43 protein-coding genes and 2 pseudogenes (1 of these 45 running past the window's edge) are annotated in these 57,671 nt (G+C 58.9%); 16 read left to right on the top strand and 29 right to left on the bottom strand.

Annotated features, from left to right (window positions below; all coding sequences use genetic code 11):
• From ACVOMB_RS11435 to ACVOMB_RS11410, 6 genes and pseudogenes are all read right to left on the bottom strand, one after another.
• Positions 1–174 carry the start of a PD-(D/E)XK nuclease family protein gene (locus ACVOMB_RS11435; RefSeq protein ID WP_481531286.1) on the bottom strand. The gene continues 2,448 nt to the left of window position 1, outside the view, so only the first 174 of its 2,622 coding nucleotides appear in the window; it begins with the start codon at positions 172–174; the stop codon falls past the left edge of the window.
• A 152-nt stretch (positions 175–326) separates the two neighbouring features.
• Positions 327–1,361, bottom strand: a complete 1,035-nt coding sequence (locus ACVOMB_RS11430; protein WP_481531285.1) for a site-specific integrase — start codon at positions 1,359–1,361, stop codon at positions 327–329.
• A gap of 692 nt (positions 1,362–2,053) precedes the next feature.
• Positions 2,054–2,263: pseudogene (locus tag ACVOMB_RS11425) on the bottom strand (transposase); the annotation flags it as partial.
• Positions 2,264–2,396: 133 nt separating this feature from the next.
• Positions 2,397–2,987, bottom strand: coding sequence for a GIY-YIG nuclease family protein (locus ACVOMB_RS11420; RefSeq protein WP_481531284.1), 591 nt, complete (start codon positions 2,985–2,987; stop codon positions 2,397–2,399).
• Positions 2,984–3,277: pseudogene (locus ACVOMB_RS11415) on the bottom strand (transposase); the annotation flags it as partial. The gene ACVOMB_RS11420 and the pseudogene ACVOMB_RS11415, both read right to left, overlap by 4 nt.
• Positions 3,278–3,354: 77 nt before the next feature.
• Positions 3,355–3,981: an IS30 family transposase gene (locus ACVOMB_RS11410; RefSeq protein ID WP_481531283.1), complete on the bottom strand. Its 627-nt coding sequence runs from the start codon at positions 3,979–3,981 to the stop codon at positions 3,355–3,357.
• A 509-nt stretch (positions 3,982–4,490) separates the two neighbouring features.
• On the opposite strand from ACVOMB_RS11410, the gene ACVOMB_RS11405 reads away from it, so the two are divergent.
• The 3 genes from ACVOMB_RS11405 (at position 4,491) to ACVOMB_RS11395 (ending at position 7,963) form a co-directional block, all read left to right on the top strand.
• Complete coding sequence (locus ACVOMB_RS11405; RefSeq protein ID WP_481531282.1) at positions 4,491–5,012, top strand: hypothetical protein; 522 nt, start codon at positions 4,491–4,493, stop codon at positions 5,010–5,012.
• Positions 5,013–5,238: 226 nt separating this feature from the next.
• Entirely contained in the window at positions 5,239–6,954 is a 1,716-nt protein-coding gene (locus ACVOMB_RS11400; protein ID WP_481531281.1) for a hypothetical protein, read from the top strand.
• A gap of 7 nt (positions 6,955–6,961) precedes the next feature.
• On the top strand, positions 6,962–7,963 hold the full coding sequence (locus ACVOMB_RS11395) for an ATP-binding protein (RefSeq protein WP_481531280.1): 1,002 nt from the start codon (positions 6,962–6,964) through the stop codon (positions 7,961–7,963).
• A 1,545-nt stretch (positions 7,964–9,508) separates the two neighbouring features.
• Here ACVOMB_RS11395 and ACVOMB_RS11390 read toward each other — a convergent pair.
• Positions 9,509–10,585 (bottom strand): site-specific integrase, encoded by a 1,077-nt coding sequence (locus ACVOMB_RS11390; protein WP_481531279.1) that lies wholly within the window; start codon positions 10,583–10,585, stop codon positions 9,509–9,511.
• A 289-nt stretch (positions 10,586–10,874) separates the two neighbouring features.
• On the bottom strand, positions 10,875–11,222 hold the full coding sequence (locus ACVOMB_RS11385; protein ID WP_481531278.1) for a hypothetical protein: 348 nt from the start codon (positions 11,220–11,222) through the stop codon (positions 10,875–10,877).
• A gap of 544 nt (positions 11,223–11,766) precedes the next feature.
• On the opposite strand from ACVOMB_RS11385, the gene ACVOMB_RS11380 reads away from it, so the two are divergent.
• From ACVOMB_RS11380 to ACVOMB_RS11365, 4 genes are all read left to right on the top strand, one after another.
• Positions 11,767–12,036: a helix-turn-helix domain-containing protein gene (locus ACVOMB_RS11380; RefSeq protein WP_481531277.1), complete on the top strand. Its 270-nt coding sequence runs from the start codon at positions 11,767–11,769 to the stop codon at positions 12,034–12,036.
• Positions 12,037–12,428: 392 nt separating this feature from the next.
• Positions 12,429–13,652: a type II toxin-antitoxin system HipA family toxin gene (locus ACVOMB_RS11375; protein WP_481531276.1), complete on the top strand. Its 1,224-nt coding sequence runs from the start codon at positions 12,429–12,431 to the stop codon at positions 13,650–13,652.
• 334 nt (positions 13,653–13,986) lie between these two features.
• Positions 13,987–14,463, top strand: a complete 477-nt coding sequence (locus ACVOMB_RS11370; protein ID WP_481531275.1) for a mobile mystery protein A — start codon at positions 13,987–13,989, stop codon at positions 14,461–14,463.
• Between the two features lie 173 nt (positions 14,464–14,636).
• Positions 14,637–15,176, top strand: coding sequence for a hypothetical protein (locus ACVOMB_RS11365; RefSeq protein ID WP_481531274.1), 540 nt, complete (start codon positions 14,637–14,639; stop codon positions 15,174–15,176).
• A gap of 150 nt (positions 15,177–15,326) precedes the next feature.
• On the opposite strand, the gene ACVOMB_RS11360 is transcribed toward ACVOMB_RS11365, so the two are convergent.
• Complete coding sequence (locus ACVOMB_RS11360; RefSeq protein WP_481531273.1) at positions 15,327–16,025, bottom strand: adenylate/guanylate cyclase domain-containing protein; 699 nt, start codon at positions 16,023–16,025, stop codon at positions 15,327–15,329.
• 2 nt (positions 16,026–16,027) lie between these two features.
• Positions 16,028–16,900, bottom strand: coding sequence for a Pycsar phage resistance system effector protein PycTIR (gene pycTIR / locus ACVOMB_RS11355; RefSeq protein WP_481531272.1), 873 nt, complete (start codon positions 16,898–16,900; stop codon positions 16,028–16,030).
• A 606-nt stretch (positions 16,901–17,506) separates the two neighbouring features.
• On the opposite strand from pycTIR, the gene ACVOMB_RS11350 reads away from it, so the two are divergent.
• Together ACVOMB_RS11350 and ACVOMB_RS11345 are read left to right on the top strand one after the other, a co-directional pair.
• Positions 17,507–20,335: a UvrD-helicase domain-containing protein gene (locus ACVOMB_RS11350; RefSeq protein ID WP_481531271.1), complete on the top strand. Its 2,829-nt coding sequence runs from the start codon at positions 17,507–17,509 to the stop codon at positions 20,333–20,335.
• 79 nt (positions 20,336–20,414) lie between these two features.
• The gene (locus tag ACVOMB_RS11345) at positions 20,415–20,597 is read left to right on the top strand and encodes a hypothetical protein (protein ID WP_481531270.1); all 183 of its coding nucleotides are present in this window, start codon (positions 20,415–20,417) and stop codon (positions 20,595–20,597) included.
• A gap of 694 nt (positions 20,598–21,291) precedes the next feature.
• Here the strand turns inward: ACVOMB_RS11345 and ACVOMB_RS11340 are convergent.
• Genes ACVOMB_RS11340 through ACVOMB_RS11330 form a run of 3 tightly spaced genes read right to left on the bottom strand, consistent with a single transcriptional unit; the run spans position 21,292 to position 27,360 of the window.
• Positions 21,292–23,484 (bottom strand): DEAD/DEAH box helicase, encoded by a 2,193-nt coding sequence (locus tag ACVOMB_RS11340; protein WP_481531269.1) that lies wholly within the window; start codon positions 23,482–23,484, stop codon positions 21,292–21,294.
• 4 nt (positions 23,485–23,488) lie between these two features.
• Positions 23,489–24,787, bottom strand: coding sequence for an ATP-binding protein (locus tag ACVOMB_RS11335; protein WP_481531268.1), 1,299 nt, complete (start codon positions 24,785–24,787; stop codon positions 23,489–23,491).
• Positions 24,784–27,360: a tellurite resistance TerB family protein gene (locus tag ACVOMB_RS11330; RefSeq protein ID WP_481531267.1), complete on the bottom strand. Its 2,577-nt coding sequence runs from the start codon at positions 27,358–27,360 to the stop codon at positions 24,784–24,786. The genes ACVOMB_RS11335 and ACVOMB_RS11330 overlap by 4 nt, the downstream gene beginning before the upstream one ends.
• Positions 27,361–28,181: 821 nt before the next feature.
• Between ACVOMB_RS11330 and ACVOMB_RS11325 the strand changes: the two genes are divergently transcribed.
• Positions 28,182–29,510, top strand: a complete 1,329-nt coding sequence (locus tag ACVOMB_RS11325) for a hypothetical protein (RefSeq protein ID WP_481531266.1) — start codon at positions 28,182–28,184, stop codon at positions 29,508–29,510.
• 299 nt (positions 29,511–29,809) lie between these two features.
• On the opposite strand, the gene ACVOMB_RS11320 is transcribed toward ACVOMB_RS11325, so the two are convergent.
• The 9 genes from ACVOMB_RS11320 to ACVOMB_RS11280 all read right to left on the bottom strand — a co-directional run bounded on the left by ACVOMB_RS11320 (position 29,810) and on the right by ACVOMB_RS11280 (position 42,049).
• Entirely contained in the window at positions 29,810–31,777 is a 1,968-nt protein-coding gene (locus tag ACVOMB_RS11320) for a DUF3732 domain-containing protein (protein ID WP_481531265.1), read from the bottom strand.
• Positions 31,774–32,304, bottom strand: coding sequence for a three component ABC system middle component (locus ACVOMB_RS11315; protein WP_481531264.1), 531 nt, complete (start codon positions 32,302–32,304; stop codon positions 31,774–31,776). The genes ACVOMB_RS11320 and ACVOMB_RS11315 overlap by 4 nt, the downstream gene beginning before the upstream one ends.
• Positions 32,301–33,515: an ABC-three component system protein gene (locus ACVOMB_RS11310; protein WP_481531263.1), complete on the bottom strand. Its 1,215-nt coding sequence runs from the start codon at positions 33,513–33,515 to the stop codon at positions 32,301–32,303. The genes ACVOMB_RS11315 and ACVOMB_RS11310 overlap by 4 nt, the downstream gene beginning before the upstream one ends.
• Positions 33,516–33,717: 202 nt before the next feature.
• Entirely contained in the window at positions 33,718–34,746 is a 1,029-nt protein-coding gene (locus ACVOMB_RS11305; protein ID WP_481531293.1) for a site-specific integrase, read from the bottom strand.
• Between the two features lie 1,298 nt (positions 34,747–36,044).
• A complete protein-coding gene (locus ACVOMB_RS11300; RefSeq protein ID WP_481531262.1) occupies positions 36,045–36,764 on the bottom strand; it encodes a fimbrial biogenesis chaperone in 720 nt (239 codons plus the stop codon).
• The gene (locus ACVOMB_RS11295; protein ID WP_481531261.1) at positions 36,764–38,107 is read right to left on the bottom strand and encodes a fimbrial protein; all 1,344 of its coding nucleotides are present in this window, start codon (positions 38,105–38,107) and stop codon (positions 36,764–36,766) included. The genes ACVOMB_RS11300 and ACVOMB_RS11295 overlap by 1 nt, the downstream gene beginning before the upstream one ends.
• On the bottom strand, positions 38,104–40,668 hold the full coding sequence (locus tag ACVOMB_RS11290; RefSeq protein ID WP_481531260.1) for a fimbria/pilus outer membrane usher protein: 2,565 nt from the start codon (positions 40,666–40,668) through the stop codon (positions 38,104–38,106). Before ACVOMB_RS11290 ends, ACVOMB_RS11295 begins: the two co-directional genes overlap by 4 nt.
• A 4-nt stretch (positions 40,669–40,672) precedes the next feature.
• The gene (locus ACVOMB_RS11285; RefSeq protein ID WP_481531259.1) at positions 40,673–41,425 is read right to left on the bottom strand and encodes a fimbrial biogenesis chaperone; all 753 of its coding nucleotides are present in this window, start codon (positions 41,423–41,425) and stop codon (positions 40,673–40,675) included.
• Between the two features lie 75 nt (positions 41,426–41,500).
• The gene (locus ACVOMB_RS11280; RefSeq protein ID WP_481531258.1) at positions 41,501–42,049 is read right to left on the bottom strand and encodes a fimbrial protein; all 549 of its coding nucleotides are present in this window, start codon (positions 42,047–42,049) and stop codon (positions 41,501–41,503) included.
• A gap of 817 nt (positions 42,050–42,866) precedes the next feature.
• On the opposite strand from ACVOMB_RS11280, the gene ACVOMB_RS11275 reads away from it, so the two are divergent.
• Positions 42,867–45,035 (top strand): TonB-dependent siderophore receptor, encoded by a 2,169-nt coding sequence (locus tag ACVOMB_RS11275; protein WP_481531257.1) that lies wholly within the window; start codon positions 42,867–42,869, stop codon positions 45,033–45,035.
• Between the two features lie 145 nt (positions 45,036–45,180).
• Here the strand turns inward: ACVOMB_RS11275 and ACVOMB_RS11270 are convergent, their stop codons facing one another.
• From ACVOMB_RS11270 to ACVOMB_RS11240, 7 genes are all read right to left on the bottom strand, one after another.
• Positions 45,181–45,918: a copper homeostasis protein CutC gene (locus ACVOMB_RS11270; protein ID WP_481531256.1), complete on the bottom strand. Its 738-nt coding sequence runs from the start codon at positions 45,916–45,918 to the stop codon at positions 45,181–45,183.
• The gene (locus ACVOMB_RS11265) at positions 45,915–46,922 is read right to left on the bottom strand and encodes a glycosylasparaginase (protein ID WP_481531255.1); all 1,008 of its coding nucleotides are present in this window, start codon (positions 46,920–46,922) and stop codon (positions 45,915–45,917) included. The genes ACVOMB_RS11270 and ACVOMB_RS11265 overlap by 4 nt, the downstream gene beginning before the upstream one ends.
• Before the next feature lie 23 nt (positions 46,923–46,945).
• Positions 46,946–47,992, bottom strand: coding sequence for a glucokinase (locus tag ACVOMB_RS11260; protein ID WP_481531254.1), 1,047 nt, complete (start codon positions 47,990–47,992; stop codon positions 46,946–46,948).
• Between the two features lie 89 nt (positions 47,993–48,081).
• A complete protein-coding gene (gene crcB / locus ACVOMB_RS11255) occupies positions 48,082–48,468 on the bottom strand; it encodes a fluoride efflux transporter CrcB (protein ID WP_481531253.1) in 387 nt (128 codons plus the stop codon).
• 36 nt (positions 48,469–48,504) lie between these two features.
• Positions 48,505–49,800, bottom strand: a complete 1,296-nt coding sequence (locus ACVOMB_RS11250; RefSeq protein WP_481531252.1) for a replication-associated recombination protein A — start codon at positions 49,798–49,800, stop codon at positions 48,505–48,507.
• A 125-nt stretch (positions 49,801–49,925) separates the two neighbouring features.
• The gene (gene lolA, locus ACVOMB_RS11245; RefSeq protein ID WP_481531251.1) at positions 49,926–50,564 is read right to left on the bottom strand and encodes an outer membrane lipoprotein periplasmic chaperone LolA; all 639 of its coding nucleotides are present in this window, start codon (positions 50,562–50,564) and stop codon (positions 49,926–49,928) included.
• 93 nt (positions 50,565–50,657) lie between these two features.
• Positions 50,658–53,024: a DNA translocase FtsK gene (locus ACVOMB_RS11240; protein ID WP_481531250.1), complete on the bottom strand. Its 2,367-nt coding sequence runs from the start codon at positions 53,022–53,024 to the stop codon at positions 50,658–50,660.
• A gap of 289 nt (positions 53,025–53,313) precedes the next feature.
• Between ACVOMB_RS11240 and trxB the strand changes: the two genes are divergently transcribed.
• The 5 genes from trxB (at position 53,314) to infA (ending at position 57,386) form a co-directional block, all read left to right on the top strand.
• Positions 53,314–54,282, top strand: coding sequence for a thioredoxin-disulfide reductase (gene trxB, locus ACVOMB_RS11235; protein ID WP_282270462.1), 969 nt, complete (start codon positions 53,314–53,316; stop codon positions 54,280–54,282).
• Between the two features lie 23 nt (positions 54,283–54,305).
• Positions 54,306–55,199: a metallophosphoesterase gene (locus ACVOMB_RS11230; protein ID WP_481531249.1), complete on the top strand. Its 894-nt coding sequence runs from the start codon at positions 54,306–54,308 to the stop codon at positions 55,197–55,199.
• On the top strand, positions 55,196–56,338 hold the full coding sequence (locus ACVOMB_RS11225) for a GNAT family N-acetyltransferase (protein ID WP_481531248.1): 1,143 nt from the start codon (positions 55,196–55,198) through the stop codon (positions 56,336–56,338). The genes ACVOMB_RS11230 and ACVOMB_RS11225 overlap by 4 nt, the downstream gene beginning before the upstream one ends.
• Positions 56,335–57,069, top strand: coding sequence for a leucyl/phenylalanyl-tRNA--protein transferase (aat, locus tag ACVOMB_RS11220; protein WP_481531247.1), 735 nt, complete (start codon positions 56,335–56,337; stop codon positions 57,067–57,069). Before ACVOMB_RS11225 ends, aat begins: the two co-directional genes overlap by 4 nt.
• A 98-nt stretch (positions 57,070–57,167) precedes the next feature.
• Positions 57,168–57,386: a translation initiation factor IF-1 gene (gene infA, locus ACVOMB_RS11215; protein WP_005409596.1), complete on the top strand. Its 219-nt coding sequence runs from the start codon at positions 57,168–57,170 to the stop codon at positions 57,384–57,386.
• Positions 57,387–57,671 lie beyond the last annotated feature (285 nt).

Raw genomic sequence — 57,671 nt, 5'->3', positions numbered from 1 at the left:
CAAGCCAAAGTAGACTGCTACGCGTTTCGCCGTAGATGCTTCCGGCGCGCTCAGGCCGAGGTAGGCCTCCAAAAGAGACAGAAATCCAAGGCGACCAACTACCGGAGCGTTGAAGAAGTTCGTTGACGATGGGCCCTGACGTCCGTCCAAGTAGAGGCCAAAGGTGACATGCATTCTTTTGTATCCCCCTGAAAGCAATTGAATGCGGGCGCTTTATTGCCTCACGTTCAGCCACTTAGAATCGAGTCGCGTGGGACATCTCACGATATCCGCAAGACGCACTCATCGGCTATGTCCGAGCTGTCGTCCACATTCTCTCTTTACACCTAATCATCTTCCAGAAGACGCGCAGCCGGATTCCCTATCGCGCCTCCGGCTTGGAAATACCCCACAACACTAGATACCGACCGATGCTCGGTCAGCTGCATGATCGCAGGCAGCGCAACACCTTGGCGACTAGCTTCGGTCACGAACCCGGACCTGAGACTATGCCCGCCAAAATCCCCCTCCAGCCCCGCCAAGCGCGCCCGTCGCTGCACGATTTCGCCGACCGCCGCGGGGGACAGGGCAGGGCCGACGCGCTGCTTCCACAGCCGCCGGAAAATCGCCCCCTCGGAGATCCCGGACGCCTCCAGCCAATCCTGCAGGGCGAGTGCGGCCCGATCGAGCACCGGCTTGTCGGGAGTGGAGGCTGCGGTGACACCGGCCTGCTGGGTCTTGCTGTACTCCAGCCGGTAGATATAGCCCTTCTCGCCGATCCGGCGCAGATCGCGCAAGTCGGCGGCGGCAATCTCGCTGCGCCGGCGCCCGCCGCTGGCAAACCCAAAGCAGAGCAGGGCACGGTCGCGCAGGCCTTCCAGGCTGTCGTCGCAGGTGGCCAGCAGCGCCTCGAGTTCGGGCAGGGTGATGGCGGTCTTCTTGCGCGGCCGTTCGCCGCGCTTGACCGCGGCCCGCGCGGCGCGACTGAGCACGGTGCGGATCGCCGGCTGCTCGCAGGGATTGGTGACTTGCTTGAGCCGGTGCGCGGTAGACAGGACGGCAACGCGATGGCGCACGGTGGCCAACGTCCAAGGCCCCAATTTGGCTTTCAGGCCGGCCGCCACTAAGGCCTGATCGACGGCCGACGGTAGTTCCCAGGCCAAATCACCTTCGGCCGAGCGGCGCTGCACGTGGTCGACCACGAACTGCAGCACCGTAGCTTCCGGTACCGGCAAGGCCAGCTCGATGCCGTAGCGCGCTGCATGCCAGCCAGCCCAGTAGCGCAGGGCGCTGGTGTAGCTGCGGGTGGTGTTCTCGGCGGCGGCTTCGGCCAGCAGCTCGCGCACCGCATCAGCAGCCTGTTGGGCCAGCTGTTCGGGCAAGACTAGGCTAGCAGCCGTCGCAGCTGACGGGTCAAGTACATCTGTAGGTTGAGATTCCGTATTTTTCAATATGTTATGAAAAGCCTACAGAGAAATTGGCGGCGCGAAGAAAGTGATGAAGCAAGTAAAAGTGTACTTCTTTCAAACGGGCAAGTAATTCTGTACTTTGTCGAATTGATACTAAATCGCTTGCGAATATGAATTTTGTAGTGAGCTTCGACCCAGCTCTCTTCTCGATACCTCCATTGTAACGGCAGGCCGTAGAAAGCAAGAGAGTTCGGCCAATGACGCTAGCTTTTCTTATCGCCTGTCATCAATTTGATCCAAGCATTCTTAGATGTCTCTGAGCGAACGAGCCATTGCGAACCTAAATAGGCTTCCATGGCTATCGTCGCAACCGGAAAATTGGAGAAGGACCACGGAAGGCGCTGCGCCAAAACTTTGCACACGGGAACACGTGACTGCCTCCGTCCGGACCCAAAAACACAGAGGGGGTGATGCCATAAACGCTTACTGACTACCCTCGAGATGAAGGGGTCGTGGTCAATCCTCCGATGTGTGATGTGACAACTATCCCGCGGAAGAGGGGAGGGAAGGACCATCTCATTAAGCTGTAGATATGGTGCACAAGCGCCTGCCCTAGTCTCGGTCGCAGGGACGCCAGGAATGATGCGGATCGCAGAAGGGCGGTCTCAACTTGCAAGCGCAAAACGTGAGTTGAACTGAGCGATCTCTTCTTCCAGCGCTTGATTTGGCGTCTTCCAGCCCAGCGTCTGGCGCGGCCGGGCGTTCATCAGATCGGCGACGTTGTTGAGGTACCCCAGGCTAGCCATGGACAGGTCCGCGCCCTTGGGCATGAACTGGCGCAGCAGACCATTGGTGTTCTCATTGCTGCCCCGCTGCAAGATCCGTGGGTTGTTGACTGCAGCAGAAACCAAACGGGCGTTGAAAGCGGCAAGCATGCACGCTGACTACGCCTCCAGCGGCCACATGTCTGCGGACGACGCGCCCCCGGTGAGCCCTCGGAGTTAAGCGCTACCAGCAGTCGCAGTCTTCGCCGCACCCCGGTGGAGTCAGGCACTCGAACGACATTGGAGGATTGCTAACATCCCGCGTGCCATAACGTTGATTGACCCCGCCAAGGATGAGCCTAGTGTTTTCCCATCCCCGTATGATTCCCATGTCGCGGTCCCAGCAGTAATAGCAGTCCATATACTGCCTGAATCTTTCGTACAGAAACTCATGCACGAGGTCGCGCATGTCCTCTGGGCTGAGGCGGAACCATTCCGAAGCCTGCTGGGACCCGTAATGAGGGATTCCCTCAGATTCAGACGCGAGCATCTCTTTGACACTGCGCTCGATCTGCGCAAGGTGGAACGCGCTCGTCCCGTCCTTGACCTTGAATGCGCGCAGCAGCGTGAAGTAGGGGTTCTGGCTGCTGCTGGCGCGGGTGCCGAGCTCGCCAGCGGTGAGCCCGATCTTTGCCATGTCATTGTGACGAATGTCGGTGCCGATGTAGATCCAACAGTGGACTGAGTGTTCCTGCCTCAGCCTCTCCCGCTCGACCAATGCCATCTTGTGGTCATCATAAGCGTCCGGATAAAAATCTTCCCAGCGACTATTCACGTGAAACTCCAGCGATCGGTGATGTTCGGTGCCTGATGGGGGCGGCGGTCCCAACTTGCAAGCGCTACACGTGATTTGAAGGCCTGTGTTTCAACATCCATGACATCTGCCGGCGTCTTCCAGCCCAGCGTCTGACGCGGACGAGTGTTCATCAACCACGCTACGTGATTGAGATACTCCTGGCTCGCCACGGAAAGGTCCGCGCCCTTGGGTAGGAACTGGCGCAGTAGGCCATTGGTGTTCTCGTTGCTACCGCGTTTCCAAGGCGCGTGCCGGTCTGCGAACCAGACATCCATATCCAAGGTCCATCAGTTCCGCGTAGCACGTCATCTCGCTGCAGCTGTAATACGTCATGCTGGCGCGCATCTCAGCAGGGAACTTCTTCAGTTGCCGGCTGAAGCACTTCCAGTGCAGCTTCAGCCGTACAGCCATCCATCTTGCAGAGGATGACGAATCGGGTCTTCCGCTCCACGAGCGTGCCCACGCACGAGCGATTGAATGCGTCCTTGATCAGATCCCCCTCCCAATGCCCGGGAACCAGGCGCTTCTGGACTTTCTCCGGGCGATGGACGTTACGCAGGCCTTCCGGAACCCAGGTCCGCTTGGCAGCAGTTGTGCGCCGACGCCCGCGCGTGGGTTTGCTCTGACGCAGCGCCTCCACCAGCTCCTTCTTCAGCCCGCCGCGAGGATGGGCGTAGATGATGGCGTCGATAGTTTCGTGGCAGATGCGTTGAGTCGGGTCGTCGGGATGCGTGACGCGCAGCTTGGCAGCAATCTGCTGGGGCGACCAGCGGTACAGCACGAGGTCGTCTCGAATACTTTGGAACACGGCGCCTCCCTCGACAATCTTGTCCTTGCGTACGCTGCATTTGCGACGCTGCCGATAGCGCTGGGCTGCCAGCTTGGCAGCGTAAGTGGGCCCCTCCTGTCGTCGAAGCTCACGGGACAGCGCGGACGAGAGTCTCAAGCTCGTAGCGCGTTCGCACGTATCCACGGCATTTCTCCGTCGTTTTCCATATATCTATGGCGGTTGCCCCCCAATCCTGATACATATTTGTAGTAACTAAATGTGCTGGGCAACTATATATTTATAGTAGTTGGCTTCGCCAACCCGGAACATATTTATAGCTACTTCCATGAGACGTTCACAATTCCGATTTTGATTATGCGGCTAGGCAACCGATAACGGTTCGACTGTGGCCGCCCTGTGGCCTTGCAAATCATTTACGGCGAGAGTAGGTTCAGCTCCGCGACCTTTCTCGCCCCCCCCCCAAGACGGATGCCTCTGATGACCCGACTCAAGGACATTTATGGCGTGTCATCTAATGCGAGGCACAGGTCAGGTGCCTGCTCTCGTTTGGCCTGTTCTAAGTGAGCATAAGGGCGCAAGCACGAAAGCGCTTGCTGGGTGTGCGCGACGTACGCACTAGTAACTCTGCGAACCTCTGGAACCTCAAGTCACCGATCGCCACTAGCGCAATAACGCTCAGTGGTGATACTCGCATGTTGCTCTTTTTCTACTGCGAGGGCGATCCCACGGTTTTATCTGCAAACTACGCAGTGGCCAGCACTCATCCGTCCCTATTAGCGACAGAAACAATCGCAAGTGCGCTGATTGAGCTAGATAACGGATTTACACAAGTACGCGTACTGAATGACGCTTCCGAACGTTCGCTCGCCAGCATCGCCCGCCTCAAAGATGTTCTCGGAGCAACGCTCTTTGTGATCTCATTCGAGGATATTGCGACGAAATCTCTACGGATTCGAAACTGGCAAACGGCAATTTCTGCTTACAATCGTTGCCAGAGCATCGGCATTCTACCCGTCGTCCAGGAAGTTAAAGACCGAATACGCAGGGGTGGTTCGATTACCATCGGTTCAATGGTTAATCAGCTAGCCCACTATCACCCTTCTGATGTTGTCGGTGCTGTTGTAGCCGCGCTTCGGGAGCGCTCGATTACCTCCAACTTAGATAGTTCCCCGTGGTCGATGCATACTAGGCTGGGAAGGGGGAGTGATGCTTAGGAAACCCTCATACAATCGAAAGACTCTTCCCACAGATTTGGCTGCTTTTGATGCCTGGCCGAAGTTCGACATCACTTGCCTCTCGGTTGATGATCTGTCGACATGGGAGAGAAGGCGAGGTGCAGTCATCTCCTATCTTAGCGGGGACTCGCTAGCTTATATCGACGAAGTGTACGGGTATAAATATAACGAGGTGGCTAGGTTTTTAAACCGCTGCATTCACAGAATGGACGATGGAGCAATCGCCGGATGGATTGGCCTCGTTAAGGATATTCGATTAGTTCCGAGTGAACGAAAGAAACCAGTACGGGCGATGGTACATTTATCACGAGGAGGCTATTCCGGAGCGCTGGCTTACCTATTTTCGAATCACCCCGACATTGAGCATGCACTGAACAGCTATTTGGCTACGGGCATGAACCCTGCGGGTAAACAAGAGGCGCGCGTGACCAAGCGAGCGGCGCATCAGGCATTTTTGAGCCTATGCTCCTCAGCTGGAATTGGGAAGAACGAGTGGCCTTTCTGCGTTGAACGCCAGGGTAGAAGCAGTATGGACACGTTTGTCGCCACCTTCCGCAAGATGAATCATCAAAAGATTGCACTTTTGCAGTTTGGGGACGCAGCCAGAAGACGCTCAAAGAGAGGAAGTGTAGTCGCGGGTCGGCCGGCTGCTCTAGCGCCATTTGAGATTGTCGAGTCAGATGAGCATGAGATTCACGTGATAGTTGCGGTGGGTCTGGAAACCCCCAAGGGAGTTAAGTATGTTCCCTGTCGTAGGATAACAGTGATATTTGCTGTCGATAGGTATACGAACTACATCCTTGGTTGGCATCTCGTCCTACGCCGAGCAGTGTCTAGCTCCGACTTTCTTGAGTGCATGGATCGAGCCATTGAGGGGCAGTGCTTGTCCCCTGGAATTGTCGCCGCCATGCTGAACTGCCTAGGTAATAGAACGCTAACTTCAGGGGATGTGCGGGTAGGCTTTAATAGTGTTTTTATTGACAATGCCTTGTCCCACCTTTCAGACAAGGTTTGCGAAAAACTGCGTACCGAGGCAGGCGCGTCGGTAAGTTTTGGAGCTATCCAACAGCCTCAGAGACGGTCATTGGTCGAGCATGTTTTTAGCTGGCTTGGCTGTGAAGTTTCCCATAAATCGCCGTCAACAACAGGTAACAGCCCCGTTGACACGCGGCGGAACAAACCCGAAAAAAAAGCTGTTGATAATAAAATTACGTTCAGCACGATTGTGCAAGCTATTGAGGATGCTGTGGCCATTTGGAATTCAAAGCCGACGGAAGCCAACTATGGCAGTAGCCCGGAGGCACAGATGCTCGAATACTATCATTCCAGCGATGGCTGTATTCCTCCTATAGCTCCCCCTCGACCATCTAATCGGCCTCCATTACGGGTAGAGGTGGCATGTCCAACCGTACGAGGTTCTCAAGCAACAGGAAGGGGCCCAAGCATCTCCTATGCCTCAGTGGAGTACACAAGCGAAGTGTTCGCAAGACGCTGGGATTTGATGGGGCAAAAAATTCGTATCCATGCTGATCCCTACGACGTATCAATAATCCAGGCTTATACCGAGGAAGGGACTTTTCTCGGCGAGCTCGTCCCACTATCTTCAAGGTGGCGATTTCCTCATTCGCTACAAATGCGTCAACTGCTTAAGTCAAAAATTAAGTATGCACATGATTCGCTAACTTCGGACCCCGTCGGCGATGAGCTCAGACGACAACAATCAACTGCACTCGCCGCAAACGAAAAGTCACCCCGCACGACGAGCGCCGCTTCTATCATCGCTGAGGAGGAGCGCAAGGGATACGTCGTCCCTCCGTTGACAGCTTCTCCAGCCACTACCAATGTGGCTTCAACTCAGCAACTTGTTGAACGAATTCGCAAACAGTGTGACATCGACTTCAGCATCATTGGACGGACGTGAGGGCTCTATGAGCTTTTCAACCACTGTCGCCGCGATCCGAAGTTCTTATCCTCGCCTATTAGATCGCCATCCTTTACTCCAGGCACAAGCAGTTCTGGCGACCCCACCGGTAAGGGAAGCTGTGAGCCTAATCTTCTCTAAGGCACGGCGTGCCCGTGCCTCCATCTCGTTCTGGGCTCATCCACAGGCAGGCAAATCATCTTGTATTGCTGCGCTCAGGAAATTAGTGCCCACACAGTTCAAAAACTGTGCGTTCGTCGTCTACGAGCCATCATGGAAAGATGTCGCGGCGGAAGGGGCTTTGATCGAAGAGTTTCTTACCGAGATCTCGCATGAAGGACGCATTGAGCGATCTCTTGCAGGTAAGCGCAATCAACTGCTGCGTGCCCTGCTCGCCATGTCTGCGACTGGAAGGCATCTATTTCTGGTGATCGACGAAGCGCAAAATCTACACATCAAAGATTTTGGGTGGCTAAAGCGGATTATCAATTGGCTGAGCATTCGGGATATAAAGATTACGGTCGTTCTGTTTGGTCAAAGTCAATTACTTGCATTGCACAGCGAGTGCAAGATGTATGCGAACGACTTGGCTGCTAGATTCATGGCAGAGTTGATCGAATTTCGCAGCCTACGAAACGTAGAAGACATGGAAGCTTGCTTGCGCTGCTGTGATGAAGAATCAGAGTATCCCGTGGGGTCTGGTTGGACTTACACCCAATATCTTTGGCCTGAGGCTTACGAAGCAGGATTTCGTTTATCGCCTAGCGCGGTCGATGCATTCGAGGCATTTCGCTCCTATTCTGGGGGGACGATGGAGCGCGAAGGCATTAGCATGCAATGGGTGGCTGAAGTACTGTTGCTGATAGGATTGGATGCTGAAGATAGGGACTCGAAGAATTTCGCGCTGTCACGTCTTACATGGGAGGCTGCGGTGCACGATTCCGGGTATGAACGGCGTTCACCTCAGTTTATTTCGGTCCCCCAAAAGAAGGTGCGCGACAAAGGCTAGAAAATGATTTCCTGGAACGCAAGCCTTATAAACGCCCACTGCTCATCATGGTCGATCATACAGACCCTAGAGTGGCTCAATAATTTTCGAATTAGTTGGCTTTCCACAAAGCGCAGCTGGAGAGTCAACCTCCGAGTCGGTTCTTTGTTGCTTCCAGATTCATACTCAGAGGAAGCCGTAACCGACCACAAAGAAATCAACGAAGTAGTTGGTTTTCTTTCCGAAGTCCGCCGATGGATACCTTCTGCTGATTTGCGTTATTGCCCGCTCTGCATTAGATTTGGAATGCACTATAGGCATCAACAAGATCTTCGATTTCGATCATGCCTGCTCCATCTCGTGCCGCTGGAAATGGGGTGTCAAAAATGTGGCAGTCCCATTGATACAAAGGGACGTCGAATCTCCGGTTTTGTGTGCTCCCATTGTAAGGCCAGCGTCCTCGATCGTCGGTCCCCACGTGTAAAAATGGCGACGAGAAGTGTCGGGAATATGCTTCTACTTGACGACCTCGACCGATGGGAATGCCAGGCTGCCGAACTCTCGCAAGGTTATCAGCGGGCAGGTACCGGCTACGCAACGACCGTGTGGGGACAGGGGCTGCCTACTGACTGCCGCGCCGAGGAGTACTGGCGCGCGATAGCCCTGAGCCCCCATCCGCGGATCGCTATGGCACTCGAACCTCCATCAGAGTGTTTTCAACTTATTCCGACGTCGCCACTGTCGTCGCCCATCTCTTGTGGAATGAACTATGAAATAGCGCATAGTATTGTGGAGCCTTACATTTTGCTGCAAAACACAGTGGCCCGATATATTTGTGAGACGATTCTCGGAAGTCATGCGCCCTGCGTCGAGTATGCGACGGCCACAATTGGGCTGCCGAAGCGCACGCTGAATCCCGATGTACACATTCATACAGGCCTATGCTGTCTTGGTCAGGGCTACGCGCTTTGGCAGTACCAGTGGATACTTGAATTCAGACGAATGGTTTCACATCTGCAAAGTCCACACTATGTTTTGTCCGAGCCGACGGTTCGGCTCCCGGATCTCCAAGCCGCAGAACGTTGTTTCTTCAGTTCCTTTGAACAATGGGTCGATGCACTAGCATTCATACAAAAGCGCTACTCAGGACAGCATAAATGGAGAGTACTCGATGGAGTCAGCCTTCGGCCGCATTGGGCGCTTATGCAGGGCAACCATGGTGAGAGTTGCCCGATTCACTTCCGCATTCCCAATTTGAAAGAAAGGGGGAGTTGTGATCACGGCGAGGTTCTGAAGCAGCAGCTAGCCAAGAGTCATGCGGCTTTTATGTCGTTCAGGCCACTATCTTTCAATAGGGAGACGAGGGGTAGTGGCGATTGACGAATCGCTTTCGGTGGCCCCGATGCGACTGTGACCCCTTGTCAGTGACTCGATGACAAATGGCCCACTGCAGCCCCCGTTTCTGCATAACTGAAACTACCGCGCCGGGACCGTAGGGAGATATTGGTGAACCATACCTGGTGTCAGCGGATCGCACGCTGACCGGCCGCGCGTGGGTTCATTTCGCTAGCTGTCTTCGTGTAGCCGGGCTGCCGGGCTGTGCTCTGCTGCACCCGCCTGAAAGTACCCAACTACACTGGCCACGGAGCGGTGATCGGTCATAGCCATCAGGGCCGGCAAAGCCACGCCGCGACGTGCGCCCTCGGTGATAAATCCCGAGCGCAAGCTGTGCCCGGCAAATTCGCCGTCCAGTCCGGCCAGCTTGGCCCTGGTGCGAACAATGGTAGCCACAGATTCTCCGCTGAGACCGCTTCCGACAGTGTGATGCCACAGTCGCCGGAAGATCGGCCCGCCTTCTATGCCGGCGGCGGTGATCCAGGCCTCAAGGGCGGTGGCGGCCGCGCCCAGGATAGGTTTGTCTGGACTGGCGCCGATAGCCGGCCCCGATTGCAGGGTCTTGCCCGCATCCAAACGGTAGAGGAAACCGCCGTCGGGGAGCGGCCTTAAATTCTCTATCGTGGCGTTGGCCACTTCACTGCGGCGTCGGCCACCGCTGGCAAAGCCAAAGTAGAGCAGGGCGCGATCACGCAGGCCATGCAAGGATCCATCACAGGTGGCGACCATGGCGTTGAGATCGGCGGTCAGCACCGCGGTTTTCTTACTTGGGCGTTCGCCACGCTTGTGGGCAGCCCGCCGACCTTGTGAGAGCAGTTGCCGTACTGCGGGGTCCTGGCAAGGATTGGTACGGCCCGCATGCCGATGCGCGGCCGATAGCACGGCGATGCGGTGCACCACCGTGGCCAGTGCCATCGGCCCCGGACGTTTTTTCAGTCCAGCTTGGATCAACGCTGCATCCAGTGCCCGCGGCAGATCCCATTTCAGCGTCCCGGCAGCCGTCCGGGGCATGTGATCAACGAGGAACTGCACGACCACGGACCGCGGAACAGGGAAGGGGATGGGACGGTTGTAGCGCCCGAGAAACCAGGCAGACCAGTAGCGCAACGCGGCCGCGTAGCTGCGGGTGGTGTTTGCTGCAGCCGCCTCGTGGAGGATCTCCCGCACCGCTTCCTGCGCCGCGGACGCCAGCTGATGGGGATCCAACGTTGCTAGCTGCCGGGGAATCAAATCGTCATGCTTTTTCATACGTATTCCGTAGTATTTTCTACGATGCAAAGTTTGTTATCGTGATAAATATGCCTTATCACGATAAGAGTGTTCGGACGCCACAGCTGAGCGTGCGATGAAGACCAACACTCGATCATCCGAACAGAACTTTAGTTATTCAGGCACAGGTTACCTGCCGGCTGAAATCGAGCTACCCGCTTGTTGCTATGTTGAAGCGGGGATACTCGATTTCCCTGTCAACAAAACGCATCGAAACACGACGTGAGCGGGAAGAGATTCCCAAACAGAAGACTTACGGTTCAGCGATCTACAAGCTGTTGTGGGGAAGTAGCCAGTAGTCGATCCCGACCTTAAGCACCTTGTCCAATGCCACATCAACCGTGATCGGTTGCCGCCACCGGGAGTCCGGTAAGAAGCAAAAATCATTTCGGCGAAGGGTGCCTGCTGATTCCTGCGCCACCAGCCAGCTGGTTTTTCGATGCATCTCCATCACCATTGCATCGACTGCAGCAGCTTGGTCTCCCCCGGTTTGCAACAGCTTGCTCGCTGCTCCGCGGATAGATGACCACACGATGTATCGCTTCCTTCCAAGACTGAGATGGCTCCATTCAGTCGTTTGGCTTTCGAGGATACGTTCCGCATGGAAAGGATCCATCCGGTGGCGGCGCAAGAGAGCGGAGAGGTATCCGAGTACCTCTGTGTCAGCTAGCTGTAGCCAAAGCCACGAGCGTGCTCGATTATCGAGCGTGTAATTCCAAGCCTCCAGAACATCTGAGAGCCCTTCTCCTATGTCCCCTCGCATCGGCCAGTCTTTGTGATACGACCATATCAGTGGATCGTACAGTGAACGCTTCGCGGAACTGGCCACAGAGGGGGAGCTTGCGATTACCGCGGCATCTGCGAGCCAGGCGAGTAGCCGCCGCGGTACCGCCGGATCCGAGCACACCATTGAATTGAAGGCGGTTGATCGTTCGAGCGCGCACCAGACACAAGTGTAGAAAGGGCCTAGCGATATGACCAGGCGGTCAAGTTCGGGCCAAGACGGGATGAGGGTCGGTTTGTCATGGCCATAGATCACACGATCCCCGGCAGGTTCTTCATCATCGATACCAGCAACCGCATCGTTTGGAATCTTACACGATTTTCTTGTATCAGATCGCTCGCCTCTAGGCTTTGGTCCGCTCACAGAGGCGCACCGGATGGCTACGAAGACGATTTATCAGAACGCCTACCTCCGCCTGGTTGGTATTCTTCGAGCGCGCCGTGAAGCGATGGGCATAAGTCAGGCAACACTAGCCGCCCACCTGGGTTGGCCTCAGCAAAGGGTGTCGTCGATTGAGTCCGGCTCGCGACGTTTGGATCTCTTGGAGTTTTGCCGCGTAGCGTCAGCACTTGGGTACTCGATGGCCGAAGTCTCAGAGCTGGTCTCTGTCGCGTGGAAAGCCGCCAGGACTACGCCACTGAAGTAGTTCCAGAAAATTGAAATGACCGCATAGCGTGGAGCATCACCGGTCATTTGGTTTTTCGCATCACGCGTGCACCTTCTTGGCCGCGCTGATAAATGGCCGCTGCTCCTTTGCGTACCGTCCCGCTTGGGCTCAGTACCCTACGTCGGCGGAATCCCGACAACCACAAGACGACGAGCCGTCAATTTCCCGCTCAGCGCCGGGTTCGATCCACCGCCGTGCCCGACATCTACACGCCTGCATTGTCGATTCTTCAGCGCCTACTCCTTGTCGATGTGGGGTGGGCTTGCCGGTAAAGTGACGGCTTGTAACCGCAATGCTTTCTACCCGCTGTTACAGGATCAGCCAGCGCTACATGCGCGCTACCTTGGAATAGGGATCGAAGGAAACGAACGATGCTCGAACGAACAGCAATGATCGTGGCCACCCCGCAGGGCATTTCTGGTGAGTTGGAACTTGGAAAGCCCTATACGTTCACCTACGCTCCAGCGGCGACCAAGCACACCTCTGTAGCGATAGGGATGCCGGTGGATCTGCCGCCATACGAATGCGCTGATCTCATGCCAATCTTTGAGATGAACTTGCCCGAGGGTTTTTTGCTGGAAATGGTGCGCCAACGTTTCTCCGATCTTGCCGACGCGCAGCTACAACGGATACTGCTGTCCATCGCGGGCGGGGAGGGAAGCATCGGGAGGGTTTTCCTTTACGACGCGTGCTCAAACACAGCTGAAAATGCTGTTGCGGGCGTTCAACTCACTGAACTCCTGGCTGATCAAGGGACGGAAGACCTGTTTCAGCAGCTGGTGACAATGCACCTGTTGCGTTCCGGCGTATCTGGTGTTCAGCCAAAGCTGCTCGTGGCCGAGCAGAGCACCGCAAGTTTCGGCAAGGGTGTAGTCCCTCCACGTGAGCTCATGGTAAAAACCGAGGGTGCCAACTCGCCAGGGATAGCTATCAACGAGTTCGTGTGCATGTCCATCGCCAAGGAAGCTGGTATACAAGTACCAGAGTTCTATCTATCAGAGGACGGAAAGCGTTTCGTGGTACGACGGTTCGATCGCACGGCGGAAGGCGTTGCAATTGGATTTGAGGACCTCGCGGTTTTGTTGGGGCTGAATTCACACAGTAAGTACACCTTGAGCTATGAGACCGTGGCTTCAACACTCGGTGAAGTTTGTTCCATGCAGCACAGATCGGCCGCACTGGCTCAGCTTTTCGATCAGGTTGCTCTTTCGTGTTTGGTTGGAAATGGAGATGCGCACTTGAAGAATTTTGGTGTGCTCTATGAGGAACCGGCAGGAAGTAGTATTCGAATGTCGCCGGCCTACGACATCGTTTGCACCACTTGTTACATTCCTGATGATGTTCTGGCGCTGAAACTTTGTGGGCAGAAGGGATTGATGGCGGCCAGAGCAGACCTGGAGAACTTCGGCAGGTCTATTTGCAAGGTGGCAGACCCGCTTGGACGAATCACGACACTTGTGGAGGCGATGCACGTGATTATGTACACGGAAAGCGAGCGGATAGACCAAGTGCCAGGCTTACGGCAATGCTTTGCACCATCCTTGTCGCGGTTCGAGAAGCTCGTCAGCGGACATTCTCCTTGCTCGTTGGCATAGGGTTGAAATATGGAGGGAAGTCCGTGCAACAACATGAAGTGAGAGCCCGATGGCCTTCTTGTGGAGAAGGTGGCGCCGAAGGCGCACGGAGGTGGCCGGTGCTCTCGGTGTCAACAGATGACGCGGGGCGGTGCACATCTGTGCCACGTGGCACAGCGTTTCATAAGATGCGGTAATTATTTTTAATGAGGCTCATTGTTCCAAAATCGATCTATACGGAACGTCGTTTCTATATTTTTATAGAAGTTAGCTCGGTTTCGTTGATACAAAAATGTATCCATATCCAACTGCGTGCATGCAGTGAAATCAATGCAAGATTGTCCCAGGAGGGCTTGTGAATTCCACAAACGCGATGCGTCAACTTGCAAGGATACGGCTTGATAAACGTTTCTCGTTACTCCGCGATGCCTGCTACGAGAACGTCCAGATGCCTCGGGGAGGCTGGATTCGCGCGATTCGAGAAGCGTTGGGTATGCCGCGCCACGCTCTTGGGAGCAGGATGGGCTTGGGTGAAAAGAGGGTCGCCCAGCTTGAACAAGGCGAGGCACAGGGGAAGCTGTCAATGACCTCAATGGCGCGAGCCGCTGAGGCCTTGGACTGCGAGCTCGTCGTTGCATTGATACCTCGACATCCTTTGGAAGAAACAGTTAGTAACCTTCGCAGGGAGTTGGCCATAGCTTGGGTCAATAGCCGGGTGCTGCACAGCATGAGCTTGGAGGACCAAGCCGTATCCATTGAGGATCTTCCGGCCGACGTCCTGAGCGAAATACAACGTCAATTCCCAGACGAACGCCTTTGGGACGAACGTTGAACAGCTAACGCTGCCGCCACCAGTGTCTCTGCCAACAGGGCAGGCAGTGTGTCGATCTGCCCCCCAGTCATGCTGTAATCGGCTCTCGCGATTAGGGCGAGCAAATGCACGCTAGGTATGCTTTGTGAGCCAAGGATCAACCAAGCACGACCTCAGCGCGGAGTCAGTAGCCGATGCAGCCCACTTACTTGTTCCTAGACACCGAATGGGCAGATGAGATTGGCGCGGAGCTGGTGAGCTTGGCTCTTGTCAGTGATGACGGGCGCCGCCGTTTCTATGCTGAGCGTGACCCGCTACCGAAGGACCCGACGGAGTTCGTGAGGTCTGTGGTCTACCCACACTTGAATGGCGGCGGTTCGGCGATGACAGACCAAGTGATGACATTGAAACTACGCTCGTTCCTCATGTCCGTGCCAGAGCCTAGTGTGATTGCCGACTATCCAAACGATCTGGTTCTGTTGAAGCATGCAATTTCGGGTTTTCACCTGCCAACCAGCGAAGTAGCGCTGTGCGGTCCTTCGCCACGTCCAGTGATGACAACAATGCTCAAAGAAGGGCGAATGGGGAGCCTCGTCGAAGAGTACTTCAAGAGCCACCCTGACTCTGCAGCTCGGAGACACCATGCGATGGTAGACGCTGAAGCACTGCGCATTGTCTGGCTGATCGTAACCGGGCGTGTTGTCGCCCCCCTTTGGGCGCAGGGGCGCCAATAGCGCTGGGCCGCATGGACCACTAATCCTCATCTGCTCAAATGTTGCAGACTGCCAATAGGTGGCCAGGAGTGGCGAGCAAGGAACGAAAGGGCAACGAAGAACAACGCACGTTGTTCGAACAACAACGAGGTGACCCAAAAGGGCCTTTCCCTAGTCGATGCGCCATCGCCAATTAGAGCGGTAAATCGACCTGTTGTTCATTGCCGTCCAAGTCTGCGCCTCCCACATGGCTTTCCCCTCACTACTCACTTTAACGGAGTTGTGCATAACGTCATAAACGTCTTTCGAGATGTAGGTATAGCCGGCGGAAAGCGACGAAAGTTTTGCAGCGTGATTCGCCGCCCTGCCAACCCACACCAGATCGTTGGCGCCTCGCACGCCAGTCTTTGCAACTAGCAAGCTGCTAGTATCAATTCCCGTAACATGCGTTAGAACGAAATCGCTACTTTTATAGACCTCCTTCATTCGTGGTTGCACGACATTTGCAACTGCCCACTTTATTTTCAGCGCTGCTCGCACAGCGCTTGTGTTCTTGCTGTCGCCAATGAATACCGCCATGATGCGGTCGCCATCATAAGCGGTAATTACACCGCCTTCACTACGAATAATCTTCGCGGCGCAATACAGGAAGGTCTTGTAAATTTCAGCAGAAAATTGTGCAGACCTCTTGTCCACCATATTGGTCGAAGCGGCCATGTCTGCATACAGAACGGTCCCTTGGATCTCGATAGCTTCGTTCTTCAAGCCGAGTTTTGATTCGTCATCCGGTACCTTCCGTCCTTCACGTTTTTCCCAGGTCGAACGGAAGACCTCGCTGCACCATTCTTCAAGCTCACTTTTCAGCGTCATCGTCAATCCTTTGCTCCAGTGGCCATGATGAGTTCACGTAGCTTTGCGCACGCGGGCGCGATGTAGTGCTCAGCATCCTTCCCGGGCACGTAGCGATATGGAATGGTCGTCATGCCAAGCAAGTCGCTAGGTAGCTGAATGTCCGCATCACGCGGCTCCATTAGGAACGCGCGCCGCCGCCCAAGCCGCCCCATGAAAAGGCCAAGCTCAAAGGTCACGTTGTCGCGCATTGCGGGCCACTTCGTCTCGCGTGTGATGACCACGTCATCTGGCTGAGCCACAGCAATCGCAAAGTCTGCGTCGTCCAACTGCGCTTCCAAATCGTCCAGCGTGTAGTTCGATGCCCGGAACACGCCGTTTTTCCACGCCACCGCCAAGAACGGATCGTGTGCGAACTGCTTGGTAAGCAAGTCCACGATTGGGAGCGCCTCTGCCGATGAAACTATGAAAACCCTGACCTGTTCTCGCTGGGCAGTCACCAAGTGATTCCTCTGGGCGAGCCTCTTGGCAAGCGTTGCCGCGACTCGCCTCCATATGTCGGGAAACTCCTGCGCTGCCGCCGAGAAGTCAGCCTCACTGACTTTGACCAAGACGGTTGTCTCGACAGGAACAACTGATGCCGACCGGGGCTGCGCAGGTTCAATTGCTGCCATTTCGCCGACGTGATCGCCTGGGAAGCGGTTCGCCACAACCTTGCCGTTGACCCGAACTTCGACCTTGCCGGCGATAATGAAGAAAACCTCCGAGGTCTGGTCTCCCTGATTGATGACGGCGGCCCCAGCGGGGACTTCTATCAATTCGCCCACAGTCACAAGCCGTTCCGCAAGCTCCTGCCGGTTTGCGACCAGCCTATGTTCTGTGAGCGTCGCGATCAAGCGCCGCCGTCCCTCGTCCCCTTGAAATCGCTGGATCATTATGCCCCCTGTGATGGCTGTATTTATTGATGTGGGGCGCCGCAGCCTCTATTCAAGATGACTGCCTGCCTCAGGTGTACCCCTTCGCAGATTGATGGGCCGCTTCATATGACAACCCTAGTGTGTTGCATCAATCAATTGAATCCGCGGCCAAAAGCGGACATTGGTGCCATGCCAGGTGTCCAACTGGCTGGCGCTAGTGTCCATTTCGTTTGGCGGCGCTGCCCAACTGTCTGGCTGTTTGTAGTCGGACTTCTCGTAAGTGTCCGTGATAAGGGGGGGGTGAACCCCTCCCTTTGTACAACGAGCTCTGTTCGCAGACTTCTCCAGTTGCTCTCAAGGTATCCCCAAACTCTCCCAGTCGTTCCGCCACGCACGCCACCCCGCAACGCCAAGGAGCGTATGGAGCGGGCGCTGGGGCCTGACAAGGGCGAGCCCTGAAGGTGCGGCGGCAGTCCTGTTGTCCAGCGCGGTAGCCCCGGTCTGGGACTACGACGCTAGCCCAAGACCGCAGGCCACGTGGCAAGATGGTCCCAGTGAGATGGTGGTCGGGGGCTGAGCTAGGGAATGATCGAAGGAATACTGGTCTGGCAAGCCATCATTTTCGTTTCAATTGCTTTGGGCGGGCGCAAGCGGGGCTGGGTTGTCGCGTTCTGGGTGGTCTGGACCCTCCTGCAAGTGTTCGCTCTGTGGCTGTCCGTTATCCAGTTCGGCACGATCTGGCTGGCTTGGTCGATCTTCGGCAACAAGACGCCTCAGCCCGAGGCGCTACCAGCAACGAAAGTTGATCCCGCCCTAGAAGCCGAACGGCTGGCTGCCCATAAGCGGGATGACGACAAGTTCAAGGAAGCATTCGGACAGTGGATCGACCACCTGTCCGGGGTAATCAGCGGTGGGCGATGGATCCCGAAAGGAGCCATCCACCGGTTCCTGGCCAAGCACGCTGCACCCAAGCACCCTAGTAAGAGTTGGAGGCAGGCGGTCGGAGAGTCATCCGCCCAAGAAACCTTGCGGCTGCAGTTCGACAAGTTGAACGCCCAATACCTAGCATCCCAGAAGATCGTGCGTAAGGACTTCTTTGCTGCCGTAGAGCAGAACCCGCTCACCGACGAACAGATCCACGCCTGCGTATGTATGGACGACGCGGTCATGGTGGTAGCAGCCGCAGGCTCTGGCAAAACGTCTACGATGGTGGCCAAGACCGGCTATGTGCTGCACGAGGGCCTAGCCACGCCCGAGCAGATCCTGTTGTTGGCTTTCAACCGCGCTACAGCCGAGGAGGTGGGGCAGCGGATCGCCAAACAGTTGAAAGGAGTGCCCGAGGTCGAGAAGGTCAGGTCCAATACCTTCCACGCCTTCGGCATCGATGTGATCAGTAAGGCGACCGGCAAGAAACCGTCGCTGGCCCCGTGGGTAGACCCCAGCAATCCCGGCGCCGACGTGCGGGAAGTGGGCGAGATCATCCGAATGCTGTCCGAGCAGGACAAGATGTTTAAGCGCGACTGGGACCTGTTCCGAACGGTGTATGCCCGCGATGTCGGCAAGTGGGACCAGCCCGACGAACCCGAAGCCTATGCCAACGGCGTGCGGGGTTTCCGTACGGCCCGGGGCGAGGTGGTCAAGAGCAAGGAAGAGCGCACGATCGCTGACTGGCTGTTTTACAACGGTGTGAACTACGAGTACGAGCGGCCCTACGAGCACGATACGGCCGATCAGCAGCACCGACAATACTTCCCCGACTTCTATTATCCCGACGCCAAGGTCTACCACGAGCACTTCGCGCTGAACGAGAAGGGCCAGGCGCCCAGGCACTTCAAGGACTACCTCGCGGGCGTGAAGTGGAAGCGCGCACTACATGTCGAAAAGGGAACGAGACTATTCGAGACTAGTTCGCATGGCCTGCTGACTGGCGAGGCCATCCCCGCCTTGGAGCAAGCGCTGATTGAGCGGGGAGTGCAGCCCGCCTTCGACCCGAATAAGGAGGTCACAGGTTTGCCGCCAGTCCACGAGCAAGACCTGGCCCGCTCATTTCGGGTGTTCCAGCAACACGTTAAGAACAATAACCTGACTCACAAGGATTTGCTGGCCGCTCTCAGTGCTCAGTCCAAGGACGGGTTCGGTGCGCGCTTGCGCATGTATTTGTCCATCTACGAGCGGGTCGCTGCTGAGTGGGAGAGGCGGCTGCAGCGGGGCAACTTCATCGACTTCGAGGACATGCTGATCCTGGCCGCGGGGTACGTGGAGTCCGGGGCCTACAGAAGCCCGTATACCCTCATTCTGGCCGACGAATTCCAGGACAGTTCGCGCGCCCGTGTCCGTCTGTTGAAGGCCTTGGCGGCACAATCTGACCCGCCTGCGCACCTGTGTGTCGTGGGTGACGACTGGCAGGGCATCAATCGCTTCGCAGGCTCGGACATCGCGATGATGACGGAGTTCGAGAAGACCTTCGAGCACACCACACGTTTGTCGCTCAGCACCACGTTCCGATGCCCACAGGACCTGTGCGACGCATCCAGTCAGTTCGTCCAGGCCAACCCCGCACAGATCAAGAAGAAAGTCAAAACGACCAACCCGCTGACCAAGACCTCAATGCTGGCCTATGGATTTGCGGACCAGAACAGCATTACCAGCTACGTCGAAAAGCAACTAGCCCACATGCACCAGCTGGCGGTCAGTGGAAAACTGACGCCGGCCAAGGGGGCGCACATCACCGTTATGATCCTAGGGCGCTACCGCGATGACAATTCCACTGCGCTGGAGTCCTGGCAACGTAGGTTCAGCGATAAGTTGAAGATCGAGTTTCGCACCGCCCACGGCTCCAAGGGGTTAGAGGCCGAGTACGTCTTCGTCCTCAATGTTGTGGAAGGCACTCGTGGCTTCCCCAGCCAGATCCAGGACGATCCCGCGCTGCAACTGGCCATGCCGGCACCTGACCCGTTCCCGTTCGCCGAGGAACGCCGGCTTTTCTATGTGGCCATAACCCGGGCTCGCAAGCAGGTTCGGCTCTACACGACGCTGGGCCAGCCATCGCGGTTTCTAGTGGAGTTGGCCAAGAAGGAGCACATCAAGATCGAGCCCGTCGACGGCGAGGCCCTGGAACCTTGCCCTGAGTGCGGCCGTGGGGTCTTACACCTGCGATCAGGCCCTTACGGCGAATTCCACGGATGCAGCCGTTTTCCTGCGTGTACCTTCAAGCGCAAGGTGGGTCAAGGTGCGGCTCCAACATCCAAGCCAAGGCCGCGGGCCCAAAAGCTATCGGCTAGCATCAAGGCCGGCGACCAGTGCCCCGTGTGCCGACGGGGCATCATCCAGTCGAGGAATGGGAGGCATGGTTCATTCTTGGGCTGTTCTCGCTTCCAGGAAGGCTGCAACGCGACTCGGAACCTATCGAGTTGACGGACGCGGACAGGGGCGGCGTGCGAGTCCTCGGCACATTTGGATTGCTTGGATAGGTCAACCCATGGGAGACATGGTTATGTTCTTAGATCACCGCAGCGCAACGATCGTCCATGCACCTGCACCCGCACAGATGCCGCAGGTTCCCCTTGCTGCGGAACGCTGGGTTCGCACGCTCGCAGAAACTAGTGATTTCACGGGTTATGTGGAAGAGCAGCTGCGGCGCCACTATCTGATCATTGAGGAGTTGTGGGAGCCCTAAGCATCGCAGTTCGACACGGACGATCAGGCGAAGCAAACTAGTGTCCGGCTGGTCCGAAACTTCGTATCCCATGCCGAATGCCGAAGCATAGAGGTGGTGGCCTTCATCTCCGGGCAACTGAACAGTGCGGTCGTGGCGGGAAAGCAGCGGCCGACCGTCCGCTTTGATCGACTTAGTCCAGAACATCATGCCTTCGTGGCACGTCACGAAGTCGAGTCAGGCCGGATTGCGAGACGGCTTGTTCACCTCGCAGTCGACGACCTTCCGTCAATGCCATTCCTCGCCTAGCTGGGCGATCACATTGCGTCCCGCCCCCGTGGAGCATGTGGCTGTCCACAAGCGTGTGGCTAGTCCGTGCGGCATCGCGCGGGTGTCCAGTTCACTGGGCGACAGTTCCATCATGAGGAACGCCCCGAGTAAACTCGGACGGAAAAACCCTGAGGAATTTGCTCTGAAACACGGGTCCCGAGCGAACTCTTAGGCCGGTGGAACGCTGGATTCTCTACTTTGGTGTGCACCGGTGATCGAGGGTAGGTCTAGTGTGAGAACGTTGTTTGGCAAACCTGAGAAGCTTGGAATGGCCTTGATCGCCTTTTCTATGCGCTCTGGAACTGCGTCTGCAGCCACTATCACAAGTGCTTTTCTACTTAACCATTCAGAACTTAGAAGCGCGAACGTTTCTTGAGGGTGCGTACTAATCCACACCCCAGCTGGTTTTCTGGTAGGCCTTTAGCCAATCCAAACCTTCGGCTACATTCAAACACAGCGAAGCGTAGGAGTGCTTGAGAAGGCGCGGGGGCAGCAGGCCATCCCATTTTTGGCTGGCAAGATTCTTAGCCTTGACGAGTAGCTCCTCGCTCCTTGGGGCAGGCTGTAACACGATTGCTGCGATTGCTTCTAACAGATGGTTGTGGGTCTTCGAGCCTTTGGTTACCTCAACCCCGAGTCTGCCGGCCTGTGCGTTGAAGTCTCTCGCACCGAGGAGGCACGCAATGGCTTCGTTGGCAGCGTCTCCGGCCCAGGTGAGGAGGAGAAAATGACTTCCTTGATCAAGTAGGGTGTTCTCGTCGAGCCCCAAGTGTTCATAGGCGCTCTTGCCTTCGTTTAAGAAACGGCTTGCTGTGGCGTCCAGAAATGTTGGGCGAAGTTCACCGCGATAGAGCGCACGCATGGTCTGACGGATTCGGGTATGCACACGCCCCCCGTTTCCGTTGAAGATCGGAGGGCTTCCACCTTTGGCTGTCAGGACATAGATCGTCTTCTGAGCCTCATCAACTTGCTCTACAAGCCAGGTGCGCCCACCAAAGAGAATGCGCTGGCCGGTTGCGAGCATTTGCGTGATTGGCAAGGTTCCCAGAGTTTTTCCCGCCGCCACAATGCGGAATTCTTCATCGGCCATGAAAGCGGCATAGAAGGAGTAGTGGTTGACCAGTTTGTCGCCGAGCGGCCCGTGAAGGAGCAAGCCGGAGCTATCCTGGATGAGTACGTCTTGCTTCCCAAGATGGCGCAGGAGTTCTATGAAGGATTCGCTTGAAAGCCCTTGGAATGGCGCGCCGGCGGCGCACAGTAGCTGATACGCCTGGGGGGCATAGAGCCCGCCATACTGAGCAATTGCGGACAAAAGCTGTTGGACAAGCGTCGACAGGTGAGCGCCGCCAACCACAGGGGGTTCGAACCACTTATCGATCAGGAGCAACGCAGAAGCGATGGAATGAACTGTGTCCAGCCTCAAGCGGGTCTTCAGGTCGGAGTTGGAGTCGATGGCATCCTCTATGACGTATCCGCGAAGGGTGGCCGATTCACCTTTGCGCCGCCCCGATCGGCCCATACGCTGCCTGAGGCTGGCAACCGATGGGGGTGCCCCGATCTGAGCCACGCTCTTCACTGCGCCTATGTCGATCCCCAGTTCGAGAGTGTTCGTGCAGATCGCGGTCGCTGGACGCTCCTTCTGCTTCAGCGCAGCTTCGGTGTCTGACCGAATCTCCTTGGAGAGGTTGCCGTGATGCGGCCAGAACTCGCGCGGGCGATTGGCGTGCTCGCTGATCTCGTTCAGAAGGTGGGTGTAGCGCTCGACCTCTCGCCTACTGTTGGGAAAGATCAGATTGTTCGTGCCGGAAAGCACCTGATGCAGATGCTTGGCGACGGCTAACGGCGCCACTTCTTCGTGCTTGGCATCGTGGGGGGCATGAGGCTCTTCAAACCCTTTGAGTATGAGCTGGAGTTCATCGTTCCCAGATGGGGCATCGACGATTGCGGCCCTGCCGTCCGAGCGAAGGAAAGTCGCCGCGGCTTGCATGTCTCCCAATGTTGCCGATAGCCCAATCCGAGGAACTCTCCGCCCCAACACAATCTCCATGCGATGCATCAGCGACTGGAGCTGCTTTCCTCGCTCGCTTCCAATAAATGCGTGGAGCTCATCGACAATGACGAAAGCGGTGTCCTTGAAAATCCCCGCTACCGACGTGCCGCGATTACACAGCATCGCCTCCAAGGATTCCGGTGTTATCAGCAACACCCCCGCTGGTTTCCTGAAAAAGCGTTGCTTGGTGGTTGAGCCGATGTCTCCGTGCCATGGCCAGACAGGTACATCCAGATCCTCGCAGAGACGATCTAGTCGCCCGAACTGGTCATTGATCAGGGCCTTAAGAGGACTGATGTAAACGATTAGTCCATCCGTGCCGCCATTCAGAAGGTGGGTCAGGGCTGGAAGGAATGCGGCCTCGGTCTTTCCTGATGCTGTGCTGGCTGCGATGACGACATCGCGATCTGCCGGAAGGATGACAGGTATCGCCATTTCCTGGACAACTCGCAGCGTCTCCCATTGCTCCGCCCAGAGGTAGCGCTGGATGCCCGGATGAAGCGAATGGAAGGCGCTGGAGGTGTTCATGCGTTTACAGTTTGAACGAGGTCAGTTCGTCATCTTCGACCACGTCGAGGTCTCCTTCGCCGCCAAGGTCAGGTTTGATCTCGACAGAACCGATCAAGGACTGCCACTCGGTACCTGGATTTTGTTCAAGCACCGCAAGCAGATTGATGAAGGCGGTGATGGTGGTCCGAGGTGTACGGAAGAAGCTGTCGCCGATGCGATTGGCGCAATGTTCCATGAACTGATGAACGGCCTCATCAGGAAGGAAATACTTGGCTTGGTCGCCGCTGGCATAAACATGGCGGATCTTGGTCAGAAGAACGTAGAAGTCCTCGGCCGTGAGGCTGGAGAGGCGGACCACAGGTCCGCTGAAATCGACCAGCCCGTTTGTGGCGAAGGTGTTCTGCGCGAGGCGGCTTTGCAGTGCTTGGTAGCTGTAGACGCCCCGGCGCGTGTCCATCAGGAAATCGGGGGTCCCGCCGAGGACGAAGCCCAATCCAACCGCCGTTCCTTGGAGCGAGTCGTTAAGCATGCGCAGGAGTTGCTCGTAGTTGGAGTTTCGTGCCTGAGCGTTGGCGAGCTTGTAAAGGTTAACCAACTCATCCAGGCATACGAGTAACCCACTGTAGCCGGCCAGACGGATGAATCGCCCCATGAGCTTGAGCTGGTCATAGACGGATGCGTCGTCAACAATTGTGCGGACGCCAAGCGCGGCCTTGGCATCCGTACGGGTTGTGAATTCGCCGCGTAGCCACCGGATGGAATCGGATTTCAGCTGTTCATTGCCTTCTTCAAATCCACGCCAGTAAGCAGCAATGACATCGGCAAAATCGTAGCCGTTGACCAGCTCCGTCAGTTGTTCCAGTTTGGCGCGGATGACTTGTTCGGTGGGGACGCCTTTTGCCTTGGATTCGGATTTTGCGGTGGCGATGAACTTTTCAACCACTGCAGGCAACGCGCCGCCGTCGGGCTTGGTTCGTGTCGCCAGATTCCGCATCAGCTCCGCATACAGCGACCGCGCTTGGCCGCCGGATGCATGGAGCCTGCGATCCGGGTTCAGGTCAGCGCTGGCTACGACGAGCTTTCGCTCCATGGCAATGGCGCGAACCAGGTTGAGGAAGAACGTCTTACCGGAGCCATACTCTCCGATCACTAGGCGGAAGGAAGATCCACCATCGGCGAGCCGGTCGATATCGCCGACCAGCGTCTCTACTTCGCGGGCGCGTCCAACTTGAATCAGGTGCTGTCCTGCGCGGGGGACAACGCCGGCGCGGAGAGACTGGACGACCGCGTCGCGGTCCTTGCTGCGAATTGGGCTACTCATTGCTCGATCTTCTCAATGAACTCGGGATTGATTTCCAACGGGTCATCACCGTCGGAGAAGGGAATGTCATAGGCGTCGAAGGAGGCATCATTGATCTGCTCCAGCGCACCATCCAGCATCAACTCAAGGTCTGCCGCGCCGTCTTCTAGCTCGGTACGAGTCCAGTTTGGCCGAGACAGCATCAGCCGGAGCAATGCGCTGTGTGCCTCGTCCAGGCCCAACAACCCATTGCTGGTGTCAGGCTCTTCATCAACAGGTGCTGAGCAAGCCTGTTCGTGGCTGGTGTCGGGCTCTTCCTCTGTGAAGATATTCGCGAGCAGGGCGGAGACCTTGGCTGTGTCGCGCTGTAGCGCTGCGATGCGCTCAGGATCCAACTGGAACGGGGCGGATTGAGTGGACTGGGGTTGGGTTTTGCCCAATCTCGGCGCATGGATGTCGCTGAAGACTCGCTTGGGCTCGACGCCCAAGGCTTTGTAGACCTTCTCCAGAAAGCGCACCTCCTCCGGCGACACCATTCCGTCCACCTGGGCGAGTGTGGCCATGGACGCCGCGATCGCCTCCTTGGTTGTACTGTCCAGCGGATCAAGCTTCTTGCGCAGTGATGGCAGGGTAATCGGCGACGCAGCAAGCAAGTCCAGATGGGCGCGCAGGCGCCTATGGTCCGCCGGACTGAGGTGCGACCAGCCGTCGATCTCTAGAGACAGGTGCTCCAGCTCCTGTGCGCTGAAGGAGCCGTCCGACTGAGCGACTGCCGAGGCGAGCTGCAGGGTAAGGATGGCTGTTTGATACGCCGCTGCGTCCGTTTTGTGCGACTGACCTGGCAGGAGTGCAAAGATCGCGATCGGATCGGCTTCCGACGGTGCTCGGGCTCCCTCCAAGACATTTGGCTCCATCCCGACATACACGCTTTCCAAAGCGCGTGCGAGATCGCGAACCTTCTCCTTGCCAAGGGGGGCGGGGCTGGGTCCGAACCGAGCGGTGAGCTCGGTCAGCTGAGTGGTCACATTGCCTGCTTGGACGTCCTCTGCAATTGAACGGAGGATGCTCCTTTGGCTTTGGGGCCAAATGCTGGACGGCAGCAGAAGCAGCGCTTCCAGCCCATCACTCAAATCGGGGGATTTGCCGACCAAACGGCTATAGGCAGCGAGCTCGTCGGTACATTGCTGAACAACCTCGAGCAGACCCTTCAGTGGTGCCCGAAGGGCCGTGACGTCAGGAACGTCTCCGAAGGTCTTAGCCTTTGGGGTTGCGCCATAGAAGGCGGGAGACGCTGGTTGTCGCACGAACTTTAGCTTGGTGCGGTTCTTGGGGAGCACCAGGCCGCTGCCAAACAGCTCACGATAGCGCTCTATAAATAAGCGATCGAACTCGTCGGCGCACCGTACCGCGGCGGTTCTTAACGAAACCTCCGGGTTTAGTCGAATCCAGGCCAACGCCAACGGGGCAGGGATGGGCGCGCGGTCAAGCGAGCATTGGCCCAGAGCTAGGCGAACGTAGAAGGGCAGTTCATAGGAGCGATCAAATGGAGGAACTGGCTTGGAGTAGAGCTTTTCTTCGACCGAATCCAGCTCCATCCAGTCCAACAAACTGTTGGTAAATCCGCGGATCGGGCCATAGACCTCGCCATAAACAGATACCAAGTTCCGAAGGGCTTGTTTGATGGCAGGCCAATCCTTTCTCGACTCTGGGTCGGTGTCCGAGTCAAGCAGGATTCGGCGCTCCAGCCCGAAGAGGTAAAGGCGCACGTAGTTGATGGAGCAGCTGGGGTCCGACCGGTCTGATGCCAGCCAGTTCAGGTAGGCACGCCGCTCGCTGGGTGACAGCTGAGCGTAAGCGAGCCAGTAGCTGGTGGGCTCCTTGTAGTCGCCGTAAGGAGCGACAGCCAATACGCCGTTTACAAGGCTGGGCTCGGTGTCACCACTTGGTGAATCAAGCTTTACGCCGGTATAGAAGAGGCCGCCTCGAATGGCTACCCCGCCAATCTCGATCATCTCATCGGCACCAAGCCATCGGGTCTCCGCCCAGCCTTCCGGCGGGCGAGGGACGGTGAACTCCGTGGAGGGAACGTCAGCAGCGATCACGACACGATGCAGTTCTTCCATTCCTGTAGCGGATCCCGATGTTGTCAACAATTGACGGCGCATAGCTGTGCTGACGGGAGGGGACGCCTGGCGCTCTTGGGGCAGGCTGTGATCGTTGTGAGCGCTGGTCCTCAACTTCGCCTCAACTCGGATGGGGTCAGCGGAAGAAACTCCGAGCTTGGTGATATGGGCCTTCACTTCGCTCAGGTTTCCTGGCCGGCTTGGGCCACGTGACTGCGCCGCAAAGACTGTCAAAGCTGCCAACAACCTTCGAACCCCGTCCGCTTTTGTCGGAACCTGTAACTGCACCTGTTCCGTAGAGGTATCGGTAGCCTGCGCTGCAGCAGAGCGCTCGACTACAGCCTTCATTGCTTCCGCCAGATTTCCAGCCTTCGTGAGGATGGCGGAAGGAGAGGATTCTTCCTGCGACAGGATGTTTGGCCCCTGCTGCGAGGCCAAAACATCCGGACCCAAGACCGGAGCCTCGATCATGGAAACGTAGGCTTCGGTATGAGCGCTCGGGGCCGTATCCGCCCATGGCGGCGAGAGAGCCAATCCGATTGAGCCTTGGGCGCTTGCTGCCACCTCTGGTGAAGCTAGTCCAAGGCTTCGCACCGGTGTTTCATCCAGGCCTGTAGAGTGGATGGCGGTTGGGTCAGAGGCCTTCCATAGCTCGGCAAGATCAAGAGATGTCTCGCTGCGGATGGACGTCCGTTGTCTGATCGGCTCCTTGGGCTCTGCTTTGGGCGCCGAAGATTGGATGAGCTCTGCCAGTGTGGGTTCTGACAACGGTGCGGCAGCTAGGGTTTCTTTCTTATCAGCTCGCCATCTGAGCCAGACCCACAGGACAAATCCTATGAGCGCAGCGAGACTGAGAACGATCCAAATCTCTCTTGGGATAAGCCAAATAATAGCCAAAATACCTACGATCCAACCGGCGGCTGATTGATTTTTTTTCGCCACATGGCCCCCTGCCTACGGCGCTTCCTTGAAGCCCATAGTATCGCCAGAACCAGTTGGAGATTGTGGCGGGCAGGGGATTAGGGAGATTTATCCGGGGGTGGGTCAGTTAGAGGCTATCCGTTGTCAGGATTTGGGAGTTTTATCGGGAGTAGGGCTAAGGGGTGTCGCCTCCGAAACCTTGTTCCGATCTACGGCAGAGAAATCAGCATGTTTGACCTCGGCCAGCTCCTTGACACTCATTTTCTGTGTTGGTTTGTTTGACGAAACGTCGGTAGCTATCTGACTTGGTTGCCATATTGTTCTTGAGGCAGGGTATGGCCCTACAATGCGCTGATAAGGAGGGGTTATCTATGGATGAGCAGGTCGAAGCAGCGTGTATTTCTCTGGATGAATTTACGTCGGCAGTGGGGCGGTCGTTTAGTGGAGTGACTAATCCCCTTCAGCTGCAGATCGGTTGGATGGCACCTGCGCTTACACCTCAGGAAATTGCCGCTGTCCCAGCACGCTTGGCCCAACGGATTAGGGATGCCGATCTCTCCTTTGATGCCAGTGACCCCGATGAGCGCGATCGGACGAATTTGATTGGCAACATTCCGTCTCAGCTAGCCACGCTAGCTGGGAATTTGGGCAATCTTTCGAGCGGTAACATAGGTCAGGCAGGTTGGGCGTACTTTGAGACGTTCAACCAGTGGGAGCGCACCCTGTTCCCAAATGGCGTTTGGGCCGAGCCGGATCCAGAGACGCTGCCAGGTCAACTAAGGCGTAAGCTCAAGCTCACCAAGACGGCACTAGACGCCATTGTTGTCGACCGAGAGACGCTCGAAGGCCAGTTGGCTGAGATCAAACAGGGCGCGCAGATGATCGGAGACCTTCCGGTCGATGCTGAAATGATTGCAAATGCACGCAAGGATGTTGCCGCAGCGCATCAGTCCGCGGTGGAGGCGGCCTCGAAGTCGAAGGTTGCAGCGGATGATGCTGCGTCCTCCTTCGCTCGTATGGAGTCGCTGGAGCTTGACGCCAAGAAAGTGCTGGACGGAATTGAGGCCGTGTATCGCGCCACGACAAGTCACGCCCTCGCTGAAGCCTTCAACAGCCGGGCTAACGCCCTCCGGATATCGGTCAGATGGTGGGTCGTCCTTTTGATCGGTGCACTCTGCGCTGGTGCCTATCTGGGCTATCTGAGAGTCCAAGCAATCTCAGAACTGACAAGGGACCCCACAACCCAGCAGTTCATGTCATTGATCTGGGTCCAGGTTGCCCTAGGGACGCTTTCCTTGGCTGCGCCGCTGTGGGTGGCGTGGTTAGCGACCCGTCAAATAGCGCAGCGATTCCGTCTGGCTGAGGACTATTCATTTAAGGCTTCACTGGCGACGGCCTACGAGGGCTACAGGCGTGAGGCCTCACGTATCGATCCCGACTTTGAAAAAGACCTATTTGGGTCTGCGCTGCGACACCTTGATCAAGAACCGTTACGTTTCATGGCGGAGACTGATCACGGAAGTCCCTATGCCGAGTTCTTTGCGTCGCCAATGTTCCGTGATGCCTTAAAAAAGGTTCCGAACCTGTCTGAAGAGCTTCGGAGCATGGTCCTCAAGGCCGTCGATCGAACTGAACATTCAGGTCGATTCAAGCCGAAAAATCCACCGCCTGAGCACCGCACAGCTAACGACGATCCGTGATACGAAAAGTTGAAGCGGGTGAAGTCTATTTTTACTAGCGTGAGAGCGGCATCGCCAAAGCTTGGGGAGCGACTTGGTACCTCAACGGCACTAGGTCGCTCCGTGCAGCGGGAAGCGGTCTACATGAAGGGCTGTCGGCCACGTCGCAATTATCTTGATTCTCCCGAGCGGTTCGACTTAAATCAGGTATTGAGCTCGTTCGCTACTGGCTGAAAACGGCCAGTAGCGGGCAGATGATTAGTTTGATCATTGCACTGGGCGACCTGGCGAGGCCGGCTGGTGAGGGATGCCGCGACAGTTTACTGGGCGGAATGATCGGGTGCGCTGGTCGCCGATTCATCAGCCCAGTCCAGTGGCACCAATGCCTTCCCATTTCGCCAACGTTCCACGATAAGGTCCTGATACCAAGGCTCTTGAATATCAGCATGCTCAGTGATGATGACCTGCATGCGTGGAGCCAAGTCCTGGACTACGTTAACGATCAGCCGGAAGATGCGAATCACGGCTAGGCGATCTTCATCTTCTTCACCCACTTGGTTCACATCACGATCTTGCTCCGCCGGGAAGTAGACCTGCGACGGTTGGTCTAGGATCAGGAATCGAGGCACAGGCCGTTCTCTGCGCGCGAAGAAGTCATGTAGCGCAAGGAAGGCGATGAGGTGGCAGCCGAGCCAAGTCTCACCGCTGCCCATTCGACTCATGGGTACGGCACCGTCTTCCGTGTCGGCGACGACGATGAGCTTTTTCGGCTCGAGTCGGAAGGGGATGCCGGCGTGCTCCAGTTCCAAGAAGGTCGCCCAGCGGGTCATCAGCGTTGCCACCCGGCTCATTGCCGAAGCGATGCGCTCGCGAATGCTTTCGTCGCTGAGCTGCAACTCCAGTTCACTAATCTGCTTGGAGAGGGCCTCGATGGCCTGGCGGAGCTGTTCGTTGTCCTTGGCGGTCGGGAGCGATTCCAGGGTGAGGCTGATTCTGCCCAATACGTGGGCGCGGCGAGATGTGACCTCCCGCATCGACTGAAGTCGGGAGTCGGAGGCGCGCACAGCTTCAAGCGCAGCCCAGTTGCTCCTCAACGATTCCTTGATGCCATCGAGTTCTTTGGTCTTCTCCGCAATCAACGTGTCCAAGCCTGGGGTGTGGCGACGGACGTTTTGGAGCTGTGTCTTCACTGACACGAGTTCTGCTCGCAGGTCCTTGGCGGACGGAACAGCCTCCGTCAGGGCATGACTGCAAAGGGGACAGGTGTGCTCGTCTTCATCGATGAGTCCGATGCTCTCCAATCGAGAGACTTGCTCCGCAGACTCTCTGGCAAAATTGCTGCCGTCTGCGCGCAAGCCCGACATTGAATGCAATTCGTCGTTGACTAGGTGGAGGCGCGCACGAAGCTCAGATCTCGTAGTGGTCAGCTGACTCAGGGCCAACTGATCAACCTCGGTCTCCGCGTGAGCGAGCTGGTCTTCAAACGGCGCGGTCGAGGCGATACACAGGGATTCCACCATATCTTGGTAGCTCGCTCCTGAGAAATCAGCGCCAATAAGTCCGGCCGACTTGGCTTCTGCCACCAGACCGTCGATGCGAGCCTCACTGGTCAGCGACAGCGATCGGGTGAGTTCAGACTCCTTCGATCGTAGCTCACGCCGCAGAGAGCGAAGTTTGGCCGATAGCTCCACGTGGTCGTGGTCCATCGCGCCAATGAAATAGGAGAACGTGTCCTTGATCCCTTGAGCGACGAAGTGATCGCCTTGTCCGTGGAACAGAAATCCAGGTTGGGAAATCTCTGTTTGTTTCTGGAAAACGTAGGCCAAAGCGTGGCGAATGCCGGCCGATAGCGGTGCCCTGGTGTGGCCTTCCGGTGGTACGTTCTGATGGGATCCGATGCCCGTTGCTAGCTCGATACGTGCCATGACAGCGTCAATGTTGGTCGTAACGGACAGTTGTTCATAGCTTGGAATTGCAATGGCGCTGCCGGTTATGTAGTGAGCGTCGCCCGTGGTCATTTTCCCCTTGTCCGGCGCGCGGCGTGCCACGAAATGTTCTTCCGTGCCATCGGTCAGCCGAAGACCATACCAGTGGATGGTTTTGGCCATGATTCCGTGGGGTATTTCGCAGGTTCCGCTGCCCAAGCAATAGTCGACGATGGCGATCAGCGATGACTTTCCAGTGCCGGACTCGCCGGTGATGATATTCACTTGGCCCGGCTTCAGCGAAATGGTCCGAGGCGGCTGGCCCGCATGGTAGATAACGATGTCGAGGATCTGGATGCTCATGGACGCACGCCCCATAGGGCCATAACGGTGGTGTAATCGCCAGCGGCTGCAAACCAGCGGCCCGCGAAGTGGGCTTTCTTAATACAGTCAGCGACCTCCGGTGTGGCGAGGTCGCGACCATACTTATTGATCTTGCGCACGTTCAACTCGGGAATAAGCCGGTACCCATCCAGAGAAACAAGTCCGCTCGATGCTGCGACCGCGACTGCCTGCCGGACAAGCGGAGCGATGGCCTTAGCCCGATCGGAAAATCCAACCAAGGCAGATGGATGGACGCTCAGCCACGCTGCCAAGCTCGTGCTGATGGCTCGGGGAAGAGTCTCGCGCGTCACTTTTTGTAAAACGGCTGGCAAGGCAACAAATGCCAATGCGTAAGGGAGGCCACTGCCATTGCTCTCCTCTTCGTAGCCTTTAGCGGCGCTGTAAATCAATGCTCCCAAGAACGCAGGGTTGAGCAGGCGGACCTGTTCTGGCGGTTGCTGGCGCCATAGCGGCTCCATGAGCCCAGGTTCGCGGTGGATAGTCATGCTGCGACCCCAGGGATTGAAAGCAGATGTCGGAGTCTGGCTTCAAATTCTGGGTGCCAACCGATGCGCAACTCATTGGCCATCATGTGCAAGGACCCACGACAAATACTGGGATGGTCGACGTTCTTGCGGATAGGGAGGCACGCAGATTCCACCCACTTGAAAACGGCGCGTGCCATTCTTTGTTGCGCTTCCTCTGCTGCTTCATGGCCAAGCTCGTCTAGTGCTTGGGCAAACGCGATTTCCCACTCTTCGTGGAGCGTGCGCTCATATTTTTTCAAGTCACCCACCAGAACCAAGCTCTCACGAACCCAGCGAGAACGCTGTTCAAAGGCACGGTAGTAGTCTCTGACTGCTGCAAGAACGCGCGAGTGGTGAACCCCTGCCAATTTTGCTTGGTGCACGAACAGCTCGCTTTCATAGGTGGAAATCTCTACCTCGTGCTCAAATATGTCGTCGTCGACGGGGAGGGCGCTGACAAGCTGGTGGCGAACATCGTCCATCTGAGCCTGAAGGGCGGAGCAGCGTAATGGCTCTTTGGATTTCCCAATCAGGTGCTTCAAGCACTGAGTGAACCACCATCCCTCTAAACGGCTGACGAAAGACTCCACGTGATCCCTTCGAACGGTGAAGCGAACCTCGTGTCGAATGTCATCGCCCACCTGTTCAATGTTGGGTTGATTGGGCGCAATGACGATGGAGGCGACAAGGGCTTTTTGTTCGTCCGAGCTCAATGCTTGGAAAGCGGTATAGGCGGCTGCGTTGCCGGTGTTTGCTGATGTCTGTGCAACGTCTCGCATGGCAGTCAGCGCAGCGTCCTCATCGCGATTCATTGCCAAGAGCCTGCTAGCGATGGAGCCTTTTCCCACCATTTGTGTGGTGATAAGTATCAAGCGATCAATTGACGTGACAGCCCCAGATTTCCGACCTTCGATCCATACGCGCAACGACTTCCAGATATCTGGGGAGGCATCGGTGAGGTTAGCTTGCGCTTTGGAGTGATGTTTGAGCTGAAAAAGCTCCAGAGCGGTTCCGGTCTTTTCAAAGACGACGTCGTCTAATGTCTCCAAAAAAATCGAGAAATCGTCGTCGTCTGCGGGATTGATGCGACGCAAGGCGGTCAGAAGCGCCATGCGGATCTGGTAAAGGTATCCCAGCGCTGAATCGCCAGCGCCAAACGCGGTGCTCGTCCCTGCAGTCGATCCCGTCATCGGAATCCCCAATCCCTTGCATGTTGATCGCATCTTGCCAGTCGTTACGACTGGTGCCTCCCGGCGATGCATCGTATCGTCGCATCAATAACGCTCAGGGTCCACTCTCGACGCGCTCTAAGAGATTCACATGCATTGGATTTGCCATACCGATCATCCCCCCCCTTTCTCCCCGCCGCACAATCTTGCAGCCCTTCTAACCTTATTTAAGCAATCCTGCGGCTGGATTATCTTCTGCAGCCCCCGATTGAAAATAGCCAATTACGCTCGCCACTGATCGGTGCTCAGTCATGGCCATCACCGCGGGCAGGGGAACACCCTGCTTGCCAGCTTCAGTCACGAACCCCGACCGCAGACTGTGGGCTCCAAAGTCCCCTTCTAGCCCCGCTAAGCCAGCCCGTCGCTTGACGATCGCGGCTACGGAGCCCGGGAGCAGGGCAGGCCCCACCCGGTCCTTCCAGATACGCCGAAAGATAGCACCGTCATTGATCCCAGCGGCCTCGAGCCAGGCGGCCAGAGCCTCAGCGCTGCGACCGAGAATTGGCTTGTCCGGCGTTGAGTCCACTGTTACCCCGGCCTGCTGGCTTTTCGAAAACACTAGCCGATAGATGTAGCCGTCTTCGCCGACCTTGCGCAGGTCGCGCATGTCCGCAGCGGCGATCTCGCTACGGCGGCGTCCACCACTGGCAAAGCCAAAGCAGAGTAGGGCACGGTCACGCAGGCCTTCCAAAGTGCCATCACAAGTCGCCAGCATGGCCTCGAGCTCGGGGCGCGTGATGGCGGTCTTCTTGGTCGGCCGCTCACCGCGTTTGACTGAGGCTCGGCGGGCACGACTCAACAGCGTCCTAACACTGGGCAGTTCGCACGGATTAGTCAGTCGCTTGAGTTTGTGGGCCGTGGACAGCACGGCCACGCGCTGGACCACAGTCGACAGCTTCAACGGCCCGACCTTGGCCTTGAGGCCGGCGGCCACCAACGCCTGGTCAATCGCCGGCGGCAGTTCGCTGACCAACCCGGTATTGTTCTTGCGCTGGATGTGGTCGACCAGAAACTGGATCACCACGGCCTCGCTGGCCGGCAGGGATAGCTCGACGCAAAAACGTGCCTGGTGCCAGCCGGCCCAGTAGCGCAGGGCGGTGGCGTAGCTGCGGGTAGTGTTGGCAGCAGCCGCCTCGGCCAGCAGTTCGCGCACCGCGTCGGTGGCTTGCTGGGCCAGCTGTTCAGGCAGCACCAAGCTGGTAGTCGTCGCGGCGAGTATGGAACTGGATGTCGCTAGGCAGGCTCTCGATGCCCGGTTGCACGAGGAGCAGGAACTGACCATATCTGAACGCGAGAGCCTGATGGAACACGCCAGATCTGTCGAAGATCGTGCAGCACGGGAGATCGACCAGGCCGCCAACTGGCCAAGGAACTAAAGACCAGGCTGGCATCTGCAGGAAAGCTCCATGCTGCAAGCGAGCAGTCCCTAACCGTAGCTTTGAAGGCTGCACAAAGCGAAGCAGCTGCGACCTCTAAAGAAGCAGGCCGCCAACTTGCAAGAGCTGATGTTCTGGAGGAACAGTTTGCCAAGATGCCCGCTGTGATCGAAGCGGCGTTCCGCGTTAAGCAAAGGCCAGCCACATCAAGAAAGAAGACACCAATTATTTCAAATTATTCGGTTTCGTATAATTTTCCGCAACCGAATACTTACAGCTAATTTTGCTTGCATGACGTCTTCTCACGGCCCCGTTGGCACGTCTGAGCATGCTGAACTCGCTGGTCAGTGGTCTTTGGAAAAGGAGTAAGCTGCAGCAGCAGAGTCGTTTGGGTTTAGCCGGAGTTGAGCCTATCTACGGCCAGAATAGCCTACGCAATTGACCTAGGACTGACGTAAGCCCGAGAGGCACCGATCTCGGAAAAAGTACACGCTTAGTTGGCGGAAAAGTACATGTTTAGTTGGTTCGTCAAGTGACCCAGATCCAGATCCATCGGAGGCGGCCCATCAGCCATTTCGCATAATGTATATTATGTAAGTATCAGGTTGGGCATGGGGGCTTTCCGCGAGATCTGTAGCAGTCACCCCGAGCCCAGCCCCAGATTTATCCAGTTCCAGCTTCGGTCTTAAGTGCCGTTCTTCTCGCGGGCTTGGCTCTGTAGCTTCAATGGCTTGGCGCTGTCTTTCTATCTGCTATGCAGGTTGGCTGACGGCTTCGGCGCAGATGCTTCCAAGCCTGTCCTGCCGATCGGCTTCACGGCTTGTTCTCGTACCGGCATCCGCCTGATCAGCTTCGTCCGCGCCTGGCTTGATCTCGTCGGTCAACGAAGCCAGGACTCGCATGGTTCGGTTTCCGGTGGCTGCAATCGTTCTGCGTCAGCTACCGCATCACAGAGTGGCGCGCACAGCGCCACTACAGCTGGTTCTTGCAGGTGCGTGCAGTTGTTCAAGCACTGCGCGTGCCAGTCCACGACATGCTTTGCTGGTTGTCACTTATTTTAGTGTTTAGTCACTTAAATGGTTCGTACCTGCGTTCAACAAGTAATCGCAGGCGCTTACTTTTCTGACAACATTGCGCGGCCAGCCTGGTTGTTACCCTCGTCATCGATCCAGGTGAACTGAAGCGATGGATCCTGATGTACGCAAGCAGGTGCGGAATCGGCGATGCGCGTGTCCGACTGCGGCGCCAGCAAGCCTTCGTTGGCCACCGCAACTGGCTGGCCATTGCAGAGCGCCACCCCTGAAAGGGTTATGTAGTATGGCGTTGTATTGGCCGCAAACAGGTGCCCGCCTTCCAGCCGGAATCTGAGCTTTGCCACGGCTTGCCCTGCCCTTGCTTTCAATGCTGCCGGCCGGTAAATCAGCTTCATTTGTGTCCGCATCGTCACCGTCAGACGCGTTGGATCCGGTTCCTCGCCGTCCATCCGGTTCGGCGGAATCTCGAGAAGGTTCAACCAGTACAGCGACTCCCGGTCTTCGGTCGGTGCCGGGCCTACGTAAAGGAGTCTCAGACTCTGCCGCTGCCCGGCGGCGAGCTGGAACATCGCGGGCAGCGGAATAACCGGCGCCTCGGCCTCGTCGGGCCCGGAGTTGGGGTCGCCACCGTCTACCCAGGTCTGCACCATCACCGGGTAGTCGTTCTGATTGGCGAGTACCAGCGATACCTCGCGCTGACCTTGTGGAAATATCACCCGCGTCCGCTCGGCTGTCACGCCTGCCATCGCGTTTCCGCAAGCCAGCAACAGAACAGTGGTAAGCAGCTGCTGGAGGGACATTATTGGACCCGTATGATGATCTGCGCGGTTGCCTCGACACGGCCAGCAGTCACCTGCGGCCGGGTGCCTTCAGAGAGTTTTTCAATCCGGGCGGTGAATGTCTCATTGTATTGAGTGACGCCACCTGCGCTACCGCCAGACTGTGTAGCGCTACCAACGGCCGGGTACCAGCCGCGCGCCTGGGCGTTCGTACCGCCGGCGGAGTTTTCGTCCTTCAACAAGTTCATCACCACGCCGTCGCGCAGCAAACGGATCCCCACTCCCTTCGCCATGCCGGCCTCGTTGTAGCGGTCCGATACCAGATAGGAAATGCCTCCGTTTGCATTCACCAATCCGAGTGATGCAGCCGCAGCAGCGGCGCCGGACGACACCTTGATGCCCAGCGCAGTGCCATTGCTGGCTGTGCTGTTGGTGAAGCCGCTCTGGCATTTGAAGCTCACCTGGAACGGAACTTCGTGGCTGACGCCGTCATTGATCTCTGCGATCGACAGCCGTGGGAATACAACATGCGGCGTGACATTCAGCACCGCGCAGGTGGGATAGCGCTTCAACGTAACCCCGTTCAACAACCCGATCGCGCCCGGCCAGTTGTAATGCCAACCGTAGTGGTTGCCATAGTGCGTCTTGCCCACATTCGGGTAAGCCAGACCTGGGCCTTTGATCGCGATATAGGCAGCCGGCTGGGTGTAGAGATAACGCTGTGACGGCGAAACAACGTAGTAGTACGTGGATTCCAACGGCGCACTGAACAACTCCGAACGCACAGCGCTGAGGTTCTTTGCCTTCACAAGGCGATAGCCGCGTGAGTCCACATCCAGTCCCTCCAGCAAGCGCTCCGCCCAGACATCGGTGAAGTATTGTCCGGTCTCCATATGGGTCAGGCGAAGCAACACGTTCCGCCACGCGGTTCGATATGCGGACTGCAAGCCCAGCGAATTGCCCAACGAGTCGCCACCGGTGTACCAACCGCTGTACAGGTCATCGCCATTCGTGGAGAACATTTCGTATACCGCATCACCCGGGGCGCAGCGGAAAAACACTCGCTCTGGATCGTAGCCGGCGGAGGAGCCGTACAAAGTGAGCGGTGCCACGGCGCTGGCGATCAGCGTTGGATAGGGCTGGAATGCTGGATCACTGACATTGATCACACTTGGCAGGCCGAGCGAGCCATTGCAGCTGTCGCAGGCACCGCCCCAGACGGCTGCAGCGCCCTCCCCCGGCCGGATCGCGGTCTGGATCGTGGTGGTGGCATTGCCAACGCTTTCCACCTTGTAGCAAGTTGCCCATGCAAGCGGCGAAGCGAACAGGAAGACCAGAGAAAGCCAACGAAGGAAAGTGCTCATTGTGCGCCCACTTGGTAGTTGTACATGTCCTGGCAGATGGCCTCGATGATGACGGGAGCCGCGTTGGAGCCGGGAGCTTGCGCACCCAGATCATAGGCTACCGAGCAGCTGCCATTGGCGGTTTCCGACCATTGCACGGAAAGCAGCCCGGTGCGCTTGGCGGCCCGGGCATAGATCAGCCCTGCCTGGCCCACCATGCCGATCGTGGCGCCCGTTTCATCGGCTACGCTGGCGCCCAGCGGCACCACATTGCCATCGGCGCGGCGGGCACGAACGATCAGCGGCGCGCCGGTCAGGGTTTCAAAAACTACCTGCAGTGCCGCGCCTGCCGACGGCACCACGGTGCGCTCGGTCTCCACCAGCTCCGCATCCGCCGTCATATCCTGCGGATCCAGACCGATGCGATTTACGCGATAGGGCGACAAGGAAGGCATCAGCGCGAATCCATTGCGGTTGACGCGAGCGCCTTGCCCGCCGCGTACGAGCGAGCCTTGCGCACCCTCCGCTTTCACCAAGGCGAAGCTGTCGCCCACATATGGTCCGAATGTCAGGCCTTCACCGTGCAACACCACGGCACCGCGCATGCCGGCGGTGAGCTGCTGCCCGCCGGAGCCGCCCGAGACACCCGCGCTGAAACTGCCCAGCGCAGTCTGTGTTTGCAGGTTGCCGCTCCACTGTGGGCTGCGGGCGCTTCCACCCTGGCCTGCGGATACCGCGTAATTGGTGGTCCGGCGTTCGCCGAGGGTGCCGCTTGCCACCGACTGGTAGCTGGCCCCCCCTGCACCCGTATCCCTCGTGGCCATGGCGCTGAGCACCGGAGCGGACGAGGTCCTGCCCAGTGGCATCGAGACCGTCAGGCCAAGTGAGCGACCGGGCTGGCATTGCGGCGTCGAGCGGAAGTCCCATCGCTCCAGCGTGCAGTTGCGCTGCTGGGACAACGACAGGCTGTAGCTCAGCCTGCGCCAGGTGCTGGCATAACCGAACTGGAACTGCACATCGCGCTGGCTGTCATTGAAATAGTCCGCTGCAGAACCGGTCAGGTACAGCGAACCGTAGTCGCCGAGGCGCTGGTTCATGACCACGCTGAACTGGTTGCGCTGATTGCGCTGGCGTTCTGGTTGCCACGTATCATCTTCGAATGCACCCTGCTCCCACGGCTGCGCGAGCGTATCGGAGAAGTCGCGGAACCCGCTGGACGAATAGCGGTAGCCGGCCAAGGTGAAAGTGGTATCGGTGGCCTGGAAGGTCTTGCTGTAGTTCAGTTCCAGTCGGTAACCGGTTTTGGTTCCTGCACCCTGCTCGTGCAGGCTCGAGAACACCGAGTTTCCGCCGAACGCGCCATAAGGCGTAGCAACAACACCACCAGTCAACACGCCGATGTAGTTCTCGGCAATTCGCGCGCCCGTGTTGATCGTCAGCCGATTGCTGAGCCCGCGCTGATAGGTGAACTCGGCGAAGCCCTGCTTTGACTGGCTGCTGGCTCCCGCCTCGCCAACCGTGGCGCTGTACTTCGAGTAGCCGGGGCGCACGGATTCGGGCACGGCGGAGAATGGCACGCTGAAGCGGCTGACACTGCCATCAGCACCGTGCACTTCCACATCCAGGTCACCGCCATAGGCAGCGCCACTGATGTCATCAATGACGAACGGACCCGGCGGCATCGTTTCCTCGCGCAACTTGCGGCCGTTCTGGCCGATGACCACACGCGACTTGCTGGTAGCGGTGCCACGAATCACCGGCGCATAGCGACGCTGCGAGTCTGGAATCATTCGCTCGTCGGATGCGATCTTGATCCCGCGATAGCTCAAGTTTCCGAATAGATTGCCCTCGGTGTAGCTGCTGCCGATGGCTATCTCACTGGATATCCCGGGCAGCGAGCGCTGCGCATAGGTGCGGATGCTGTTCCAGTCACTGTGTTGCTGACCCGCGCGGCTCGAATAAGTGAGGTTGGACTGGTGGCGAAGACGCCACATGCCGAGGTTCGCGCCGACATTCACCGCGGCCGAGGCGTAATGCGACTCCATGCCATGCGACGAAGAACGGCTTGCATTCAAATCGTAATTGGCGAATGCCATGGTTTTTCCGGCGTCCCATATGTCGCGGCTGACATGGTCACGCGGCTTGCTGACCAGCAAGGCCTGCGGTACGGAAAGGTCAAGACGCAGGCGAGCTACGTCCAAAGTGCTGCTTGCGCCGGGGAGACGGGTTTTCAGTTCCGAGCAGGCGGACTCTTTGCCTTCGGCCGGGCCGACTGCATTCAAGCGTGCGCCCAAGGTGTCCTGCAGAAAGGTCTCATCAAAGCAGGGTTGGATGCCGCCCCCCATTTCCTTGAACTCAAGCTCACGTCGATCGACATAGGTATCATTGAGATAGACATCGACCACATAGCGGCCGGCATCCACTTGGTCACCGCGATTGAATCGCTGCAGATTGCCGGTCGAGAGACTGGAGCCCATCAACAGACGATCGTCGAACTCGTACATGGCATCATTTGCGCGGGCCACATTGCCTTCGGCCAGAAGAGCGCCAGCGAGCGCGAGTGCGAGCGGAGAGATGCGCACGGTTTTAGCGAGACGCCGCTTGGCTGACCGCAATGCGGGCGCCATAGTCATTGATCAGATGTGCATTCACCACAGCCTCCCCTGCTGGCAGCTGGGTGGCTGCGATCGGCCACCATTGCGCGGTGCCCATCGGTGGGACCATCGCCGGAGAGAGCTTCCAGCTTGCGCTGGCCACGGTCAGCGTGGCACCGCCAAACGAGGCGTGATAGCCGGTCGGGTTCTCGACCTGCACGTGCCAGTTATTGCCAGACTGCTGGATGCGGAAGCGCAACCGCTCCGGAACCTGCGCAGGCGTACCGGCAATGCCAGACGGCCGATAGAACATCTTCAGACGATTGCGCATCAGCACCATCACCTTGTTCTGGTCGGCATGAGCGGTATTCATCGGCGGCACTTGCAGCACGTTCAAGTGAAACACCGATTCACGATCGGCCGGCATGTCCGCACCTGCAAACATCACGCGGATCCGTTGGCCAGCACCTGGCGCCATGCGTGAAATCGCGGGCGTCACCACGAAGGGGCCGTCGGCATCGGCCGGCATGGACTGCGGGTTATCGACGTCCACCCAGGCCTGCACGGCATTGGGGAACGCATCCTGATTGGTCAGCTGCACCGTGACCTGCTTTGCTTCGGCCGGATAAATGACGCGGGTTCCTGAAACAACAACACTTGCCTCAGCCACCCCTAGGTTGAACAACGCGAAGATGCCGGCGATTGCAGTGCAGGACATGTAGCGACGGGAATGGTTCTGGTGCATGTGCTTTCCTCAGGTGGAATTGCTGGCAATGCGTTGCCCGGGAAGGCGACCGTTGAGGTCGCCTTCCCAAGCCTGTTACTCGTAGCGAACGGTGTAGGTGACCGATCCCAGGACCGGGCCCGGGGTCACGGCGGTGTCTTCCGAGATATAGCGGACGCCGTAGTCGTGGGTGGCGGTGGTCTCACCGGCACCCAACAGGATCTCGCCAGCACGCACAGCTGCGCCACCAGCAAGGTTCACCGGAGTGCCACCTGGGGCATCAAGCAACTGCAATGCGACGCCCTCGGCGCCAGCGGCAGCGGTGTTGGTCAGGTTGCCGGTGGTGGTCGGATTGGTTGCCTGGAACAAGGTAGTGAAGGTTTCATCGGCGCCCGACGCGGCACAGCCGGTCAAGGTGATGGTGAACACGCCTTCGCCTGCGGACTTGCCCACGGCACCGTTGAGGTCGGAAACCGGAACGCTGTTGAGGATGATGGTCGGATCGGTACCGCCATTGATGACCGCAGAACAGGTTTGGTCGGTGACTTCACCATTGAAGGTGATGACATTGGAGGCGTTTGCCGATGCGCTTGCGGCCATGACAACGGCCAGCGAAATCAGAATGCTGCTTACCTGATGCTTCATTTCCTTTTACTCCTGGAACTCTGCTTGGGGAGGCGGCATTGTTGATTCCCGAGTCGGCCGGAGAAATAGGACAGGGCCTATAACGCAGGCATTTTCTGCAGCAACAACGGCTTGATTCCTGACTGCGCAAAAATATTTGATGTGGTACAGCTCGGACTGGAGCGAAGAAGGCAGCGCAGGCTGAAGCAACAGCTGAAGTCGCGTATTGCGACGGCCGCAGATCCGATGGCAGGACTGAACTCACGCAGTACACGTGACTGCGTTGAAATGCAGGAACGGCTTTTTCTCAGTAAGAATCGTCAGCCCGCCACAGTGGCTTTTGCACCGCAACTCCTGTTTCGCTGTGTGCTCGTTCGGACTCACCGGTATTGGCGGCGCCACGCATCACACGCCAGCGCATCTCCGGTCGTCATCACACAACAGTGCTGCATGGTCGGTATTGGTTGCTCACCAACCTGTGCTGCGAAGTGATCCGGGATGAGATCAGCACCATTCCTGGTTGGCGCGTTACCGGGCCTGCGAGCGCCCTGCCCCGCCCTGTTCTGGCCGAATCCGAGCGATCCGCAACGGGAACCGCCAATTTTAGTGACGAGTCACTTTACTTAAGCCGGATGCTGATCGAGGACTATCGCGAAGGCTGCCGTCACCAACGCAGACACTCGATATGTCGCTCCATCGCCTCGTTTACGAAGCTGCCCCGTCACCTTTGTGAAATATTGCTATTGCGACGCATTCGCAATAACATCACTGCCGTGCTACTGCTGGCAGGCCGCCGTCGCCCTGCTCCTTATGTGCGTCTCCTGCCAAGGCCATCTCCTTGTTGCCTCGTCTTCCGCGCGTGCGTTTGCCGCGTCATTCCGTTCCGTACGTCCACCTCACCGCCGTCTGTCTCACCGCTGCCTGCCTGAACGCGCAGGCGCAAACGGCAGAGCCCGTCCCCGCCGCCCAAGCTGCCAAGGAGGCAACCGAGCTCGACACCGTTAGGGTCAAGGGCGAGCGCCTGGGCTTGAACCTCAATCTGGACGCCAGTGCCGGCGCGCTGGGCACCAAGCGGCTACTGGACACCCCTTTTTCAGTAACCGTGGTGGAGCAGGAAGATATTGAAAAGCGCGGCGCCACCACGCTGGGCGATGTCTTCATCAATGACCCGTCGGTGTACGCGGCCGAGCCTTCGGCTACCACCGCCTGGTGGGGCACGCAGATCCGTGGCATAGGCGTCAGCAGCCACTATGTGGATGGCGTCCCGATGCTGATGAAATGGGGCGGCGAGTATCCGCTCGAAGCCGTCGAATCAGTGCAGGCATTGAAGGGACTCGGCGGCTTCATGTACGGTTTTGGCTCGCCCGGCGGCATCATCAGCTATCGGACCAAGCGGCCTACCAATGCTCCGATGCTTTCAACCACGGTTGGCTGGCGCAACGACAGCGCCTGGTCCGCTCGCGTGGACGCCAGCACCCGTTTGAACGGGCCAGATTCATTCGGCGTCCGCGTCAATCTGGCCAAGAACGGTGGCGATGCCTACAACGGCGCAGGACTGGATCGCGAGGTCATTGCGATTGCGCTGGAACAACCGATCGGCGAATCGCTGGTATGGCATGCCGAACTGCTGCGTGAGGACAACAAGCTCAAGCATGAGCCGATGTACTTCTACTGGGACAGCTACCAAGGTGATCGCCTGCCCCGCCCCAGCTACGACTACGAGAACGCTCGCGTACGTAATTCCTACTACCGCGCGAAAACCTCCAATGCCACCACTGGCCTGCAATGGCGTGTGAGCGAGGATTGGAACGTGGACTTCACCGTGGGCGGCAGCCGGCGCGAACACTACTCCAACAAGATGTTCGGTACCCTGCTCAATGAGGCCGGTGATTACGAGGGTAGTGTCTACAACTTTGCCGCTGATCTGCGTAGCAGCGTTGCCCAGGTGCTGGTCACCGGCAGCGTCGAAACCGGTGCGATCCAGCATGAGCTGGTGCTTGGCGGGGCGGTGCAGCGCAGTTGGGACCGTTGGAGCAATGATTTTTACTGGAGCAATGACTTCTCGGGCAATCTTTACCAGCGGCAGGATTTCATTTCCCATCACGTTCCGGATTTCAGTTTTGCGGCGGTGAGCTCGGATGAGCGGCAGAAGTCGGTGTTCGCCAGCGATACCCTGCACTTCGGCGAAAAATGGCGGGCGATACTCGGCGCACGCTATGTCAATTACGAACAGCGCGACAAAGATGGCGACCCGAACGTGGATTCGCGCTATGCCACCTCGGCACTGACGCCTACACTTGCCTTGATCTACAAGCCGGTGGACGCGGTGTCGATCTACGGCAGCTACGTGGAGTCGCTGGAACCGGCGGGCCGGGTTGGCTTTGACAGCGAGCCGCCATACGCCAATGCCGGCCAGGTATTGGACGCCACCATCAGCAAACAGTACGAGATCGGCGCCAAATACCAGAGCGGCAGGTTGGGCTTCACCACCGCCGTTTTCCGGGTAGAACGCAGCGCGCAAATCGACCAATGGCGTGATGGCCAGCGCTACCTGGTGCAGGACGGTCTCACCCTGTACCGTGGCTTTGAAGCAACCGCCAGCTACGGTGTAACCGACAGCCTGGATATCGGCCTGGGCGCTTTGTGGTTGGACGCCAGCCTGGAAGATCTCTCGCCGGAGAATGTCGCGTTGCGCGGCAATCGCCCAGCAGGCTCGTCGCCGCGGAGTTACGTTGGCAATTTCGAGTACCGCCCTGCCCTGCTGAGCGGCTTCAGCCTGCACGGGACGGTCCGCTATTCCGGCGAACAGTATTACGAAGATGCCAACCGGATCCTCATTCCCGGGCGCACGATCACGGACCTCGGCTTCCAGTACCGCACCTCCCTTGCAGGTCGCGACGCGACGCTGACCGGCAACCTCAACAATGTGTTCAATCGCAAATACTGGAACCTGGACATGCTTGGCGAGGCTCGCAACGCATCCTTGGATCTGCGCATCGATTGGTAAGCAAAGACGGCGATGCCCACGTTTCCCTGGGCATCGCGCTCCGCCGGAACTCATATGAAGTGCCGGCCACAAAGGTTCTATAGGCGGTTACTCGTTGATTAAAGTGATTCGACACTTTAATCCATGAGCATCAAAGAGCGCTGCGTCAGCCCAGCTGATCCAGGGCCTCGCGCAAAGCGCTGACTGCGCTGCTTTCAGTTTGAATCCAATCGTTGTCCAAGCCCTTCAATGCGGGGTTCTGATAACGCATGGCGGACCGCTGCCATCCCTTGGCCGAAGCATGCAGTTGCAGGCAACCCGTCTTCAAGGCGACGTCGGCGATGTTCTGGACATTGAGTCCAGCGCCTGCCATCAAGGCCAGGCGCGCATCTGCTTGTTTCGCCAGGTTGGCCAGCATTGCGCTGCCTTCGGCGGCACTGGCTTGGCCGCCGGAGCTGAGGATCCGTTTGATACCGAGATCTGCAATCTGCTCCAGCGCCGTTGGCAAGTCGTGGGCGGCATCAAAAGCGCGATGAAACGTGATGTCCATTGGTCCGGCCGCGCTGATCAGCTCACGGCATAGCGGCGTGTCGATCTCAGCACCCGCGGTCAGCGCACCAATCACCACGCCATCGCAGCCCAGCTGCCGGCAATGCGCGATATCGCGCAGCATAAGTTCCGTTTCCAAAGCGCCGTAATGGAAATCACCAGGACGCGGCCGTATCAATACGAACAACGGAATTTGCAGGTAGTCCCGCGCCACCGCAATACTGCCCGAGGAAGGCGTGGTGCCGCCTTGCTCCAGATTCTCGAACAGTTCGACGCGATTCGCCCCACCCTGTTGCGCGGCCACGGCCGACATCGCCGAATTGCAGGCAATCTCCAGCAGGTAGCGCGAGCTCATGCCTGCGTGCTCGTGTACACCGAAGCGGAATCAAGCAGCGCATCCTGCTTGCTGCTGTCGCACACCGCGTAGACGAAGCCTTTATGCAGCGCATACGCGCCCACTTCGCCACGGCGGTTCATCGCCAGGAAGCAGACCTGCAAGGTTCGACTGGCTTCGGGGCGTTTACGGACCACGCGCTGGATGGCTTCGCGGCAGGCTTCGGCCGGAGAACGCCCTTGCCGCATCAGTTCAACCACCAGAAACGAGGCTGCATTGCGCATCATTTCTTCGCCCATACCGGATGCGGTAGCGGCCCCGACTTCATTGTCCACGTACAGACCAGCGCCAATGATCGGGCTGTCGCCAACACGCCCATGCATCTTGAACGCCATGCCGCTGGTGGTGCAGGCACCGGCCATCTGCCCGCTGGCGTCGATGGCGATCATGCCGAGTGTGTCGTGGTTGTCCTTGTCGCCAGGAATGCCACGGCGCTCAGCGTTGATCTGCGGCGCGTAGTGCTCGGTTTTCAGCCATTCGCGCCAGGCTTTTTCTGCTTCCGGAGTGAGCAGATTCTGACGTTCGAAGCCCTGTTGCACAGCGAACTGTTGCGCGCCCTCGCCCACCAGCATGACGTGCGGGGTCTTTTCCATTACCGCGCGGGCGACGGAGATCGGATGCAGGATATCGACCAACGCCGCCACCGATCCGCAACGGCCATCGCCGGCCATGATGCTGGCATCCAGGCTGAGCACGCCATCACGATCAGGGTTGCCGCAGCGGCCGACGGTGGGATTGCAGAGCTCGCTTTCCGCCCAGCGGGCGCCGGCTTCCACCGCATCCAAAGCACTGCCGCCAGCGGCCAGCACCTTCCACGCCGCCTGGTTTGCGCCGACGCCAAAGTCCCAGGTTGAAACCACGCGCGCACCGCTGGCAGCTAGCGGCGATGCCAGCAGGCCTGGCGCCGCGCTGCCAAATGCGCCAATCAAGCCGGACGACTGCAGGAACTGTCTGCGGGTACTCATGACTGGCTTCTCCTGGGCTGTGCTTAGCGTGCGGTGAGTTTGTCGACGTGCCAGGCCAAGGCACCCAGCACGCCAAGTTCGCCGTGTTCAACGCGCCAGACCGGCACGTGCCGCAGCGCTTGCGATAGCCGGTCCTTGGCAAGGAAACGTTGCTGGAAGCCGCCCGCGTGCAAAAACCCACTTATATGGCCGGTGATGCCACCGGTCAGATAGATCGCGCGTGCACCAAAGGTCAGTGCCAGGTCGCCGGCCAGGCTGCCCAGCCACGCGCAGAATACGTCCACGCTTTCTGTCGCCAATGCATCGTTGCCGGTGCGTGCGGCAGCAACCAGTTCGGCTGGCGATTGCCATTGCGGGACGCTGCCGCGCAACTCGCATAAACAGGTGTAGAGCGTGATCAAGCCCGGACCAGACAGGATCCGTTCGTTGTCGATATGCGTGTATCGCTGCGACAGCAGGCGCAATACATCCTGCTCCAGTGCGTTGGAGCCAGCCAAGGCCGCGTGCCCTGCTTCGCTGGGCAGCACCGAAGGGTTTCCACCCGGCAGGTATACCGCCACGCCCAAACCGGTTCCTGGGCCAAGCACCACGGCCGGGCCAGGCGCTACCTGCTCGGGGTCACCGCAGATCAGGTGCAGCGAATCGGCCTCGGCATGTGCCATCGCCTGGGCGACGGCGACGAAGTCGTTGATCAGCTCCAGCGTTTGCATGCCCGACTCATGGCGGGTCGCCGCCAGCGATACCGGCCAGGCCAGATTGGTATTGAGCAGCGTGTCGCCGTCACCATCAAGGACGCCGGCGATGGCAACAACAGCGTGCGCGATCGGCGGTGCATCGGTTTCGCGGCCCAGCCAGTCGGCATAGTCACGCAGGATCGCTGCGAGACTGGGGTGCTCGGCGCAGGTGTATTTGCGGAAACCGTGGACGCTCAGCGCGCCGCTGGCCTGCAGCCGGGTCCAGCCCAGGCGCGCATAGGTGCCCCCCACATCCGCGCCGATGATGGCGCTCCCCGATTCAGAATCATGGATTGCATCGCTGCGGGCCGCGTCATCCGACGCTGGTCTGCTCATTCGTGTGCCCGCTTTTGCTGCATATCCAGAAAACGCTCAATTTGTGGTGGGCGCATGATGCGGTATCGACTGCAGCATTGAAAGCGGACTCAAGTCAGGTGCCGCAACGCACGCCAGGTCCACCAACCCAGGGCGGTCATCGACAGTGAGCCGCCCAGATGCAGGCCAATGGTGACCAGTCCCCAGCCCAGCTGTTGGCGCTGCAGCAGGTAGACAACTTCGGCGGAGAAGGTGGAAAACGTGGTCAAACCGCCCAGCAGCCCGGTCACCACGAACAGTCGCCATTGCGGTGACAGCTCGGGCCGGGTGGCGAAGAAAGCCAGGGCAACGCCGATAACGTAGCCACCGAGCAGATTGGCGGTCAGCGTCCCCAGCGGCACCGTGTTGTGCAGCGGGTTCAGCCACAGGCTCAGCCCGTAGCGCAGCCAGGCACCGAGTGCCGCGCCAACGCCGATGGCCAGGAAGGAAAGCCACATGGGTTCAAGCTCCGGGCACGGGTTGGCGGATGGCAGTCATTTGCGTTGCGCGCGGGCCTGTTCACGGGCGGTGCGCAGGCGATCAAGCTTGTCTTTCAACTTGATCTCCAGGCCCCGTTCCACCGGCTTGTAATAGACCTGCTCACCCATCTCATCCGGGAACGCGGTCTGGTCCAGTGCGATGCCGCCTTCAACGTCATGGTCGTATTGATAGCCCTGCCCGTAACCCAGCGTCTTCATCAAACGGGTGGGTGCGTTGCGCAGGTGCATCGGCACCGGCTGTGTGCCGTACTTGGCGATATCGGCACGAGCCGCATGCAAGGACATGTAGGCGGCGTTGGATTTGGCGGTACTGGCCAGATACACCACCAGATTGGACAGGGCGATATCACCTTCTGGCGCGCCGATGCGGTCGTAGGCGTTCCAGACATTGATCGCCATTTCCAGCGCACGCGGATCAGCAAGACCCACGTCTTCCACCGCCATGATGGTCAGTCGGCGCAGCAGATAGGACGGATCGCAGCCACCATCGAGCATGCGCGCCAGCCAGTAGATGGCGCCGTCCGGGTTGGAGCTGCGTACCGACTTGTGCAGCGCCGAGATCTGGTCGTAGAACTGCTCGCCATTCTTGTCGAAGCGGCGGGTGCGGTCGGCCAGCACCTGCAGCAGGGTTTCCGGGGTGATTTCACCGCCCTCGCCCGCTGCCAGCTCGGCGGCGATTTCCAGCAACGTCAGGGCACGGCGCACGTCGCCATCAGCGGCACGAGCGATTTCCAGCAGTGACTCGGCCGAGACCGTGATGTCCTGCTCGCCCAGCCCGCGCTCTTTGTCGTTGAGTGCGCGCTGCAGCGCTTCCACCACGTCTTCGGGCGACACCGATTCCAGCACGTGCACGCGGCAGCGCGACAGCAGTGCCGAGTTCAGTTCGAACGAGGGATTTTCGGTGGTGGCGCCGACAAAAATAATCGTGCCGCGCTCGATATGTGGCAGGAACGCATCCTGCTGTGCCTTGTTGAACCGGTGCACTTCGTCGACGAACAACACGGTGCGACGGCCGTCGGCGAAGCGATGCGCGGCTTCGGCCAGCACCTGGCGTACATCCGGCAGACCGGACAGCACCGCCGAAATCGCCTTGAACTCGGCATCGGCGTATTGCGCCAGCAACAAGGCCAAGGTGGTCTTGCCGCAGCCCGGCGGGCCCCACAGGATCATCGAGTGCACGCGCCCGGATTCAACCGCGCGGCGCAGCGCTGTGTTGGGCGCCAGCAAGCGCTTCTGCCCGACCATCTCGTCCAACGCTTGCGGGCGCATGCGCTCGGCGAGCGGACGCATATTGTCCCGGTCCGCTGTCAGCAGGTCGGCGGGAGCTTCATCAAGAAAGATATTTCGGGATCTGGCCACGCCTGCATTCTAGCAGCGTGGCCGCCCTGCCCTGGTCTCAAAAACCGGGTCTGGGTTCAGCGTTCGCCGACCACGTCGACGTCCTTGCCCGGTACGAAACGGAAGGTGCCAGCAGCAAAACTCGGGTTCTTCTTCCAGCCGGTGAAGGTGATGATGGTGCGCTGGCCTACCGCGTCCGTCAGTTCCATCCGCGACAGAGCACCGCCGGAGAAGCCCAGCGCGGCAACATCAAAGCTGGCCTGGGTATCGCGCTTTGGGGTGAGCGAGAGCCACTGCATGCCGTCGCGCGGCGCGGCTTCTTCACTGATGTCGTACTGTTGCTCCAGCAGCGCCGGGTTGATCAGCGCGGTGAGCGGATTGTTCTGCTCCTCGGTGCCCTGCGGGCTGACGCGGGCCTGTTCCAGGTCCGGCTCGTAGACCCACAGCTTGCTACCGTCAGCGATGATCAGCTGCGGATGCGGACGGGTGTATTCCCAGCGGAACTGACGCGGTGCCGACAGCGCCACGCGGCCGCTGGACGATTCCTTGACCCGGCCGCGCTGATCCACCACCTGCTGCGCGAACTGGCCATCAAGGCCGCGCAGCCCGCTGGTGAAGGACTTCAGATCGTCGCGGGCGCCGGCATGCGCATCCGCGGCAAGGCCGGCACAAGCCAAGGCAACAGCAAAAACGGAGTGGCGCAGAAATGCAGTCATGGTGGCTTGAGGTAGTGGTATCGGTGGTGAGGCAGAGTCTGCCTCTTTCAAACTGAATGGGCGGCAATCAATCACTGAATGCCGCCTTTCCGTTCAGTGCTTGGGCGGTGGTGGAGCCAGCACGGTGCGGTCGCCGTTGTGTTCCGGCGAGCTCACCACGCCGGCGGCTTCCATCGCCTCGATCAGCCGTGCGGCGCGGTTGTAGCCAATCTTCAAACGGCGCTGCACGCCGGAGATGGACGCGCGGCGGGTTTCAGTGACGATGCGCAGCGCTTCGTCGTACAGCGGGTCGGATTCATCGCCACCGCCGCCGCTGCTTTCCGGCAGGCCATTGGCACCAACCACGATGCCATCGCCCATGGTCTGCACTTCGTCCAGCACGCCTGAGATGTAGTCAGTGGGGCCGCTGGCCTTAAGGTGCTCAACCACGCGGTGCACTTCTTCATCCGAGACGAAGGCGCCGTGTACGCGGTCCGGCATGGCCGTGCCCGGCGGCAGGTACAGCATGTCGCCGTTACCCAGCAGCGCCTCAGCGCCGGACTGGTCAAGGATGGTGCGCGAATCGATCTTGGAGCTCACCTGGAAGGCGATGCGGGTGGGGATATTGGCCTTGATCAGACCGGTGATCACGTCCACCGACGGGCGCTGGGTGGCCAGGATCAAATGGATACCGGCAGCACGTGCCTTCTGTGCCAGACGTGCGATCAGCTCTTCGACCTTCTTACCGACGATCATCATCATGTCGGCGAATTCGTCGATGAAGATGACGATGAACGGCAGCGGTTCCAGCGGACGTGGCGCCTCACCCATTTCGGGGTTGGGCTTGAACAGCGGATCCATCAGCGGCTGGCCGGCGTCGATGGCGTCCTTCACCTTCTTGTTGAAGCCGGCCAGGTTGCGCACGCCGACCGCGCTCATCAGCTTGTAGCGGCGCTCCATTTCAGCCACGCACCAACGCAGGCCGTTGCCGGCCTCCTTCATGTCGGTGACCACCGGTGCCAGCAGATGCGGGATGCCCTGGTAGACGCTGAGCTCCAGCATCTTCGGGTCGATCATCAGCATGCGCAGGTCTTTCGGGCTGGCCTTGTACAGCAGGCTCAGCACCATCGCGTTGACCGCAACGGACTTACCCGAACCGGTGGTACCGGCCACCAGCAAATGCGGCATGCGCGCCAGATCGGCCACGGTCGGGCGGCCAGCGATGTCCTTGCCCAGGGCAAGCGTCAGCGGACTGGTCGACTTGTCGTACTCCTTGGAGCGCAGCAGCTCGGACAGGAAGATCATCTCGCGGGTGACGTTGGGGATTTCCAGGCCGATCACCGACTTGCCCGGAATCACGTCGACCACACGCACCGACTTGACCGACAGGCCGCGCGCGATGTCCTTGTCCAGCGAACTGATCTGGCTGACCTTGATGCCCGGTGCCGGCTCGATTTCGAAACGGGTGATCACCGGGCCCGGATAGGCGCCGACGACCTGTGCATCGATGCGGAAATCCTTGAGCTTGAATTCGATCTGCCGCGACAGGGTTTCCAGGGTCTGCTCGTCGTAGCCCTTGGCCTGCGGTTTCGGGTCATCCAGCAGGGCCAGCGGCGGGATGTCCGAGCCATCGCCATTGACGCCCTGGAACATCGGAATCTGCGTCTCGCGCTTGGCGCGGTCGCTCTTCTCGATCACCGGTGCCGGGCGCGGCTCGATCTTCACCGGCTCGCGCTTGGCGCGCACCTCGGCGTCGACCTTGCGCACTTCCTCGCGCTCTTCGCGCAGCACGCGGGTCTGCTGCCACTCGTTGGCCTGTTCTTTCTTCTTGTTGAGCAACGGGCCCAAGGCCAGCACCCACTTGCCGATCTTCTCCATCACCGCGAACCACGACAGGCCGGTGGCCAGGGTGATCGAGGTCAGCAACAGCACCAGCAGGAACAGATTGCTGCCGACCGGCCCAAAACCGGTCTGCAACGACTTGCCGACCAGCACGCCGAGGCCGCCACCGGCTCGGGCTACGTCGCCTGGCGGCAGACGCAGGTACAGGAAACCGGTAGCACCAATCAGGAAGCCGACAATGCCGACCAGACGCAGGGCCGGGCCCAGGTCATCCTGGCCGCGCTCATCGGTCTTGTTCAGGCCGAACATGGCGATCCATGCGACCGCAGCCAGCATCACCGGGATCAGATAGGCCACGTAGCCGAATAGCTGGCGCAGCACATCGGCAATCCACGCGCCGACCCTGCCGCCCATGTTGTGCACGGGCGCAACCACCGAGCCCGACTGCGACCAGCCCGGATCGGTAGGCGAATACGTGAACAGACTGGCCAGCAGGTACAGCAGCGCCGGCGCGATCGCGATCAACGCCAGATCACGCCACAGCTTTTGACGACGCGGATTGTCTGCTGCAGCCGCCGACTTGCGCGCATCAGCGGCAGCCTTGGGGCTCTTGTCGCGTTCCGGGACCTGTTTCGCCACCTTTGACCAGACCTTAAAAATGCACGGTTAGTGATTGATATTAAACGACAGATCGTCGGGTTTCACCCAATTACAGCGCAGTGCGGTACGGCTGACAGACAGAAAACGTCAAAAAGCCGCCAGACAGCGGCGGCGGCAATGCGGGAAACAGCAGAGTTGTATGCAACGGGCCGCGCAGTTCCATTCACGTGCCTTGATTCACCGAGGTCGGACCGCCACTCTATTGGCTTGCCCGGACAGTTGCGGAATGCCGCGTTCGGGCCACCAATCCTGACTTTCGCGAGTATACATGAGCACTTCCAGCCTCCCGACCAAGCACTCCCGCCTGTTGATCCTCGGCTCTGGCCCCGCCGGCTGGACCTCTGCCGTCTATGGCGCGCGCGCAAACCTGAAGCCGCTGGTCGTCACCGGCCTGCAGCAGGGCGGCCAGCTGATGACCACCACCGAGGTCGACAACTGGCCGGGCGATGCCCACGGCTTGATGGGCCCGGACCTGATGGCGCGCATGCAGGCGCATGCCGAGCGCTTCGAAACCGAAGTGGTGTTTGACCACATCCATACCGCCGACCTGTCCAAGCGCCCGTTCACCCTGACCGGTGACAGCGCCCAGTACACCGCCGATGCGCTGATCATCGCCACCGGCGCCACCGCCAAGTACCTGGGCATTCCATCCGAGGAAGCCTTCAAGGGCCGCGGCGTGTCCGCCTGCGCCACCTGTGATGGGTTCTTCTACCGCGACCAGGACGTGGTCGTGGTCGGCGGCGGCAACACCGCTGTCGAAGAAGCGCTGTACCTGTCCAACATCGCTCGCAAGGTCTACCTGGTCCACCGCCGCGACACGCTGAAGGCGGAAAAGATCATGCAGGACAAGCTGTTCGCCAAGGTCGCCGCCGGCAAGATCGAGACCGTGTGGCACCATCAGGTCGACGAAGTGCTGGGCAATGACGCCGGCGTCACCGGCGTGCGCGTCAAGTCCACCCTGGACGGCAGCACACGCGATATCGAAGCCCACGGCTTCTTCGTCGCCATCGGCCACCAGCCCAATACCGAACTGTTCACCGGCCAGCTGGCGATGAACAACGGCTACCTGGAAATCCGCTCCGGCCTGGGCGGCAACGCCACCATGACCTCGGTCGAAGGCGTGTTCGCCGCTGGTGACGTCGCCGACCAGCACTACCGTCAGGCCATCACCTCGGCCGGCTTCGGTTGCATGGCGGCGCTGGACGCCGAGCGCTTCCTGGACGAAAAGGGCGCCTGAGCGCCCCACCCCACCAGCCTGCCATGGACAAGCTGATGCTCAAGCAGCTGCTGTTCCATGGCAGCTGGCTGGTGTTCCCCGTCATCGCCTGGCTGCTGTGGCGCTGGCGCAAACAGCAGCACCGCGCAGTAATCGTGGTGCTGTTGCTCGGCTGTGGCGTGTTCATCTGGGCACGCTTCATCGAGCCGCAGATGATCGTGATCAGGCACACCACGCTGGAAGGCACTGGCACCGCTTCCCGTATCGCCCTGGTCAGTGACATCCACCTGGGTGTCTACAAGGATCGGCGCTTCCTTGAGCGACTGGTCGAACGCATCAACGATCAGGATGTCCATGCGGTGGCGATCGCCGGCGATCTGACCTACGAGCCGCAAGGTCTTTCGCTGCAGGAGCTGTTCGCGCCGCTGGCAGACCTGCGTGCGCCTGCGTTTGTGGTGCTCGGCAACCACGACCAGCAACAGCCCGGCCCAGACATCGACAAACCCTTGCGCGCTGCACTCGCCGCGCACGGTGTGCATGTCATCGAAGGGCGTTTGCTCAGGGACGCCTATGGCGTGGATTGGGCCGGCCTCGGAGATCGCTGGGCAGGCCGGGATGACGCGCGCTTCCTGCTAGGGGGCGAGACACTGCGCGGCCCCACCATCATTCTCGCCCATAACCCCGACAGTGCCATGCAGGTATGCGCTGGCAATGTGGCCGTTGTGCTCGCCGGGCATACGCATGGCGGACAGATCCGCATCCCCTGGCTGTATCGCAAGGTCATCCCGAGCGCTTATGGCTTCGATCGCGGCGAGCAGGTGATGCAGGGCGCTTGCGGTCCGATACGTGTTTTCACCACGAGTGGTGTTGGAGAGATCGGGCTGCCATTGCGACTGTTCAACCCACCCGTCATCGACGTATTGACGTTGGAACCATGAACTTGCCTTTGCAACTGCGCGTCCTGCACGGTCTTGCAGCGCTGCCCGCCGCGCAGTGGGATGGCCTGCACGACGGCAGCAATCCCTTCATCAGTCACACCTTCCTCAGCGGACTGGAGCAGCATGGCTGCCTGCGCCCGGAATGGGGCTGGCAGGCCCAACATCTGACATTGTGGTGCGACGACGAGCTTGTCGCTGCCGCCCCCGGCTATCTGAAGCAGAACTCACACGGCGAGTTCGTGTTCGATCATGCCTGGGCGAATGCTTATGCCCGCCACGGCCTGGAGTACTTTCCAAAGTGGCTGTGCGGCGTGCCCTATTCGCCGGTCACCGGGCCACGTCTGCTGGCTCGCAACGAAGCGGATCGTCGTGCGCTGATTGAGGCCATCGTCAGCCATGTGCAGGACAACGACTTGTCTTCGGCGCATATCAATTTTCACCTGACCGATGAGAATCCGCTGTTCGGCGCACAGTGGCTGCAACGCGATGATGTGCAGTTTCAATGGCAGCGCCAGCCGGACTGGAAGAGCTTCGATGACTTCCTCGGCGCGATGGACCACAAGCGCCGCAAGAACATCCGCCAGGAGCGCGCCAAGGTTGCGCGTGCAGGTATCGGTTTCGTCGTGCGCCATGGCGATGAAGCCAGCGCGGACGAGCTGCGCGCCATGCACGGTTTCTATCTGCAGACCTTTGCCGAATACGGCAACGCACCGGCGCTGACCCTGGCCTTTCTGCGCCACATGGCCGAACAGATGCCGCGCCAACTGGTGCTGTTCATGGCACTGCAGGATGACGAACCGATTGCAGGCGCCCTGTGCCTGCGTGGTGCCGATACGCTGTACGGGCGCTACTGGGGCGGCGCCACCCTGCCCGGCCTGCACTTCGAAACCTGCTATTACCAAGGCATCGAGTACTGCCTGCGCGAAGGCCTGCAACGCTTCGAGCCTGGCGCGCAGGGTGAGCACAAACTGGCGCGCGGCTTCCTTCCAACCCAGGTCCGCAGCCATCATTGGCTTGCACACCCGCAGTTCCGCAAGGCCGTGCGCGATTGGTGCGGCAAAGAGCGCGAGGATGTCGCGACTTACTCGGCTGACCTGTTGCGCCATTCGCCCTTCAAGCAGGAAGATCCATCGCAATGAGCAACAAAGGCCCGTTTCTGCTGGATAGCGCCAGCGATGCGCCGTTCCCGCCTGCCGAGTTGGCCTTGCTGGAGCCTGATGGCCTGCTGGCAATTGGTGGCGACCTGAGCCCGGTGCGCCTGCTCAATGCCTATGCCGGAGGCATCTTCCCGTGGTTTTCCGAAGGCCAGCCGCTGCTGTGGTGGTCGCCGGACCCGCGCATGGTGTTCCGCACCGATCAGGTCCACCTGTCCTCGCGCTTCCGCCGCGGCTTGCGCAGCAACACCTGGACGGTACGTGCCGACACCGCGTTTTCCGAGGTCATGCAGGCTTGCGCCTTGGCCCCGCGTCCCGGCCAGGATGGCACCTGGATTACCGCCGACATGCACCAGGCCTATGTCGCCCTGCACCAGCTCGGCTACGCGCATTCGGTGGAAGTGATGGACGGCGAAGAGCTTGTTGGCGGCATCTACGGCGTCGCCATCGGCCGGATGTTCTTTGGCGAGAGCATGTTCAGTAGCCGCAGCGGCGGCTCGAAGGTGGCGCTCGCAGCCTTGGCCGGCACCCTGGCCGAGTGGGGTTGGCCCTTGATGGATGCACAGGTGGAGAACCCGCACCTGCTGCGGATGGGCGCCGAGCACCTGCCCCGCACAGTGTTTCTGGAAAGCGTGCGCCAACTGGTCCAGCAACCCAGCGACGCTGGCAGTTGGACGCGCAGATTTGGCGAACTGGCGGCCTCGGCATTGGCCTGAATGCAGGTGCTTAACGCAAACTTTGCATCCTTGCTCGCGACAGCGTAAAATTCCCGCCCTTAGGCCCAAGGGCCGTCCGCAGAACCGCACAGGACTACATGTCGAAAGACGACTCCATCGAGTTCGAAGGCACCGTCAGCGAGACGTTGCCGAACACCACGTTCCGCGTTCGCTTGGAAAATGGGCATGAAATCATTGCTCATATTTCCGGTCGCATGCGCAAGAACTACATCCGCATCTTGACTGGCGATCGCGTCAAGGTTGAGATGACGCCGTACGACCTGACCAAGGGCCGTATTACCTACCGCATGAAGTAATGCGGTAAGTCGAGCGTTAGCAGAAAGCCAGCCTTTGCGCTGGCTTTTTCGCGTGGCCGCAGATTTCCATGTAGTGCCGAGCCATGCTCGGCAGGAGCGTTCCCGGCAATGCCCCTGTAGTGCCGAGCCATGCTCGGCAGAGGCCTTACCGGCAATGCCCCTGTAGTGGGGGGGGGGGGGGGGGGGGGGGGGGGGGGGGGGGGGGGGGGGGGGGGGGGGGGGGGGGGGGCGGGGGCGGGGGGGGGGGGGGGGGGCGGCCCGCCCCGCCCCAGCGCCCGCGCGGGG

The sequence above is a fragment of the Stenotrophomonas sp. STEN018 genome (genome assembly GCF_056760235.1).
Note: the sequence above shows the minus strand (reverse complement) of the source record. Positions and strands in the feature narration are given on the sequence as shown.

Bases quoted from the DNA above. Each gene is read 5' to 3' on its own strand.
- ACVOMB_RS11405 (WP_481531282.1), top strand. From the start codon at position 4,491: ATGTTGCTCTTTTTCTACTGCGAGGGCGATCCCACGGTTTTATCTGCA.
- ACVOMB_RS11400 (WP_481531281.1), top strand. From the start codon at position 5,239: ATGGACGATGGAGCAATCGCCGGATGGATTGGCCTCGTTAAGGATATT.
- ACVOMB_RS11395 (WP_481531280.1), top strand. From the start codon at position 6,962: ATGAGCTTTTCAACCACTGTCGCCGCGATCCGAAGTTCTTATCCTCGC.
- ACVOMB_RS11390 (WP_481531279.1), bottom strand. From the start codon at position 10,585: ATGAAAAAGCATGACGATTTGATTCCCCGGCAGCTAGCAACGTTGGAT.
- ACVOMB_RS11385 (WP_481531278.1), bottom strand. From the start codon at position 11,222: ATGGATCCTTTCCATGCGGAACGTATCCTCGAAAGCCAAACGACTGAA.
- ACVOMB_RS11380 (WP_481531277.1), top strand. From the start codon at position 11,767: ATGGCTACGAAGACGATTTATCAGAACGCCTACCTCCGCCTGGTTGGT.
- ACVOMB_RS11375 (WP_481531276.1), top strand. From the start codon at position 12,429: ATGCTCGAACGAACAGCAATGATCGTGGCCACCCCGCAGGGCATTTCT.
- ACVOMB_RS11365 (WP_481531274.1), top strand. From the start codon at position 14,637: ATGCAGCCCACTTACTTGTTCCTAGACACCGAATGGGCAGATGAGATT.
- ACVOMB_RS11360 (WP_481531273.1), bottom strand. From the start codon at position 16,025: ATGACGCTGAAAAGTGAGCTTGAAGAATGGTGCAGCGAGGTCTTCCGT.
- ACVOMB_RS11350 (WP_481531271.1), top strand. From the start codon at position 17,507: ATGATCGAAGGAATACTGGTCTGGCAAGCCATCATTTTCGTTTCAATT.
- ACVOMB_RS11345 (WP_481531270.1), top strand. From the start codon at position 20,415: ATGTTCTTAGATCACCGCAGCGCAACGATCGTCCATGCACCTGCACCC.
- ACVOMB_RS11340 (WP_481531269.1), bottom strand. From the start codon at position 23,484: ATGAACACCTCCAGCGCCTTCCATTCGCTTCATCCGGGCATCCAGCGC.
- ACVOMB_RS11335 (WP_481531268.1), bottom strand. From the start codon at position 24,787: ATGAGTAGCCCAATTCGCAGCAAGGACCGCGACGCGGTCGTCCAGTCT.
- ACVOMB_RS11330 (WP_481531267.1), bottom strand. From the start codon at position 27,360: ATGATCGAGGCTCCGGTCTTGGGTCCGGATGTTTTGGCCTCGCAGCAG.
- ACVOMB_RS11325 (WP_481531266.1), top strand. From the start codon at position 28,182: ATGGATGAGCAGGTCGAAGCAGCGTGTATTTCTCTGGATGAATTTACG.
- ACVOMB_RS11320 (WP_481531265.1), bottom strand. From the start codon at position 31,777: ATGAGCATCCAGATCCTCGACATCGTTATCTACCATGCGGGCCAGCCG.
- ACVOMB_RS11315 (WP_481531264.1), bottom strand. From the start codon at position 32,304: ATGACTATCCACCGCGAACCTGGGCTCATGGAGCCGCTATGGCGCCAG.
- ACVOMB_RS11310 (WP_481531263.1), bottom strand. From the start codon at position 33,515: ATGACGGGATCGACTGCAGGGACGAGCACCGCGTTTGGCGCTGGCGAT.
- ACVOMB_RS11300 (WP_481531262.1), bottom strand. From the start codon at position 36,764: ATGTCCCTCCAGCAGCTGCTTACCACTGTTCTGTTGCTGGCTTGCGGA.
- ACVOMB_RS11295 (WP_481531261.1), bottom strand. From the start codon at position 38,107: ATGAGCACTTTCCTTCGTTGGCTTTCTCTGGTCTTCCTGTTCGCTTCG.
- ACVOMB_RS11285 (WP_481531259.1), bottom strand. From the start codon at position 41,425: ATGCACCAGAACCATTCCCGTCGCTACATGTCCTGCACTGCAATCGCC.
- ACVOMB_RS11280 (WP_481531258.1), bottom strand. From the start codon at position 42,049: ATGAAGCATCAGGTAAGCAGCATTCTGATTTCGCTGGCCGTTGTCATG.
- ACVOMB_RS11270 (WP_481531256.1), bottom strand. From the start codon at position 45,918: ATGAGCTCGCGCTACCTGCTGGAGATTGCCTGCAATTCGGCGATGTCG.
- ACVOMB_RS11265 (WP_481531255.1), bottom strand. From the start codon at position 46,922: ATGAGTACCCGCAGACAGTTCCTGCAGTCGTCCGGCTTGATTGGCGCA.
- ACVOMB_RS11260 (WP_481531254.1), bottom strand. From the start codon at position 47,992: ATGAGCAGACCAGCGTCGGATGACGCGGCCCGCAGCGATGCAATCCAT.
- crcB (WP_481531253.1), bottom strand. From the start codon at position 48,468: ATGTGGCTTTCCTTCCTGGCCATCGGCGTTGGCGCGGCACTCGGTGCC.
- ACVOMB_RS11250 (WP_481531252.1), bottom strand. From the start codon at position 49,800: ATGCGTCCGCTCGCCGAGCGCATGCGCCCGCAAGCGTTGGACGAGATG.
- lolA (WP_481531251.1), bottom strand. From the start codon at position 50,564: ATGACTGCATTTCTGCGCCACTCCGTTTTTGCTGTTGCCTTGGCTTGT.
- trxB (WP_282270462.1), top strand. From the start codon at position 53,314: ATGAGCACTTCCAGCCTCCCGACCAAGCACTCCCGCCTGTTGATCCTC.
- ACVOMB_RS11230 (WP_481531249.1), top strand. From the start codon at position 54,306: ATGGACAAGCTGATGCTCAAGCAGCTGCTGTTCCATGGCAGCTGGCTG.
- ACVOMB_RS11225 (WP_481531248.1), top strand. From the start codon at position 55,196: ATGAACTTGCCTTTGCAACTGCGCGTCCTGCACGGTCTTGCAGCGCTG.
- aat (WP_481531247.1), top strand. From the start codon at position 56,335: ATGAGCAACAAAGGCCCGTTTCTGCTGGATAGCGCCAGCGATGCGCCG.
- infA (WP_005409596.1), top strand. From the start codon at position 57,168: ATGTCGAAAGACGACTCCATCGAGTTCGAAGGCACCGTCAGCGAGACG.